Below are 57422 nucleotides of genomic sequence, written 5' to 3' on the forward strand. Positions count from 1 at the left end.
GGTCACCGCCCTCAACCCGCACATCGGCTACACGGCCGCCACCGACATCGCCAAGGAGGCCCTCGCCACCGGCCGGGGCGTCGCCGAACTCGTCCAGGAGAAGGGCCTGTTGCCGGCCGAACGGCTCCAGGAACTGCTGAGGCCCGAGGTGCTCGCGGGCAGTGGGTCCCCGCAGGGCTAGGAAGCGAACCACCACGAGGGCCGGCTGGGCGGCGGAACGATGATCCCGTTCCTGTCCCTCCAGCCGGCCCTCGACACGGGCTGCCACACGCGGGCCCTTCGGCGACCGTTTCTCGCGGTTGGCTGTTTTCTGACTTGTCGCGCCAAGCGGCCGAAAACGGACTTACGACGGAGATGTTCCATGCGCAGGATGGTGTGACATGAACATGACCAAGAGATTCGCTGTCATCGGCACGACCGCCGCCGCCGTCGCCGCGACCACGCTGGCCATGGCTCCGACCGCGTCGGCCGATTCCTACAACGGGTGCGGCTACCCCCGCGTCTGTTTCTACCTCACGCAGTCCAACTGGAACAACGCGAACTACACCGCCGCGTATCAGGACGTCACCACGTCCTACCAGAACCTCGGTCCCAACAGCCGCGGCGCGGACTGGGTGCACAACACCCGAAACGACGACCGGGCCTACCTCCGGTACATCCGCAACAGCAACGGAGCGACCGAGTACGTCTGCGTCCCGCCGAACCACTCGATCAACTTCACCTCGGCCTTCACCGTGACCGGCATCAGGATCGACACGGCGTCCACCTGCTGACCGACACCTCGGCACGGCAGAGCCGGCCCGCCGTCCCCTCGGGGGCGGCGGGTTCGCTCATGGTCACGTCCTGGTACCCGACACGAGGGCGTCACGTCGTCTCCCCGCTACCCGGCGTTGACACGCTGACCGAGTGTTGGCCATCGCTTTTCCCGTCGACCTCCGCCGCTGCCAGGCCCTTGGCCTGGCCGGATCCGCCTTTCTCGCCCTGGGAGGTGAGACCGCCGGCGCCCTGCCGGTCCAGGACCTGATCTCGCCGACATCCGGACGCGGTGCGCTGGGGCTGGTCGGTGTTTACTTCGGCGTCGTCCTGCTGATAGCCGCCTGGGCGCTGCTGGGGAAGGTGATACGGGGCCCCGAGCCCCCGACACCCCGCGCCCTGCTCCTCGTTCTGGCCGTCTGGGCGGCGCCCCTGCTGCTCGCGCCACCCCTGTTCAGCCGGGACGTGTACAGCTACCTCGCCCAGGGCGCCATGGTCGACGCGCACATCGACGTCTATGTGCACGGGCCCGCCAGGCTCGGTGGCCCGCTCGCCGACGAGGTGGCGCCGATGTGGCGGCACACGGCGACGCCCTACGGCCCGGTCTTCCTCGCCATGGCCTCCGGGCTCTCCGGCCTCACCGAGGGACGGATACCGGCCGGGCTCATCGGGATGCGTCTGATCGCCCTGCTCGGTGTGGCCCTGATGGCCGTCGCGCTGCCCCGCCTCGCCCGGCACAGCGGTGCCGACCCGGCCGTCGCCCTCTGGCTCGGCGCGCTCAACCCGCTCGTGCTCCTGCACCTCGTGGCAGGGGCCCACAACGACGCGATGATGCTGGGGCTGCTGGGCGTCGGGCTGGTGCTCGCCCGGGGCCGGTGGTACCTCTTCGGCGTCGTCCTCGTCACGCTCGCCGCGCTGGTCAAGGCACCCGCCGCGCTCGGCCTGCTGGCGGTGGTCGTGATGCGCGGCCGTACCGGATGGATACGGACCACCCTGACCACACTGGCCGTCGCCTCGGGCACCACCGCCGCCGCGACTGCCCTGACCGGCACCGGGTACGGCTGGATCGCGGCCCTGCGGACCCCGGTGTCCCCGCAGAACTGGTCGCCCACCAGTGTCCTCGGCCGCGCCACCGGCACCCTGCTCCACGACCTCGGCAGCGACCTCGCCCCGCTCGCGCTCCCGGCCTGGCGCACGGCCGGACTCCTGCTGACCCTGGCCGTCGTCCTCTTCATATGGCTCCGGCTGAGACCGGGTCCGGTGTACGCGCTGGGCCTCAGCCTGGCCGTCGTGGCGGTGCTCGGCCCGGCGATCCGGCCCTGGTACGCCCTGTGGGGCCTGTTCCTCATCGCCGCGGCCGCGCCGAACGCCTCCGTGCAGCGCCGGGTCGCGGCCGCCAGCGGGGTGCTCGCGCTCGCCGTTCTGCCGAGCGGCAACCCGGCGGACACCGAACAGATCGCCCTGGCGGTGTGCGGGGGAGTCCTCGCCGTGGTCGTGCTGTGGCAGGCCCATCAGGCCGCGCAGGCACTGGTCCTGGAGCGGACGGCATGAGCGAACCGCGAAACCCGCGGTTCCGGCCGCGCGGCGACCGCGCCCGGATCCTCCTCGTCCTCGCTCTCGCCACGGCCGTCACCGTGTTCACCGCGACTGTCCCCCTGCTGCGCGACTGGTTCGACCTGCGCGTCTACCACGGCACGATCGACAGCTGGGTCCACCACGACGGCCGTATCTACGACTACCTGGTACCGGGCACCACCTACGGCTTCACATACCCGCCGTTCGCGGCCGTCGCCATGCTGCCCATGGCGCTGGTCGGGCCGCGCACCGCGATCGTGCTGTGCCTGGGGCTCAACCTGGCGGCACTCGCGGCCGTCCTGTACATGCTGGCCGGGCCGCTCCTGCGCCGCTACGGCTGGTTCGGTACCTCCCTCGCCCTGTGCGCGCTCGCCCTGTTCGAACCGCTCCGGGACACCTTCAGCTTCGGCCAGGTGAACCTGTTGCTGCTGGCCCTCGTGCTCGCCGACGCCTGGCTGCTGTCCACCGGCCGGGCACGCTGGGCGGGCGTGGGCATCGGCCTGGCGGCGGCGGTGAAGCTGACGCCCGCGATCTTCATCGGGATGCTGCTGCTCGCCCGGCGGTGGCGGGCCGCCGGGCTCGCGACGGCTGTCGCCGCGGCCGCCACCGCGGCGGCGGCCTGGATCGCCCCGGCCGCCTCGCGCTTCTACTGGACCGAGGCGCTGTGGGACACCAGCCGCATCGGCCGCCTCGACTACGTCTCCAACCAGTCGCTGCAAGGGGTCCTCGCCCGGCTCGTCGCCCCGCACGAACCGAGCCGCCCCGTATGGGCGTTGCTGGTGGCCGCAGTGCTGTGCGTGTGGGCGTGGCGGGTGCGTACGGCGGTGCGCGGCGAGGACTGGATCGCGGCCTTCGCCCTCACCGGGCTGGCCGCGTGCCTGGTCAGCCCGATCACCTGGGTGCACCATCTGGTCTGGCTGCTGCCGTCCTTCGCCGTCCTGCTGCGTCACCGCCGACTGCTGCCGCTGGCGGCGGTGCTGTACGCGGTGCTGTGCAGCAGCGTGGTCTGGCTGTGGTTCGACGGTGCGTCCGGCATCGGCGGCTTCGTCGGCAGCAACACCTATGTGTGGATCACGCTCGGCCTGCTGCTGTGGCTGCCGATCGGTCAGTCGCGGGCGAGCCGGCCGCTTCTGAGCCGCAAGGCCAGCGCCACGGCCGCCGCACCGAATACGGCCGCGCCCGCGATCGCGCCCGCCTCCGGCCAGCCGAACCCGGTCACCTCCTCCTTCTCCTCCCGCACGAGCGGCTCCGACTCGGGGCCGGCCTGAGGCCCCGCCGCCGGCCGCGAAGGAAGGAGGGAGCCGACCGCGCCGACGCGCCCGGCGGCACGGAAGCCCCAGTCGAGGAGCGAGCGCGCCTCCTCGTAGACGGCGAGGCCGCCGCCCGACCGAGGCCGCATCACCGTCACGACGAGGGTGCGCCCGCCCCGTTTCGCGGCGGCGATCAGCGTGTTGCCCGCCTTGCTGGTGTAGCCGTTCTTGATGCCGATCAGCCCCGGATAGTGGTCGACACCGGCGCCGGTGAGCAGCCGGTTGGTGTTCTGGATGCCGTACGACCAGCCGCCCGCCGGGAACTTCGCCGTGGCCGTGGAGCAGTACTCGGCGAACTCCGCGTTGCGCAGCCCGGCCAGCCCGAACACCGCCAGGTCGTAGGCGGACGACACCTGGCCGGGCGCGTCGTAGCCGTCGGGTGAGACCACATGGGTGTCCCGGGCGCCCAGGGCGCGGGCCTTGTCCTGCATCTGCTCGGCGGTGGCCCGCCAGCCGCCGTTGAGGGCGGCCAGGACGCGTACGGCGTCGTTGCCGGAGCTGAGGAAGACCCCGCGCCACAGGTCGGCGACGCTGTACGTGCGGTTCTCCTTGATGCCGACCAGGCTGCTCCCGGCGCCGATGCCCGCCAAGTCCTCGCTCTGGACCGTGTGTCTGAGGCCGGCCGGGAGCCCGGGCAGCACGGTCAGCGCGAACAGGGTCTTCAAGGTGCTGGCCGGCGGCAGTTTGCGGTGCGCGTCGTGCGCGGCCAGCACCGCGCCGGAGCGGGCGTCGGCCACCAGCCAGGACACCGCGGAGACGTCCTGAGGCACCCGGGGCGCCCCGGCCCGCGGCCGTACCTGTGTCGCCGGCCGGTACAGCGACGGCGACCCCTGCGCGGCCTTGGCGTCCCGTGCGCCCGCCTGGGCAGGGACGGCACCCTCCGGGTTCGTCGCGATGGCCAGGGCGCCGAGCGCACACACGGCGGAGCAGCAGACGGCGACGCGGGAAGCAGCGGCTGCGCGGAGAGAGGATCCGATGGTCATACCGCAAACGTAGAAACGGTCCCGCCGTAGACGAGGATGCCGGGCCGGGTGAGCGGATCGAGCACCCGGATGCCGCACCTCATGCCGCCGGCAGCGTGGGCTGCACCTGCCGCAGGAACGTGGCGTTGTCCGGAGTGGCGCGCATCCGCTCAAGGAGCGTTTCCAGGTTGGCCTGTCCCTCGCGGGACCGCAGGGCGCGCCGCAGTCCTCGTACGGCGGTCAACTCGCCTGGCGTCAGGAGGAGTTCCTCGCGGCGGGTGCCGGACGGGGTGATGTCGACGGCGGGGAAGACGCGGCGGTCGGCGAGGGCACGGTCCAGCCGGAGCTCCATGTTTCCGGTGCCCTTGAGCTCCTCGAAGAAGAAGTCGTCGGCACGGGAACCGGTCTCCACCAGGGCGGTGGCCAGGATGGTGAGGGAGCCGGCCTCCTCGGTCAGCCGGGCGGCGCCGAAGAGCCGCTTGGGCCCCTGCAGCGCGGCGGCGTCGACACCGCCGCTGAGGGTGCGGCCACCGGTGGCGGCCGCGTTGTTGTGGGCCCGGCACAGCCGGGTCAGCGAGTCCAGCAGGATCACGACGTCCTCGCCCTGCTCGACGAGGCGCTTGGCGCGCTCCACGACGAGTTCGGCGAGCGCGATGTGCTGCTTGGGGGACCGGTCGAACGTCGAGGCGTACACCTCGCCCCGCACGGAGCGCCGCATGTCGGTCACCTCCTCGGGCCGCTCGTCGAGCAGCACCACCATCAGGCGGGCCCCGGGGTGGTTGGCGGCGATCGCGGCGGCCACCTGCTGGAGCAGTACCGTCTTGCCGGTCTTCGGCGGGGCCACGATCAGTCCGCGCTGACCCTTGCCGAGGGGGGCCACGAGGTCGACCAGACGGCCCGTCAGCCCGCTCGCGGGGTGTTCGAGCCGCAGCCGCTCGCGCGGGTGCAGCGGGGTGAGATCGTGGAAGTGCGGTCGGCCGCGCAGCTCTTGGGGCGTACGCCCGTTGACCCGCTCGACCTCGGTGAGGGCGCGCCGGCCGTCGTGGACGCCCTCGACGGTGTCGCCCTTGCGCAGGCCGTGGCGGCGGATCAGCGCGGCGGGGACCTGCGGGTCGGACGGGGTGGGCAGTCCGCGCTCGGTGCGCAGGTGTCCCTGCCCGCCCTGCGCGATCTCCAGGACGCCGGTGACCCGGGCGGGAGGCTGCCGGTCGATGGATGTGCGTTCGAGTGTGGTGGTGGTCATGGGTGGGGGTCCTTTCGAGGACGTCATGGAAAGCGCGTGAGGAAGGGGAGGGGAGAGCACACGTTCGCGGTTACGGCGGAGCCGTTCACGGCCGCGTGTGAGAGGCGGTCCGTGCGACGCGGAGGGTGCGGAGAAGCTGACGGCCGGTCGGTGATCGACGGGCGGTTCAGCGAGAGAGATCTCAGGAGTTGAGAGAGCGGCACCGGCGCCCGGAAAGGGGGCGATACACACGTGCCAGAAGCCAGTGTATCACCACCGGCGGGCGGCCGTTGGGGGTGTTCCTTACTGATGGCTTACCCGTGCCCTTTGAACTGATCTCGCGGCCTCCCCGTACAGAAGGGGGCACCGCCAGCGGTCTTCGCACGGAAGGAACGTCGCGTGTCGCTCTTCACGCGCTCCAGCCCATCACCCGACACGGACGAGACGGACGAGACGAGCAAGCCGTCGGCGGGGGAACCGCCGGCGTCGGACGGCCCGACCGAGGACGCGCCGACGAAGACCGACGAGGACGCGTCGGAGAAGGCCGGCGAGGACGTGCCGGAGAAGCCCGGCGAGGACGTGCCGGAGAAGCCCGGCGCGGCTGACGATGCCGGGCGGGTCGCCCGGTGGCGGCGGTACCCGACGCACTTCCGGGAGAAGTACCCCGTCGCCGCGCGGAGCGTGTCGTGGGGCATCACCGCGCTGGCCGCCGCCCTGGTGTTCTTCGCGCTGCTCATGCCGGGCCAGGCCGAGTACTTCGTGGCGCGGCAGTTCCTGCGCATACCGGTGGAGCCGATCCTCGCCGCCGCCCTGCTGATGGTGCTGCCCCGCCGGCCGAGGCTCGTCGCGGCGGTCGTCATCGGGGTGGGCCTGGCCGCGCTGGTGGTCCTGAAGGCGCTGGACATCGGCTTCAACCAATTCCTGGGCCGCGGCTTCAACGTGGTCCTCGACTGGGGCCTGCTGGACGACGCCGAGTCGTACGTCCAGGACACGCTCGGCTCCACGGGCGCGCTGGCCGCCGTGATCGGCCTCGTGGTCCTGGTGCTGTTGCTGTTCGCCCTCATGTCGCTGGCGGTGGTGCGGCTCGTGAACCTCATGGCCCGCGACCGGGACCGGGCGACCAAGGGCACGATCATCGCCGGCACCGTGTGGATCACCTGCGCCGCGCTCGGCCTGACGCCCATCGAGAACACCGCGGTCGCCTCCAGGAACACCATCGGCTTCGTGCAGGACCGCTGGGGCCGGGTCCAGGAGACCCTCCGGGACGAGGCCGCGTTCGCCAAGGAGGTCAAGAAGGACAAGTTCGCCGAGGTGCCCGCCGACCAGTTGCTGACCGGCCTGCGCGGCAAGGACGTCATGTTCGCCTTCATCGAGAGCTACGGCCGCGCCGCCCTGGAGGACCCGGCCATCTCGCCGGGCGTGAACACGGCGCTCGACGAGGAGGGCGAGGCGCTGAGCAAGGCCGGCTTCGCGGCGAAGAGCGGCTGGCTGACCTCCGCGACGTACGGCGGCAGCAGCTGGCTCGGCCACTCCACCTTCCTGACCGGCCTGTGGATCGACAACCAGAGCCGCTATCGCACGGTCACCGCCGGCGAACGCCTCACCCTGCCCGGCGCCTTCGACAAGACCGGCGCCTGGCGGACGGTCGGGGTCGTGCCCGGCGTCCAGTACAACTGGCCGGAAGGCGACTTCTACGGCTTCGACAAGGTCTACGACTCCCGCGATGTCGGTTACCAGGGACCGAAGTTCAGCTGGTCGACCATGCCCGACCAGTACGCCCTCACCGCGTTCGAGCGTCTGGAGGCGGCCAAGAAGGGCGACAAGCCGCTGATGTCGGAGATCATCCTGACCTCCAGCCACCAACCCTGGGCGCCGCTGCCGGAGATGGTCGACTGGGACGAGGTCGGCGACGGCTCGATCTACCGGGGCATCGAGAAGGCGGGCAAGGACCCGGCGGACGTCTTCACCGACCCCGTCAAGGTGAAGGAGGAGTACGGCAAATCGGTCCAGTACTCGCTGCACAGCCTCCTGCAGTACGTGGAGAAGTACGGTGACGAGAACACCGTGCTGGTCTTCCTCGGTGACCACCAGCCCATGGCCAGCGTCAGCGGCAACGGCGCCAGTCATGACGTACCCGTCACCCTCGTCGCCCGCGACCCGAAGGTCCTCGACAGGATCGACGACTGGGGCTGGTCCGACGGCCTGCGCCCCGGCGACGACGCTCCCGTCTGGCGCATGGACGCCTTCCGCGACCGCTTCCTCACCGCGTACGGCGAGGAGCCGACTGTCGCCGGCTCGCCCGCGCGGTGAGGAACCGCCCGTACCTGTGCACGGCTCACTTCGGTCCCGACACCCGACCGCCCAGTTCGAAGATGCCGTATCCGAAGCCGTGCGCGGTGATCGTGCCGTCCGCGATCTCCACGCCCTGTGCCTCGAGAGGGCGGTGAACGGCGGGTGCGTTCGGACAACTCGCCCCGTGCCGCTGCGGGTTGACCACCACCAGGTACCGGCCACCCCGTACGTACACGAACGGGTACCCCTCGTGCAGCACCTCCACCGAGCCGGTGGAGCCCAGCTCGGGGGTGTGCCTGCGGAGGGTGATCAGACGGTGTACGAGGTGGAGCAGCGAGGTGGGGTCGGCGCGTTGGGCGGCGACGGTGGGGCGGTCGGGGGACGGGTCGAGGGGGAGGTAGAGGCGGTCGGCGGGAGCGGTGGAGAAGCCCGCGTTGGGGGTGTCGTCCCACTGCATCGGGGTGCGGGACCCCGCGCGGTTGTAGCGGGGGCCGAGGACGCTGCCCTCCTTGTCGGGGAGGCCCGCGACGTAGCGCATGCCGATCTCGTCGCCGTAGTAGATCGCCGGGAGCGTCGGCCAGGTCAGCTGGAAGGCGAAGGCGGCGGGGAGCTGGTCGGCCGTGCGGGGGCCGCAGTTGAGGCGGGAGAAGTCGTGGTTGGCGGTGGGCAGGGAGATGGAGCCCGTGCCGTCGACGGCCGTGGACGCCTGTCGCCAGGCCTCGACGAAGGGGTGCGGTGAGCCCTTGCCGCTCGCGTCGAAGAAGCAGTCGAGCGGGTCCCAGTTCTCGTGGACCGTGCCCTCGCCGTTGTTCCACAGCGAGCGCAGGGCGAGGCCGTCGGTGGGGCCGCCGAAGTGGAGGAAGAAGTCCGCGTGGAAACCGGCCGGGACCGACACCTCCGGTTCGCCCCACTCGGCCAGGAGGACGGCGTCCGGGTGGGCGGAGTCCAGCCAGTGCCGCAGCTCCGTCCAGAGGCGGGCCGTCTCGGCCTTGTCCGGGTCGTCCTTGACGAGCGACGCGGCCATGTCGACACGGAAGCCGGACACACCGAGGCCCAGCCAGTGGTCCATGATCGTGCGCAGGGCGTGGCGGTTGGCGCGCGGGCCGTCGGCGTCGACCGGCAGCCGCCACGGCTCGGCCGGATTCTCGCGCGCGTAACCGAAGTTGAGGGCGGGCTGCGAGTCGAAGAAGTTCGGCAGGTACGCGCCCGGACGGGTGCCGGGGGAGGGGACGAAACCGTCGGGGCGGCCGTCCGTGGTCCAGATGTAGCGGTGGTCGTCCGGGTCGTTCGCGGACGCGCGGAACCACGGGTGGTCGATGGACGTGTGCCCGGCGACCAGGTCCAGCAGGATCCGGATGCCCCGGCGGCCCGCCTCGTCGACGAGTTCGGCCAGGCCGTCGTTGGAGCCGTAGCGCGGGGCGACGTTCAGATAGTCGGAGACGTCGTATCCGGCGTCGCGGAACGGCGAGACGAAGCAGGGGTTCAGCCAGACGGTGTCGACACCCAGCCAGGACAGGTGGTCGAGGCGGTCGGTGATGCCGGCGAAGTCCCCGATGCCGTCTCCGTCGGAGTCGGCGAAGGACTGCGGATAGATCTGGTAGAAGACGGCGTCGGCCAGCCAGGTCGGGGCAGCACGGAACGAAGTCATGTCCCGGACCATAGGCGAGGGCGGGCGCCGGCCGCTGCCCCGAGCCAGGGCCTAAGCTGACGTGATGTTCTCCCCGCAAGGCCCCAGCCTCCGCGAACTCGCCGTTCAGGCCCTCTCCTCCGTCGAACACGGCTACGACCTGCTCGCGCCGAAGTTCGACCACACGCCGTTCCGTACGCCGGACACCGTCCTGGACGCGGTCGAGGCGGCCCTGTCGTCGATGGGCCCGTTCGAGCACGGCCTCGACCTCTGCTGCGGCACCGGGGCCGGGATGGAGGTACTGCGCGAGGTGTGCCGGGAGAGCGTCACCGGCGTGGACCTCAGCGCCGGGATGCTGGTGGTGGGGAGGGACCGGGTGGGCTCCGGCGCCCCCGGCTCCGGCGGCCCCCGCGTCTCCTGGGTGCGAGGCGACGCCCGCGCCCTCCCCTTCGCCCCCGTCTTCGACCTGGCCGTCAGCTTCGGCGCGTTCGGGCACTTCCTGCCGAGCGAGCTGCCGGGACTGTTCGCCCAGGTCCACTCCGTGCTCCGGCCGGGCGGACGCTTCGCCTTCCCGCTGCCGGCCCCCGCCCCGCCGAACTCCCCCTGGTACTGGGCGGCGCTCGGCTTCGACACGGCGATGCGGGTGCGCAACGCGGTCTGGCGGCCGCCGTTCGTCATGTACTACCGGCCGTTCCGGCTCGGCGTCGTACGGCGTGAGCTGGACCTGGCCGGGTTCGAGGTGGACCTGTTCGCCCTGCCCGAGTTCGGACGACGTCCCGACGGCAGCCCACGCTGCCGGATGGTCGTGGCCACCCGCAAGGGGTGACCGGGCCGGGAGCCCGCCCACCGGGCCGTCACAGTGCGCCGTACAGCGCGTCGACCAGCGCCATCTTCCGCGGGTCGTCGGCGATGTGCGGGCCCATGCGGTTCATGACGTAGCCGAGGGAGACGCCCGCCTCCGGGTCGGCGAGGCCGCAGGAGCCGCCGTAGCCGTCGTGGCCGAAGGCCCTGGGATTCGGCCCGTACGAGCCTTGCGGGCCGCTCAGCCACAGTCCGAGCCCGACCTCGGTGTCCCGGCCGAACCCGGCGCCCAGCACCAGGTCGCGGCAGGCGCCCTGGCCCTCGCGGACCCGCTCGGCCGCCTCCGGCGACAGCACCCGCCGCCCGCCCCAGCTGCCGCGCAGCGCGAGGACCCCGTACAGCGCGGCGACCGCCCGTGCGGTGCCGTGGCCGTTGGCCGCCGGGACCTCGGCGGCCCGCCACTCGGGGCTGTTGGCCTCGGCCGCGCCGACCAGCGGGTTGGCGAGGGCGGCCAGTGCGGTGGGCGTCAACTGGGCGAAGACGGCGGCCTGTTCACTGGTCGTCGCGGCCGGCGGATGCACCAGCTCGGCCGCCCGCGACGCCTCCTCCTCCGGCAGTCCGATCGTGAAGTCGATGCCCAGCGGCCCGGTGACCTCCCGCGCCAGGAACGCGCCCGGCAGCAGCCCCGACACCCGCCGGACCACCTCCCCGACGAGGAAACCGAACGTCATCGCGTGATACCCGGACCGCGTGCCCGGCTCCCACCAGGGCTCCTGCGCCGCCAGCCGTTTGACGGTCAGCTCCCAGTCGCAGAGCTGCGCGACCGAGTGCGGCTCACGCGGCCCGGCGAGCCCGGACCGGTGCGACAGCAGATGCCGTACGAGGACGCCCTCCTTGCCCGCCGCCGCGAACTCCGGCCAGTACGCGGCCACAGGGGCGTCCAGGTCGAGCAGCCCCCGGTCCGCGAGGATGTGCGCGCAGAGCGCGGTCGGGCCCTTCGACGTCGACCACACATTGACCACGGTGTCCCGCTCCCAGGGGCGGGTCCGTGCCGCGTCGGCCCAGCCGCCCCACAGGTCCACCACGGTCTCCCCGCGCAGCGTCACGGTGACCGCCGCCCCCAGTTCGCCGCGCTCGCCGAAGTTCTCCTCGAACGCGCTCCGCACGGCCTCGAACCGCGCCTCGCAGTGACCCCGCACCTCAGCCATGCGCCCTCCGTCGTCCACCGCCGGTGACCCGGGCGCGAGCCACCCGGTGGGCCCGAACGTACCGACTGGTCGGACAGGAGGGAACCCGCGCGGCGGAACGTTCGGTCACCGCCGCCGGGCCATGGCGAGTTCGCCGCCCCCTGCCGCACCCCCACGAGCCGCTGGGCGGCCTCGGCCGTGTTCGTCCTGTCCGGCCCCCTCAGAACCGGGCGGCCAGCCAGCGCAGCTTGATCTCCTCCTGGTAGGGGCCACCGCCCTCGTGGTCGTTGAAGTCGTAGACCTCGATGCGCTTGTCGGGCTCGGCCCAGGCGTTGAAGGCCGCGAAGACCGTGGACGGCGGGCAGGTCTGGTCCTCCAGCGCCGCCGAGAACAGGGCGGCGGCCCGGCCGCGCGCGGCGAAGTGCACGGCGTCGAAGTAGGCGAGGGTGCGTGCGACCTGCTCGGTGCGGCCGCGGTGGGTCTTGAGGTACTTGCCGATCTCGCGGTAGGGATCGCGGTCGGTGATGGTGGTGGAGCGCGGGAAGTCGCACAGGAACGGCACGTCGGGCGCGACCGCCACCAGGTCGGGGACGAGCCCGCCGACCGCGAGGGAGATGCCGCCGCCCTGGCTGGAGCCGACGACGGCGGTGCGTGCGGCGTCGGTCAGCGAATGGGAGCGGGCGGCCTCCACCGCGCGTACGGCGTCGGTGTAGACCCGGCGGTAGTAGTAGTTCTCGGGGGCGTCGATGCCCCGGGTCATGAAGCCGGGGAAGGCGGGCGCGCCGCCCACCGGGTCGGGGGTGTCGCCGCCCCCGCCCCAGGCGCTGCCCTGGCCCCGGGTGTCCATGACGAAGTGCGCGTAGCCGGCCGAGGCCCACAGCAGATGGGTATGGGCCAGCCCGCGGCCGCCGCCGTAGCCGACGAACTCCACGACGGTGGGCAGCGGTTCGGTGGCCCCGGACGGGAGGACCAGCCAGCCCTTGACCGGGTGCCCGCCGAACCCGGAGTAGGTGACGTCGTACACCTCGACCGTCTTCAGATGGGTCTCGACCGGCTCGAAACGGGCGTCGAGGTCGTGCTCGCGGGCCTCCTGGAGCGTCTTCGCCCAGAAGGCGTCGAAGTCCTCGGGCTCCGTCGAAGCGCTTCGATAACCACGGAGCTCGTCCAACGGCAGGTCGAACAGGGCCATGAAGGACCACCTTTTGAGTGCTGAGGTGAGTTCTGAGGTGCGGATGATCACACCGTACGTGGGGTGCCGCGGGCCCGCCAAGAGTCTTTTCCGGGCCCGCGCAGCCCCACGGCTCACCTCCGGCCGGCGCCGAGGCTCATCTCTGATCGGCCCCGATCAGGGCCCGGACCTCGAAGTCCTCGTACACCGTCGCCTCCTCTCGGGGGCCGAGGCGGGAGCCGAACCACCCCAGCAGGAATCCCGCCGGGATCGAGACGATGCCCGGGTTCTGCAGCGGGAACCACGCGAAGTCGGCGTTCGGATAGACCGAGTCGGGGGTGGAGGAGACGACCGGTGAGAACAGCACCAGGAGGACCGACGAGAGCAGACCGCCGTACAGGCTGAGCAGGGCGCCACGGGCGGTGAACCCGCGCCAGAACAGGCTGTAGACGATCGTCGGGAGGATGGCGGAAGCGGCGATCGCGAAGGCCAGGAACGCCAGGGTCGCCGTGTTGGTGCCCCAGGCCAGCAGGGCGAACATCATGCCGAGGACGCCCATGGCCACCGCGGCGATCCGGGCGACGCCCAGCTCCTCCGTCTCCTTCGCCTTGCCCTTGCGGATGACCTCGCCGTAGAGGTCGTGAGCGACGGACGAGGCGGCGGCGAGCGTGAGTCCGGCCGCGACCGCGAGCAGGGTGACGAAGGCCAGGGCCGAGACGATCGCCGTCAGGATCTCGCCGCCCAGCTCATGGGCGAGCAGCAGTACGGCCGCGTCGCCCTTGTGGTCGATGTCCGAGATGGTCCCCCGGCCCACGAGGGCGGTGGCACCGAGGCCCAGTACGCCGGCCATCAGGCACACGAACCCGACCAGGCCCACGGCCCACACCACCGAGGCGCGCAGCACCCGGGTCTTGCGGGGGGCGAGCAGCCGCATCATCACATGGGGAAGCGCGGCGAGCCCCAGCACGATGGCCAGTTGCAGACTGAAGAAGTCGATCTTGCTGATGGGGCCCGCCCCGTAGCGCAGACCCGGTTCGAGGTAGGCGGTACCCAGTCCGCTGCCCGCGGTCGCGGAGGCCAGCAGCCCGTCGATGTTCCAGTTGAAGCGGTTCAACACCAGCACGGCGACGATCGTGACGCCGGCCACCAGCATCACGGCCTTGACCACCTGGATGAACGTGGCGCCCGGCATACCGCCGATCGCCGCGTAGATCGTCACGATCGTGCCGATGATGATCACGACCATGGTCCGTGCGGTCGGGCCCGGTTCGCCGACGAACTGGGTCATCAGGGCGATGCTGCCGACCAGTTGGGCCACGAGGTAGAGGGTGCACACGGTGAGCGTGCAGAGCGCCAGCGCCAGCCGCACGGGCCGCTGCTGCAAGGGGAGCCGCCGGGCCAGGGTGTCGCCGAGCGTGAACTTACCGGAGTTGCGCAGCGGTTCCGCGACGAGCAGCAGCACCATCATCCAGGCCACGACCGTGCCGCCGAGGTAGAGCAGACCGTCGTACCCGGTCAGGGCGACGAGGCCGGTGCTGCCGAGCAGCGTCGCGGCCGAGAGGTAGTCGCCACACATCGCGAGCCCGTTGCGCAGTGGCGACATGTCGCGGTTGCCCAGGTAGAACTCGCTGATCTCGTCGCGCTGCGGGGCCGTCAGCAGCGCGGTGAACAGGGTGATCACGACGACGGACAGGAACAGCACGAACGTCAGCCGCAGGCTGAACGCGTCGGCCACACTCGCGGAGAAGGTCACCATGCGCGGAACCGCCGTCCGGCCGGAACGCGACGCCGCTCGGCCTCACGGTCCTCCAGGTGGGTACGGAGCCGGCGGGCGACGGGGTCGATGTTCTTGCGCATGTGCCGTACGTACAGGTAGGCGGTCACGCCCATGACGGCGAACTGGGCCAGACCGAGGCTCAGTCCCACCGTCAGATGTCCTGCCACGCGCTGATTCATTACTCCTGGTACGAAACTCGACAGGAGGACGTACGCCAGGAATCCACCGACGGACAATGCGGTCGCCCATATGCCGAATCTGCGATATGCGGCGCTTATTGAACGAAATTCAGGGTGTGCGTGGATGGGCTGGCGGCCCTTCGGCGCGTGTCCCGCGGCGGCTGCGGGAGAAGGGGGAGTCGGATCACCCCCCTGATTGGGCGGGGGAGGAAACGGGACGGAACTGTCGTACCGTGCCGTGTAGTTGGACACAATGCACCCTCTTCGCTGCCTTATGTCTCGCAGTCGACTCGATCCGGTCGCGGCAGGGGTGGCAGGGGAATTCGGCCATGCGCGGGAATCGAGTCACCGTGCGGAAAATATGGGGGAGAAAGCGGAGTATGGCAGCAAGGCTCTTGAAGTATCAACTGCGTTGACGGGATGGATTTTGTGGACGTTTCGGGGTTGGCCTGGATGCGGTGCACAACTTTTGACCGAGCAAGGTTCTTGTTCGCGGTCACGCCCAACGGTGTCCCCAGTCGGGCCCGGTGCGCGCCCACTCCCGCTCCCATTCGGCCAGCCGATGCCGGGTGGCGACCCGGCGGACGGCGAAGTGCCCGAGCAGGACGAGGCCGACGACACCGCCCGTGGCGCAGGTCCCCATGGCGAGCGCGTGCTGCCAGACGGCCGTGTCGGTCGGCGGAGCCTGGACGCTGCGGCCCGCCGAGTCCAGCCAGACGTCGGCACGGTCACCGCGCTCGGTGCCCGCCGGCACCCGGGCCTCACCGGTGCGGGAGCCGCCGTCGGGCTCCGTCCAGCGGGCCTGCACCCAGTGCAGGGGCTGCTTGTCTCCGTGCACCGTGGGTACCGCGTCCGGGGCGTCCTCGACGACCACGGCGCCGACCAGGTCGAGTGCGGCCCGCTCGGCCGCGGCGTGCGCCCGCGCGTCCCCGTGGGCCCACCGGCCCACCGCCAGCCCAGCGGCCGGGGCGGCGACGACGAGGAGGAACACGACGAGCAGCACCGTCCACGCCTCGACGACGTCCGAGCGTCGGCGCAGCGGATTGGAGCGCCAACGCCACCCGAACACCTGGCCTCGCATCTCACCCTCCCTCACCGGTGCGGCCCTCATGTACGAGAACCCCGGTTAGGACTGGTCCGCACTTCCGGTGTACCCGAAAGAGGGCGTGATGGCATGGTTTGCGCCATAAATCATGGAAGTGTGTGCCACGAGGGTGCGCCGTCCCGGCCGGAAGGGTCAGCCGAACCGCTCGATGCGGATGCGGTCCACCGGCTGACCGGCCTCGACCAGCAGCCGTGAGGCGTGTTCGGCGAACGCGTTGGAGCCGCACACATAGGCCTCCCACCCGCCGGGCGGCCGCTCGGCCAGCAGCGGCACCACATGCGCCGCCGACAGCCGGCCCACCGGCACTCCCTCGGGCGCCCACCGCGTGTACACGGCGGTGCTCTCCGCGCCGTACTCCGCCGCGTAGATCAGCTCCCGCGGCCCCCGCGCGGACACCAGCAGCCGCAACGGTACGTCGAGGCCCCGCGCCCGGTGGTGGCGGACCATCGACATCAGCGGGACGACTCCGGAACCGGCGCCGATCAACAGCGCGGGCCGGTCACCGGGCCAGGCGAAGAAGCCGCTGAGGGGACCGCGCACCTCCACCTCGTCACCGGGCCGGGCCTCGGTGTGGAACCACCCGGAGACCTCACCGCCCTCGACGTGGTCCAGGGTCAGCTCGATGTGTCCGGCGTCGTCCGGCGGGGAGGCCAGCGAGTAGTGGCGCTGCGCCGTGTAGCCGTCACGGGCGGTCAGCCGCAGCATCAGATGCTGCCCGGGCAGATGCCCGGCCCATCCGGGCACCGCGAACCGGAACGTGGCCACGGCCGGCGTCTCCCGCCGGATCTCCGTCAGCGTCGCCGTCTGCCAGAGCGCCGCGGTCCGGTTGCTCACGGCGATCCGCCCGGGCACGGCGAACCGGGTGGGCGGCGTGAACGTCGGCTCGGTCGCTGTCGTCTCAGTCACCGGAGTACCGCTGCTCCTCCCACGGGTTGCCCCGCGCGTGATAGCCGTTCTGCTCCCAGAAGCCGGGCTCGTCGTGGTCGAGGAGCCTCAGGCCCGCGATCCACTTGGCGCTCTTCCAGAAGTACAGATGCGGCACCAGCAGCCGCGCCGGACCGCCGTGCTCGGCGGTCAGCGGCCTGCCGTCGTACTCCCACGCGATCCAGGCGCGCCCGCCGGTGAGGTCGGCGAGCGGGAGGTTCGTCGTGTAGCCGCTGTGCGCGTACGCGACCGCGTGGGTGGCGGACGCATCGGGCCGGACCACGTCCAGGAACGCGTCCAGGCGGACGCCCCCGAACCGCACCCCGAACTTCGACCAGCTCGTCACACAGTGGATGTCGCCCTCGTACACCGACGCCGGCAGCGCGTGCGCCTCGTCCCAGTCCCAGGAACGCGGCTCGGCCACCAGACCGTCGATCCGGAACGTCCAGTCGGCGGGCGAGAGGTCGGGGGTGACCTCGGCCGACAGCACGGGCCAGTCGTCGCCGGCGTCGTACTGGCCGGGCGGCAGCCCCGGATTGTGGACGCGGGGGCGCCCGGTGAAGCCTCGGGTGACGTTCATGGCGGTCCAACGTGACGGCGGTGACTGCTGAGTCGTACAACCGTACGTGGCGGTGGGGAGTGCTCAGCCCCGGGGGCGGCCCGTGACAGTGGACAGGGGCGGTGGTCGTGGCCCTGTAGTCGTGTCGTGACCATGGGGTAGGGTGACCGGGCCAGTCAGCACGTGGACCGAGGAGGTGAGACCCATTACCGCTGTGTCAGGTCGGGTGCTCTCACCTCAACGCGGCGCGGTGCGTCGCCGGTAGGCCACCGCGGGAGCGCCCTTCGGCCCACCGAAAGGCTCTCGGCTGTCATGCCACCTCTGTCAACCACCTCTGTGGTCACGGCACTTCGCGCCGCCGGCTGCGTCTTCGCCGAGGACGAGGCGGAGTTGATCCTCACCACCGCCCGCACCCCCGACGAGGCCGCCGCCATGGTCGACCGGCGCGTCGCGGGTCTGCCCCTCGAACTCGTCCTCGGCTGGGCCGAGTTCGCGGGCCTGCGCATCACCGTGGAACCCGGTGTGTTCATTCCCCGCCGCCGTACCGAGTTCCTCGTCGAGCAGGCCCTCGCCGCCGTCCCGGGCGCCTGCGTCGTCGTCGACCTCTGCTGCGGCTCCGGCGCGGTGGGCGCCGCCCTGGCCGCGTCCCTCGACGGGCCCGAACTCCACGCCGCCGACATCGACCCGGCGGCGGTCCGCTGCGCCCGCGGCAACATCGCGCCGCACGGCGGCCACGTCCACGAGGGCGACCTCTACGCGGCGCTGCCCGCCCGACTGCGGGGCCGCGTCGACATCCTCGCGGCGAACGTGCCGTACGTCCCCACCGGCGAGGTTCCGCTCCTGCCGAGCGAGGCCCGCGACCACGAACCCCTCGTCGCCCTCGACGGCGGCACGGACGGCCTCGATGTGCTGCGCGGGGTCGCCGCCGAAGCCCCCGAGTGGCTGGCCCCGGGCGGCTGCCTGCTCGTCGAGACGAGCGAGCGCCAGGCAGGGTTCGCCCTCGACGCCTTCCGCCGCTCCGGCCTCACCGCCCGCACGGCCGTCTCGGAGGAGAGGTACGCCCACGTGGTGATCGGCACCAGGCCCTGAGGCCAGGCTCCCGCCCCTCGGCGAGGCTCTTCCCGCCCTGGTGTGGCCTTGCCCTCAGCCATTGTGCAACTAGTTGCATAAAGGCCGTCGCCTCGTCTACAACAGTCGGGACGACGCCACGCACGGAGGCCCCACATGAGCCGTTACCCCCATCTGCTGAGCCCCCTCGACCTGGGCTTCACCACGCTCCCCAACCGCGTGCTCATGGGCTCCATGCACGTCGGCCTGGAGGAGGCCGAGCGCGGCTTCGAGCGCATGGCCGAGTTCTACGCGGCCCGGGCGCGCGGGGGAGTGGGCCTCATCGTCACCGGTGGCATCGCACCCAACGAGGCCGGACGCCCGTACGAGGGCGGAGCCAAGCTCACCACCGACGCCGAGGTCGAACAGCACCGGCGGATCACCGAGGCCGTGCACCACGAGGGCGGCCGGATCGCGCTGCAGATCCTGCACTTCGGGCGGTACGCCTACCACCGGGACCTCGTCGCGCCCAGCGCCCTCCAGGCCCCGATCAGCCCGTACGTCCCGCACGCCCTCACCGACGCCGAGGTCGAGCAGACGATCGACGACTACGCGCGGACGGCCCGGCTCGCCCGGCAGGCCGGGTACGACGGCGTCGAGATCATGGGCTCCGAGGGCTATCTGATCAACGAGTTCATCGCCGCCGGGACCAACCACCGCGACGACCGCTGGGGCGGCTCGTACGAGAACCGGATGCGCTTCCCCGTCGAGATCGTGCGCCGGGTGCGTGAGGCGGTCGGCGAGGACTTCATCGTCGTCTACCGCCTGTCGATGCTCGACCTCGTGCCGGGCGGCTCCAGCTTCGACGAGGTGGTCACCCTGGCGAAGGCCGTCGAGGCGGCCGGGGCGACCATCATCAACACCGGCATCGGCTGGCACGAGGCCCGTATCCCCACCATCGCCACCTCCGTGCCACGCGGCGCGTACACCTGGGTCACCAAGAAGCTCATGGGCGCGGTCTCGGTTCCGCTCGTGACGACGAACCGCATCAACACCCCCGAGCTGGCCGAGCAGTTGCTCGCCGACGGCCACGCGGACATGGTGTCCATGGCCCGCCCGATGCTCGCCGACCCGGAGTTCGTCAACAAGGCCCGCGACGGCCGTTCCGACGCCATCAACACCTGCATCGGCTGTAACCAGGCCTGCCTCGACCACACCTTCAGCGGCAAGATCACCTCCTGTCTGGTCAACCCGCGCGCCTGCCACGAGACGGAACTCGTGCTCTCCCCGACCCGGCGGCGCCTGCGCGTCGCGGTCGTCGGCGCCGGCCCGGCGGGCCTCGCCTGCGCGGTGAGCGCGGCCGAACGCGGCCACGAGGTCACCCTGTTCGACGCCGCAGGCGAGATCGGCGGCCAGCTCAACGTGGCCCGCAAGGTCCCCGGCAAGCAGGAGTTCGACGAGACCCTGCGCTACTTCCGCACCCAGCTCGACGCGCACGGCGTCGACGTACGACTGGACACACGCGTCGCGGCCGACGACCTCACGGCGTACGACGAGGTCGTCGTCGCCACCGGCGTCACCCCGCGCACCCCCGAACTCCCCGGCGTCGACCACCCCAAGGTCCTCGGCTACCTCGACGTGCTGCGCGACGGCGCCCCCGTCGGCGACCGGGTCGCGATCCTCGGGGCCGGCGGCATCGGCTTCGACGTCGCCGAGTACCTCACCGACGGCGGGGACAAGGCGAGCGAGGACCCGGCCACGTACTTCCGGCAGTGGGGCGTCGACATGGACTACCGCGCCCCCGGCGGCCTCGCCGCGCCCGAGCGCCCCGCCCCGCCGCGCTCGGTCCACCTCCTCCAGCGCAAGACCACCAAGGTCGGCGCCGGACTCGGCAAGACCACCGGCTGGATCCACCGCACCGAACTCAAGCACCGCGGCGTCACCATGATCCCCGGCGTCCAGTACGACCTGATCGACGACGCCGGGCTGCACGTCACCGTCGACGGTGTCCGCCAGGTGCTGGAGGTCGACACCGTCGTGCTCTGCACGGGACAGGAGCCGCGCCGCGACCTGTACGACGAGCTGGTCGCCGCCGGACGCTCCGCGCACCTGATCGGCGGCGCCGACGTGGCGGCCGAACTGGACGCCAAGCGGGCGATCAAGCAGGGGACGGAGGTGGCGGCGGCGTTGTAGGAGGCGGGGCCGGGGGCCGGGGTCCGTGCGGCCCGTGTGATCACCGGGCTTCCCAGGCCTGTGATCTCCGGGTCTTCCTAGGATGAGCCCATGTCACTCCCGCACGCGATCCTCACCGCCCTGCTCGAGAAGCCGTCGTCCGGCCTTGAGCTGACCCGGCGGTTCGACCGGTCGATCGGCTACTTCTGGTCGGCGACGCACCAGCAGATCTATCGCGAGCTGGGAAAACTGGAGGCGGAGGGCTACATCCGGGCCCTGCCGAGCGAGGCGCCGACGCGCGGTCAGAAGAAGAGCTACGAGGTCCTGTCGGCCGGCCGTGAGGAACTGGCCCGCTGGACCTCCTCGCCCCAGGACCCCAAGCCGTGGCGCGACGCCCTGTTCGTAAGGCTGCGCGCTGCGGCGGTCGTCGGCACCACCGGACTCGAGGACGACCTGCGCCGCCATCTCACCCTGCACCAGCGGCAGTTGGCCGAGTACGCGGAGATCGAGAAGCGGGACTTCGGCCCCGGCCGGGACACGACTCAGGACCGGCTCCAGCATCTGATCCTGCGGGCCGGCATCGATCTGGAGACCTTCTGGACCCAGTGGCTGCGGAACGCCCTGGCGGAGTTCGAGCGGCTGCCGGGCGCCGATGGCGGCGGGCGGCCGATGGAAGGCGAGGTGGCGGAGCGGCGGCAGGAAGGCGAGTAGGCGGTCGCCCCTGTCGGGGGCGACCGCCTACTCGGCGTTCACAGCCGGTGCGGCTTGGCGCGGCGGCGCAGGTACCAGACCGCCGCCACCGTACCCACCGCCACCAGTGCCCCGCCGCCCACGAGGGTGACGGTGCCGTACTCCTGGGTGGCTCCGCCGACACCGCCCATGACGCCTCGCGCGGGCGAGGCGGGCGAGGCGGGCGAAGCGGTCGAGGCGATGGTGGGGGTGGCGGCGGTGACGATGACGGACTGGGTGCCCGCGGTGGTGCCGTCCCGGCACACCACGATGACCGTGTGTGTGCCGGGGAGCACGTTCGCCCAGGCGGCCGACTGGGTGGTGCTCGTGCCGGTGAGCGTCGCCTGGCGCCCCTGGGAGAAGTTCGCCTGCCCGCCGGAGAGCAGCGAGGCGGTGCCGAACGTGCCGTTGACGCTGGTGGGGCAATCGCTGGTGGTGACCGTGACCGAGGATCCCGTGGTGCTCACCGAGATCCCCTGAGGGACGGCGGCGGCCGAGGGCGCGGTCAGGGCGATCGGCAGCGCGGCGGCGGCCACGGTCAGGCCGGAGCGGAGGAGTAGCTGAGACATACGCATGGGTCTGCCCTCCGGCGGCACGGTCGGCGGTACATCCCTTGCGCCGCCGGGGATCGGGAGACCCGTGCTGCCTGAGGGTGAGCCAACGTGCCCCGCGCCCCACCCGCATGCGGACGGCCCCCGGGCAGGTGACGGATTCCGCCGTGCGGGGGAACCCGGCCAGCCCGGCGGCGTGGGTGGTCGACCCGGCTCACCCCGTGGGCCGTCCCCCCGGGCTCAGCCGTGGGTTGTGCCCCCGGGCTCAGCCGTGGGTCACTGCCCCCGGGCCCAGCCGTGGGTCGTCGCCCCGGCTCACTCGCCGGTGGTCACCGTCCGCTCCGCCGAGAACCCGCCCCAGGTCCCGTCCGGCAGCTTCGCCCGGATCCGCACCCGGTGGGACACCCCGGCCTCGCGGCCCACGTAGAAGCTGTAGCCGGCCCGATCCCGGGGCGGGGTCCCGCCCCAGGCGAGCGTGGTCGCCGGCCTTCCGTCGAGCTGGATCTCGTACTCCGTGATCACACCGTCGACACGCGGCGGCAGCCAGGACAGCTCGATGGAGTACGCCCCGTCGGCCCGCCGGATGCCGGCGCGGAACCCGGTGGGCGCGGTGCCCCGTCCGCCGTCCGCCCCCGGCGCGGTGGTGAGCCGCGCCGCCCGGCTCAGGGGCGAGACGTTGTCCGCCGCGTCCCGCGCCCGCACGGTGAACGAGTACCGCGTGCCGGGCCGCAACCCCGTGACCACTGCTGCCGTCTGCTCCCCGCCCACACTGTGAATCTTCGAGTCCCCCTGGAGGATGTCGTAGGACACCACGTCCCGGTCGTCCGTCGACCGTCCCCAGGACAACTGCACCGCCTTGCTCCCGACCGCCTTTCCGTCGAGGTGACCCGGGCGGCTCGGGGCCCTGCGGTCCGCCGTCGCGGCGGCGGGCGTGGTGGCCCGGACCTCCGCGCTGGGCGGCCCGAGACCCCCGGCGACGCCACGGGCCCGGACCGTGAACACATACGTCGTGGACGGTTCGAGCCGGGTGATGTCCACCATGTGCTCGCCGCCCGGCACGTCCCTCACCTTCGTCCGGCCCCGGTAGACCTCGTACCGGGCGATCTCCGCCTCACCGGACGCCCGGTTCCACATGACATGGACGCTGGTGGCGCTGCCGGCGGAGGCGGTGACGCCGGGCGGGGCCGCAGGCGGAGGGAGAGCGGGGCTCTGGTCCGTCGCGCAGGCGGCCGTGAGGAGCAGCGAGCCGCAGAGCGTCGGCGCCAGGACAAGTGCCGGCACGGGAACGCGTCGCACGATCCTGCCTCCTCGATCGTCGAGCCACGGCTGGGATTGGTCTGTACCTATCCCTATGTATGACATGACTGACGCGGCCACATCAAGAGGCGGGGTCGAGGGACATGTGTGCCGCCCGGATGCCCGCCCCGACGCCCACCGCTGTTCACGGCACGGGCCCACCACCGTTCACGGCACGGCGGGCGGCTACGTATGCTGGTGCTCCGACAAGGCGTGAACTCGCTCGCTCTGCGGGTCAGTTCACGCCGCACGGCGCGGGCCGCTGTCGTCGCCGATCCCGCGCCGACGAGCGCGGCCGAGCGGCCGGGGTCGAGTCCGGCCCGGTCCCTCGGCCGCACACCCCCGACCAGGGTGCCGTGATCCGTCCGGCCCCCTCCCGGTGGCCGTCCTCTCCGACCCCCACCAACTTTGGGTGAGTGCCCGTCACTTTTCCCAGGAGAGGGTCCCCATCGTGCGTGTCCGCTCGTTGACGCTGGCCGCCGTCGGCGCCGCCCTGCTGGCCCCCGTCGCCCTGCCCGCCCTGGCCCATCCGCAGCGGCCCGTGGAACGGAAGGGTGGCGTGACCGCCGCCGAACTGCTGGCGAAGGTACGTGGCTGCGTCCGGGTGTCGGAGGGGCTCTACCGCAGTGACGCGGGCACCCCCGCGGTCATCCCCGTCTGCAGCATCGACGGCGCGGTGCACTGGAAGGCCGACATGGACATCGACTGCGACGGCCGGCCGAGCCTCCGCTGCAACCGCGACACCGACCCGTGGTTCCAGCCGATGACCTCCTTCCGGCAGTCCGACGGCCGGTATCTGCGCTCCGAGAGCCTGCCGTTCATCGTCGTCCCCGTCCCGAGCCGCACCTGGGACTACCGCGTCCACGGCATCAAGGGCGGCTCGGTCGCCGCCGTCGTGTACAAGGACAAGGTCCAGTACGCCGTCGTCGGTGACACCGGTCCCCAGGGCATCATCGGCGAGGCGTCCTACGCCACGGCCGAGGCCCTCGGTATCCGCCCCGACCCGCGCACCGGCGGCACCGCCTCCGCCGTCACCTACATCGTGTTCGAGGACTCCCTGGTGACCCCGATCGAGGACCACGAGGCGGCGGTGGAACAAGGGGAGAAGCTGGCGCGGAAGTTCGTGAAGGGTACCGGCGCGTAGCGGACCGGTCGGCCGAACATGTCTTCCGGGGCCTGCCGCCCGAGGGGGTGGCAGGCCCAGGCGCGCGGAGATCGCCTCCTCGGAGGGTCACTCCTTCCGATACGCGTATGCCTCCGATGCCGCTGCCGCCACCGCCGCGAGGTCCGCGCCCGTCGAGGCCGTGACGACCGCGGCGACGGCGCCCTCGACGAACGGCGCGTCGACCAGACGGGTCTCCGCGGGGAGTTCGTCGCCCTCGGCGAGCAGCGCCTTCACGGTGAGGACCGCGCTGCCCAGGTCGGTGAGGACCGCGATCCCGGCGCCCCGGTCGACGGACGCGGCAGCCGCCGAGATCAGCTCGGCGCTGGTCCCCAGACCGCCGTCCTCGGTGCCGCCCGCCGGCGCGACGGGAACGGCGGCGCCCGCACCCGCCAGCCCCTTCGCCAGCTCGGCGACCGAGGCGGCGACGGCGGCGCTGTGCGAGACCAGCACGATGCCGACCAGCTTCTCGTCAGGCATCGGCGGCCTCGGCTGCCTCGGCGGTGGTGGCGAGGGCGGCGATCAGCAGCGCGGCGGACGTGGCGCCGGGGTCCTGGTGCCCGATGCTCCGCTCGCCGAGGTAGCTGGCCCGCCCCTTGCGGGCCTGCAACGGCGTCGTCGCCAGGGCGCCTTCCTCGGCGGCGGCGCGCGCCGCGGTGAACGACTCGGCGAGCGCGTCGACGGCAGGGACCAGCGAGTCGATCATGGTCTTGTCGCCCGGTGCGGCCCCGCCCAGCGTCATCACGGCGTCGACCCCGGCGCGCAGCGCTTCCGTGAGCTGGGCCTCGCTCACCTCGGCGGCGTCGCCGAGCGCTTTGCCGGTGCGGCGCAGCAGCGTGCCGTACAGCGGGCCGGAGGCGCCGCCGACGGTCGAGATCAGCTGCCGGCCGGCGAGCGCGAGGACGGCGCCGGGTGTGTCCGGCGCCTCCTTCTCCAGCACGGCCGCCACGGCGGCGAACCCGCGGTGCAGATTGCTGCCGTGATCGGCGTCCCCGATCGGCGAGTCGAGCGCCGTGAGCCGCTCGGCCTCGCGCTCCACCGAGGCCGCGGCGGCCGTCATCCAACGACGGAAGAAGTCGGCGTCGAGCACGGAATCTCCTTGCGTGGTACGAGAGTTGACCCACTGTGGGAGGTGGGGGTGGTGACGTGTTCTGGGGTCCCTCGTGTCCCTCGTGGCCCCGGTGGCCCCGGTGGCCCCGGTGGTTCCCGGCGGGCGCGGTGGGGCCACGGCGGGGGGAGGGGGGAAGACGCTCGTCGGGCCCTCACACACCCCAGCGCAGTCCCGGCGTCCTCACCGGCGCGTCGTACAACCGCAGCACTTCCTCGTCGACCTGACAGATCGTCACCGACACGCCGGCCATGTCGAGGGAGGTGACGTAGTTGCCGACGAGGGTGCGGGCCACGGCGACCCCGCGTTCGGTGAGCACCCGCTGCACCTCCGCGTTGAAGCCGTACAACTCCAGCAGGGGCGTCGCACCCATGCCGTTGACGAGCAGCAGCACCGGGTTGCGCGGGCTCATGTCGTCCAGGAGGGCGTTCACCGAGAACTCGGCGATCTCGCGCGAGGTCATCATCGCGCGCCGCTCACGCCCCGGCTCGCCGTGGATACCGACACCCAACTCCAGCTCCCCGGCGGGGAGATCGAAGGTCGGGCTGCCCTTGGCCGGTGTGGTGCAGGCGCTCAGTGCCACCCCGAAGCTGCGGGAGTTCTCGTTGACCTGTCGGGCCAGCGCCTCGACCCGCTCCAAGGACTGCCCCTCCTCGGCGGCGGCCCCGGCGATCTTCTCCACGAACAGGGTGGCCCCCGTGCCGCGCCGTCCGGCGGTGTAGAGGCTGTCGGTGACGGCGACGTCGTCGTCGACGAGGACCTTGGCGATCTGGATGCCCTCGTCCTCGGCGAGTTCGGCGGCCATGTCGAAGTTCAGCACGTCACCGGTGTAGTTCTTCACGATGAACAGCACCCCGGCCCCACTGTCCACAGCCGCCGCGGCCCGCACCATCTGGTCCGGCACGGGAGATGTGAACACCTCACCGGGACAGGCCGCCGACAGCATCCCGGGCCCCACGAAGCCTCCGTGCAACGGCTCGTGCCCCGAGCCACCCCCGGACACCAGCCCCACCTTCCCGGCCACCGGCGCGTCCCTCCGCACCACCACCCGGTTCTCCACATCCACGGTCAACTCCGGATGCGCGGCCGCCATACCCCGCAAGGCGTCCGCGACAACGCTCTCCGCGACGTTGATCAGCATCCTCATGGGTACCTCCTGGTGAGATTATCGGACGAGCCGCTGGCCTGCGTTTTTAGCAGGGCAGCATGGGTTTGGCCAATTGTTGATCTTGGCGGTTCTTGGCGGTTCTCGGCGGTTCTCGGCGGTTCTCGGCGGTTCTCGGCGGTTTTTGGCGGTCGTGGGCGGGCTCAGGCGGTACTCATGCTGACTTTGAAGACGGGGTGTCAGGTATCCGGTTCGTCGGGCACGGGTCGGCAGGTTCGCATCTGCTGGCAGTATCGACCTTGCGGCAGCGAAGGTCACGCGCATGGACGCTCATGAGCGTGCCAGGGTGCCTGAGGCTCTCTGCCGGTTGGGCCACGGGCTGTCCACAACGAGGGGCGATGCGTGCGCGCGGCAGTGACCCCGCCCGCGACAGCCTCGGAATTGTCCCAGGCGTGAGTCCCGGCCGACGGACGGCGATGATCGGCACGGCGTGGCAGTCGCGCAAGCATTCCCGCTGCGGCCGAGGGTTTTGTGCTGGCTGCAGCTGAGCCAGCTGTTCTGGAACTGGATCGGACGGTCGCAGGATGCGAACGTACAGGCCTGTCGGAACTGGGTGGAAGGGTCGAGATTTGGGGTGGTGCAGGGGTGCGACGGGGACCCGCTGCCCGCCCCCGGACTACCGGCTTGGAATTTTTGTGGCGGCGGAATGGGAGGCGTCGGGGTGCGGCCTGCCGCTTCTCGATCGCTGGCGGGAGTGCAGCTGAGCGGGTTCCGGGACTGAGCCCGGGGGGCGGGGTGGGCGCCGCGGGCGGCCTCGGCGGGTTCGTACCCCCGTTGGTGATGGGCTCGCTGTACGTGACCGGCCGCGTTCAGGCCGAGTGGCGGTGTCCGGTGCCCGGTCGGGCGAGGTGCGTGGTGAACCAGTCGCGGGCCAGTTCGGCGACCGTGGCCAGGGTTCCGGGCTCCTCGAACAGGTGGGTGGCACCGGGAACGACAGCGAGCCGGTGTTCACAGCGCAGCCGGTCGGCGGCGAGGCGGTTGAGGCTGAGCACCCTGGTGTCCAGACTGCCCACGACGAAGAGGGTCGGGGCCCGCACCCGGTCCAGCGCCGCCTGGGTGGCCAGGTCGGGGCGCCCGCCCCGGGAGACGATCGCGCGGATGTCGGCGCCTGGCGTCGCCGCAGCCTCCAGGGCGGCCGCGGCTCCGGTGCTGGCACCGAAGTAGGTCACCGGCACTCCGGGTCCGTCACGCAGCCAGGTGGTGGCGGCGTGCAGCCGGCCGGCCAGCAGAGCGACGTCGAAGACATTGCGGCGTTCGCCTGCCTCCTCCGCCGTGAGCAGGTCGAGCAGCAGGGTGCCCAGGCCCGCCCGGTTGAGTGTGTCGGCGACGTAGCGATTGCGTGGACTGTGCCGTCCGCTGCCGCTGCCGTGCGCGAAGACGACCACCGTCGGGGCCGCATCGGGCAGCACCAGCCGCGCGGGCAGCCGTATGTGTCCGGCGGGCACTTCCACCTCGCCCTGCATGAGCCCCTCCGCCTGTCGCCTCGGGGACGCCTCCCCGGCTCGGGGCGCGGGCTTCTCCACGGCCGGGCCCACCGAGGCGTCCGCCCCTTCGCTCAGGGAAGCCGTTTCGAAGACGGCGGTGGTGGGTGCGGGAGGCGGCGACTGCGCCGGTGCGGCACGGGTGAGGAGATCGATCACCTCGGAGTCCGGCGTCTGCCTGAAGTCGCGGTACCAGGCGCCGACCGAGCCCAGGTCTCCCAGTGGTTCCAGGCAGACGACTTGGTCGGCCACTCCGCGCAGCCGGGCGACGGCCTCCACCGATCCCACCGGGACGGCGAGAACGACCCTCGTGGCACCCTGGCCCCGCACCACCCGGCAGGCCGCCTCGGCGGTGGCGCCGGTGGCCAGCCCGTCGTCCACGACCAGCACGGTGCGACCCGTGAGGGACACACGGGCGCGCCCGGCGCGGTAGCGGGCCACACGCCGGTCCAGCTCCGCCCGCTCCGCCCGCTCGACGTCGGCCTGTTCCTCGTCCCGTATCCCGCCGCTGTCGATCACGTGCCGGTTGAGGACGCGGACACCGTGCTCACCGATGGCGCCGAAGGCCAGCTCCGGCTGCCACGGCACCCCGAGCTTGCGCACCGGGAGCACGTCCAGCGGTGCGTCGAGTGTTCGGGCCACCTCGTACGCGACCGGCACGCCGCCCCGAGGCAGTCCCAGGACCACGATGTCCTCGCCGCGCAGATGTCCGAGACGCCGGGCCAGTCGGCGTCCTGCGTCCGTACGATCGTCGAAGGGCATACGCCACCTCCTCGTGCGCCCACCGCGAGGCTGCGGAGAAGTCGGTGTGGAAGAAAGGGCGCCTCCTGGAGTCGCCTCCTGCCGTCCCTTCCATTGCATCGCGTCGCAGGGCGACCGCGCGAGGGGCCTTCGGCCCGGGTGAGGGCCGGACGGCCCCTCGTGGTAGCGGCGGCACCGCCGCAGAGGCCGCGACCGGGGCAGGTCTGCTGGTCGTGGGGTGCCGGATCCGGGACGGACACTTGGGTATCGGTTCCGCACACCGGCCGGGTCAGCCACGCGGTGCTGCACCACGCCGGTTGCCCCGTCGCCGTCGTGCCGCACCCCTGAACCGACCCGGTGGCGCTTGTCGACGTGCCTCGGCCGTCGGCCTCGACGGCCGTGAGGCGGATGCCTGCGACCAGATCAGGGCGGATACGGACCGCGTGGTCCGTGGATCCGCTCGCCCAGGGCCGCAGCATCGCCTGAGTCCCTGGTGTGACGTCTTCCGGCCCTGAGGAGCCCGGCCGTAGAGGGCCGAGCCCCCTTTCGTGTCGACGCCGACCCGCCGTGCGTCATAGCCCGGTCACTGCTCCTACCGGTCTTCCGCTGGAGACCGCGTTCCCCGCGGCCTCGACCTTGGTCCACATGCGGGGCCGAGGGGATTGCGGTACTTGTCGAGGGAGGGAACACAGCAGCCGCTCGGCATGTCGACGGGGTTCGGGCCGGCGGGCCGCGGGGGACTCGTCCGCCGTCGTCCGCCGTCGTGTCCAGCTTCGTACGAGACGGAGGCCGCCGCCATGGAACCAGTCGTCACCGTGGGCCTGGACGGTTCACCCGCGAGCCTCGCCGCCGCCCGCTGGGCCGCCGACGAGGCCGAGAAGCGCAAGCTCACCCTGCGACTGCTGCACGCGTGGCCGCTCCTGGCACCGGAACCGACCCACATGCCCTCCGAGGTCGACCAGAACTACTGGGCGAAGCGTCTGGTGCACACCGCTCAGGCCGAGCTGAGCGCCCGCCACCCGGGTCTTTCCGTCGTCGGCAGTCTCGTTGCCGACGACGCCCAGGAAGCTCTGCTCCGCGCCGCCTCGGAGTCCGAGATGCTGGTGCTGGGTTCACGGGGCCTGGGGTCCGCCGAGAGCTATTTCATGGGGGACGTCAGCATGCCGGTCGTGGCGCGGGCCGGGCGGCCAGTGGTCCTCGTCCGTCCGGAGCCGACCAAGGAGCAGCCGGTCCCCAGTTCGTCCGACAAGGTCGTCGTGGCGATGGAACTGCACGGATCCGCTGACGAACTGCTCGACTTCGCGTTCCACAGCGCCGCGGCCCGGGACGTTCCGCTCCTCGCCGTCCACGGCCGCAGCGTGCCGCTTCACGCCCGCATGCCCTGGGGCGTGGACCACGACGTCGTGGAGGAGCTGACACGGGAGGCGCGGAAGGAGCTGACCAAGGCGCTGAGGCCCTGGCGCGAGAAGTACCCGCAGGTGGAGGTGGACGACAGCATCCGTCTCGCGAGCCCGGCCAAGGCCGTCGTGCACGCCGCCGAGGGCGCCGCGTTGCTGGTCGTCGGACGGCGTGTGCACTGGCATGGTGCGACGCACCATCTGGATCACGTGGCCCACGCGGCCATCCATCACGGACGCTGCCCCGTCGCCGTCGTTCCTCATGACTGAGCCCGGCACTTCGGGGGAGCGGTCGCCACGCGCGGAGGTGGCCGAGACCCACACCCGCGATCGTGTTCTTCGCAGGTGATCGGGCCTACAACGTCAAGAAGGCGGTGGATCTGGGCTTCTCGACTGTATGGGACGAGCGGCCCGTAGGGCAGCCCGCGCACGCGAAACGGCGCTCAACCGCTGCTTCGCACCGGATGTCTACCTGGGCGTCGGCGACGTCGTCGGCCCCGGAAGCGAGGCACCCGAAGGCCGGCGCGTTGCCCACCCTGTAGGCCGCCGTCCAGGACCTGCCCGGCGCGAGCTACGTCGGCCCCGACGGCCTCGCCGAGTTGCGCGGAGCCCCGACCCTGGTCGGCCGCTCGCCGGCGGCCAGCGACCCGGCCTCGGCCCGACGCCTGTGGACCATCTCCGAGGAACTGACCGGCACCGCCTTCCCCGAACAGGCCCTGACAGCACGAACCTGAACGCCCGGCCCGGCATCACCCTTCCGGTGTGGCACACGCGCGTCCACGGAATTCAACGGAATTCAAGGGAGACCTCGTGATGATCTCCGACGGCCTCGTCACCCAGCTCCCGCCTTCGCCCGCCTGACAACCTGGAAGATCCTCCGCGGCTGCAGGGGTGCGAGGGGGCCGTCATGCGTCCACCGCCCACCTGTTCAGTCTCTGTCTCACGCCTACTTGAGAGCCGTCAGTTGCTCATGGAACCAGCGCCGGTGGCGCTACGCTGCTGTGTCGTGCAGGAGACGCGTCTCGACACTGCTCGGATCCGGGCGGCTCGCCGGATGATCGACCCAGTCTTTCTCGACACTCCGCTGTACCGCTGCGAGGCGCTGGAGCCCGGCCTCGGGTGCACGGTGAGCGTCAAGCTCGAAACGGCGAACCCGGTCCGCAGCTTCAAGGCACGTGGCACAGAGGTAGTCGCGAGCCTGCTGGCCGACAATGCCTCGCGAGCCGCGGTGTGCGCGAGTGCGGGCAACCTCGGCCAAGCCCTCGCGTGGTCCGGTCGTGGCCGAGGGCTCGACGTCACCGTCGTGGCATCCCGCTTTGCGACGCGGGCCAAGCTTGATCGCATCCGCGCCTTGGACGCCGGGTTGGAACTGGTGGACGGCGACCACGAGATGGCGCGTGAGCGGGCTGCGGCCATCGCACGGTACGAGGGCATCCGGCTGGTCGAAGACAGCCTGGACATCGAGACCTGCGAGGGCGCGGCGACCATCGGCCTCGAACTGGTGGATGCCGCGCCGTCGTTCGACACCGTCCTGATCGCTCTCGGCGGTGGGGCGCTGGCCACCGGCGTGGGCCATGTGGTGAAAGCGTCGGCACCCGAAGTCGAGGTGATCTGCGTCCAGCCGCTGGGCGCACCGGCGCTGACACACTCATGGCGCAGGCGACGTGTCGTCACCACCGACTCGACCGACACCATCGCTGACGGCGTCGCCGGCCGACGTCCCATCCCGGCCGTCCTGGACGACCTCCTCCTGGTCGCCGACGACGCCGTCCTGGTGAAGGAGGCGTCGATCATCGCCGGTATGCGGATGCTCCTCGACCACGCCGGCCTCGTCGTCGAACCGTCGGCCGCGCTCGGCATCGCGGCGATCCTCGAAGACCGTGACCGCTTCGCCGGCCGACACGTCGTCACCATCGTGTGCGGCAGCAACGTCGACATGGACGCCTACCACCGCTGGGTCGGTACGGCCCCCACCCACAGGTCGTGACGATCGCTCCTACCGGCCGACCGGTGGCCCGCAACGACGCCTGCGCCACCGGCGTAGGGAATCGACACCCCCGCGCGGAGGAAGGTGTTGCCCGTCATCTGCTCCTGACAGGGGCTGCGTTCACAGTGAGGGTCGGTCACGGTGGACGGTGACCGGGTGGTCCATGTGTGGTCGGGGCCCGGGTGAGTCCGCATTCTCCCCGGGGCGGCCTCCGTGGGAAGCCCGGGGCGAGGCGGCAGGGCGACGGTAGACGGCCGGCGTGCCCGAGGCGCGTCACGGGCACGCCGGGTCCCTGTCGCAGACACAGGGATCGGGGAGACTGCGCTCCCTGGGCCGCGGTCACCTTCGCGCTGCGGCCGACCCGGGCGGACAGCCCGGCCGGGTCGCGGTGGGATCACCTTCCTGTCGGGTCCCCTTCGGCGCCGTCGTCCAGAGTGCGCAGCATCGCGTGGCCGCCGTGGTGCAGTGGTGTGTCCAGCTTCGAGCGGGTTGCCTCGGAGGCCGTCCGCGCGTCGAAGACGTGGACTTCGCCGTGGCCGCCGCGGGTGACGGCGACCCAGTCGGCACCTGGCGAGGCGGCCACCGCACGGCGTTGGACGCCCTCCCAGGGGGTGCCTCCGCGGCGGGGAGCCCCGTCCATGGCGGGCAGGGGGACACGCCGTACGGTGTTGTCGGCGTCCAGCAGGACCAGTTCGTCGCCGTCCGGGTGGATCCTGGTGAACGCGGTGTGGCCCTTGGCGAGGGCCAGGCGGAAGACCAGCCCCGGACCGAGGTCGGTCAGGGTCGTGCGATCCGTTGCCAGATCATGGCGCCACGCCTGGTTCGTCCACTCCGGCCAGCGCAGCGGGTCCGCGGGGCCGCCCCGCAAGGTCGACCACAGCGCCTGTCGCCGGGTGTCGAGCCGCAGGTACCAGCCTCGGGCGGGCGAACCCCACGGGAGCGTCGGCTCCGGCACGAGTGCGTCGCCCTCGCGGCGCGCCCGGTGCACGCCCTCTCCCGTGGCCGCGAAGACGTGGCCGAGGTGAGGGACTTGGGCGTCACCGTGCCCGTCGTCCGGCAGGGCGAGGTGCGCGTGGGGTGTGACCGGCGGGCAGCCGGCCGGTGAACCGAGCAGGTCGGCGAACCGGTGGACGGCGAGTGCGCCGGGTTCCCGGTGTCGCAGGACGACCAGGGGGTCGCCGCCGCCCATGACCGTCACGCCCGGCTCGCCCACGCGGGTGCGCACCCGCGTGGCGTCCTTCGTGGCCAGGTCGACGACCGTCAGTAGGTCGGACCACGGGCTGCCGTTCTCCCCCAGGCCCGTGGTGACGGCCACCCACCGGCCGGACGGGTCGCAGGCGAGGTGCTCGGCCGGTACGGCGACCGGTACGGCGGCCTCCACCAGCTCGGTCGAGCGACTCGTCGTCGCCGTCGCGCCGAACGGGTCGAGTACCAGCAGCTCGCCCCTGCGGTCGTCGACACACGCTGTTCTGCCCCCCGGCAGCGCCAGGAATCCGGCGTGCTCGGAGAGATGGCGGCCCGTGAGGCGGTGTGTCTCCACACCGTCCGGGACGGTCAGCACATGGACGGATCCGCCTATGTGGTCGGAGACCAGCAGCAGTGGGTCGGCGTTCATCGAGAACCTCTCTGATAGGCCATCTGATGAAAATGATTATCGTCGTGTATCTTCGTTGCGTTCCGGGACCATGAGAAGAAGCGAGGGCATCGATGCTGGGCTCACCGTCGAGATTCGTCCGCACCTGGGTCACCGCGGCGATGGTCGGTTCCGTCCTGGTCGGGTGCGGGGCGTCCACCGAACCCGCGAGTGAAGCGGACGCGGTGGCCGACGCGAAGACCGACGTCACCGTGGAACCCATCAAGGCGACACGCCAGTTGACCGACGCGAACGGCGTCAAGATCTCCTTGGAGCGGGAACCGGAGCGCGTCGTCTGCCTGTTCGCGCTCTGCGACGACATCCTGACCGAGCTGGGCATCGTCCCCACGGCCACGAACAACGCCCTCCTGGCCCAGCCCGGATTCCTCGGGGCGGAGAAGGCGAAGGAGGTCGACATCATCCCCGGCGGTTTCATCGCGCCCGAGGTGGAGGCGATCCTCTCCCACAAGCCCGACCTCGTGATCGGCCTCGAAGACACCCATGGCAAGCTCGCCCCGTCTCTGAAGGGCGCCACCACGTTCTGGCCCATGCAGCCCGAAGAGTGGCAGGACAGCGTCGGTTACCTGCGCGACGTCGCCGCGCTCACCGGCCGCACCGCCCAGGGTGAGAAGGCCGAGAAGACCTTCCGCACCAAGCTCGCCGAGGCTGAGCGGACCAAGAGCGACAAGACCGCGCTCATCATCTACGGCAGCGACGAGAACTTCGGCGTCGCCACCCCGGGGACGGACGTGACCGCCGGCCTGTTCCCCAAGCTGGCGAACTACCCGTGGAAGTCCCGTGGTGTGGAGGGCAGTTACAGCCTCGAAGAGATCCTCGCGCGTGACGTGGACGTGCTGTTCGTCGAGACGATCAGCTTCGGCGAGCCGGACGGCAAGCTGTCGGAGAAGCTGGCGAAGAACCCGCTGTGGGGGAAGATCCCGGCCGTGCGGAACGGGGACGTTCACGAGGTGAACTCCGAGGTGTGGGCCAAGGGGCGGGGCACCCGCTCGCTGGGCATCGTCCTCGACGAGGCCACGGCCGCCCTGCGGTGACCGCACCGACCGCGTCAGAAACCGCGGCCGGTGACGCCACGTCGGACGGGCGGCGGTCCGTGCGGCTCCCGCTCCCCGGCAGGCGATGGCAACTCCTCGCGGTGACCGCGCTGTTGCTCGCGTCGTCCGCCTGCATGCTGAGCCTGGGCACGCCCTACGTCCCACTGCACCGCCTGCCCGGTGCACTGCTGGACGGCGACAGCACGCTCGCGGGGGTCGTCGTCACCGAACTGCGCGTGCCCCGGCTGGTGTTGGCGCTGATCGCCGGGGCCTGTCTGGGTGCGGCGGGGCTCGTCCTGCAGGAGGCGCTGCGCAACCCGCTGGCCGTCCCCGAGATGCTGGGGGTGTCCTCCGGAGCCGCGCTCGGGGTCGCCACACCCCTGGTGCTGGCGGTGTCCGTCCCCGCCGCCGCCCAGCCCCTGCTGGCCATCGGCGGGGCCGCGCTCGGCGGCGCGCTCACGCTGCTCGCCGCCGGACTGGGGCGCAGCCCGTCCGCCGTACTGCTCACCGGGGCCGCGGTCGCCGCCGCCCTGCAGGCCGCGCTGCTCGTGCTCATGGTCATGGCCGATCAGCTGGACCTCCAGCTGATCTACCGGTACCTGCTCGGCTCGCTCTCCGCCCGTACCTGGGACGACGTCACCGGGTTGTGGCCCTGGCTGCTCATCGCGGTGCCCGCGCTCGTGTTGTGCGCGCCGGTGCTCTCGGTGCTGCGGTTGGGCGACGAGGACGCCGAGGCGTTGGGCGTCCGTGTGCACCGCGCCCGGTTCGCCGCGCTGGCCATCGCCGTCCTGCTGATCGCACCCGTGACGGCCGTGTGCGGTCCGGTGGCTTGGGTCGGGTTTCTCGCCCCGCATCTGGCGAGGCGGCTCAACCCGTCGGCGGACGCGGTGCGTTGGCTGCCCTGGTCGGCCGCGTGGGGCGCGGTCGTGGTGGCCGTCGCCGATGTGCCGGCCAGGCTGGCGCTGGCACCGGTGGAGACACCTGTCGGAGCATGGACGTCCCTGTTCGGTGTGCCCGTTGGCGTCGCTCTGCTCCGGTCGGGGAAACGGAGGCCGAAGGCCGCGCGACCGGCGGCGGGCTCCGAGGCGGAGCCCCCGCGGCAGCCGGGGGCCGGTTCCGCGGCCGGGCGTTCGGAGCAGCCGGGGGCCGGTTCCGAAGCCGCACATGTCGGGTCACCAGGGGCGGAGCCCTCTCCGAAGTCGGGAAGGCGCGGTCATGGAGAGGGGTCCGAGGGTGACGGTCCCTCCGGCACCCGTCTCCCGGTCAGTGGAACAACCACATCGGAGGAGGCCCGGTGAGCCGGCGATTCGGGGCGCTCGCCGTCCTCCTCCTCGTGTGCGTCTGCGGGGAACTGCTGGCCGGGCGCGGCATGTCGCCGGCCATGGTCTGGGAGGTCCTCGGCGGAGGCGGTGACGCGACGGAGCGGCACATCCTGCTCCAACTCCGACTGCCCCGGCTGCTGGTGGCCCTCGGTGCGGGGGCGTGCCTCGGTGTGGCGGGCCTGGTCCTGCAGTCCGCTCTGCGCAACCCGCTCGCCGGACCCGAGGTCACGGGCGTGACTCCGGGCGCGGTGCTCGGGGCGGTCACCGCGACCGGTTTCGGACTGGCGGGCTGGGAATCACCCCTCGCGGTCGTCGCCGCCGCGTGTCTGGGCGGATTCACCGGGGCCGCGCTCCTGTGGCTGCTCGCCGGTCGTGGCGGAGGCGATCCCGCGCAGACCGCCGTCTACGGGGTGCTGGTGTCGGCGGTCCTCGGCGGGCTCACCGCCATGGTGCTGCTGGTGGCGCCGGGGGAACTCGGCAGCGTGGTCCAGTGGCTCGTCGGTACGACGGAGGGCCGGGTGTGGGAGCACTGGCACCTGCTGTGGCCGTGGGCGCTGGTCTGGGGCGCGCTCGCGTGGCTGATGGCGGGACCGCTGACCCTGCTGCGCTGCGGTGATGACATCGCCGGTGCGGCTGGGCTGTTCGCCGCGCGTGCCCGCACCCTCTCCCTGTTGTGCGCCGTGGCACTGACGGCGGGCGCGGTGGCCGCCGTGGGGGCGCTCGGTTTCGTCGGGCTGCTCGTGCCGCACCTCGCGTTCGCCCTGTTCGGCGCGGACCTGCGGCTGACGCTGCCCGGTGCCGCCCTCGTGGGGGCGGCCGTGGTGTGCGGGGCGGACGCGGTGGCGCAACTGTCCTCGCGGCTGCTGGCCGTCGTAGTGGACAGCGGACGGCTCACGCTGCCGGTCGGGGCGCTCACCACCTGTCTGGGAGCCGTGCTGCTGCTGGTCGTCGTGCGCCGGACGCCCGACCGAACGTTCTGATGTCGACAAAGGACGGAACATGACCGAACCCCTGGGTATCCGCGCCGAGGGAGTCCGCTTCGGCTACCCCGGCCGCCCCGTGCTGCGCGGCGTCGACATGACTGTCGAACCGGGCGAGCTGACCGCCCTCATCGGCCTCAACGGCTGCGGCAAGTCGACCCTGTTGCGGCTGGCCGCCGGTCTGCTGCGGCCGGACGAGGGGCGCGTCCTGGTAGGTGGCGACGACCTCGCGGGGCTTTCCCGGCGTGCCACCGCCCGGCGGGTCGCGCTGCTGCACCAGTCGGCCCCGGCCGTCCCCGCCATGACCGTCCGGCACCTCGTCAGACAGGGGCGGTACGCGGCACGCGGTCCCCTCGGCATGCTGCGCGAAGGCGACGACCCGGTCGTACGGCGCGCGCTGCGCGACGTCGGCGTGGAGCAGTGGGCCGACCGGGACGTGGACGCGCTGTCGGGGGGCGAGCGGCAGCGGGTCCGGCTCGCGATGGCGCTCGCCCAGGACACCCGCGTCCTGCTGCTCGACGAGCCGACCACCTATCTGGACCTGCATCACCAACTCGATGTGCTGCGGACCGTGGTGCGGCTGCGCGAGGAGCGCGGCCTCACCGTCGTGATGGTGCTGCACGACCTGGCCCACGCGGCCCGGTTCGCCGAGCGGATCGTCGCCCTGCGGGACGGCCGCGTGGTGGCCGACGGGACCCCGAAGGAGGTCGTCACCCCCGGGTTGCTCGCGGACGTGCTCAAGGTGGCGGGACGGGTCGGCCGGGACCCCGAGGGCGGCTGGCCGGTGTGTTACCCAGATCACCCTCTCCCAGCTCTAGAATATGAAAATCATATTCAGTAGATTGTCATGCGACGCTCAAAGAGCGCCGCACCTCCCTTGCGATGAAGGAGAGTTCATGGACAACGAGCAGGTCTTCGCGCCGATCGCCGACCCGGGCCAGCTGGCTCACGCCTCCGCCTCGCACTCCAACGCGCTCGTCGAGAACCCCTTCGACGACACCGAGGAGTAAGAGCGGGTCACACCCTCGACCGTGGGCCCGCCCGTCACCGTGCGGGCGGGCCCACGCCCACTCAGGCCCCCTTCCCACAGGAGAACCGACGTGTCCCGCAGCCAGCTCGCATCCGGTGTCGAGATCGTCGCCGTACCCGGGCAGGGGCTCGCCGTCCGCACGGCCGACGGGGAGTTCCTCAGCGTACGGACGGGCGACGTGGACGACGGCGCTCTGCTCTCCCGGCTGTCCGGCCGATCCACCGGCGAGCCGGACGCCGAACTCGACCGACTCCTCCGGGCCTTCGACGGTGCCGGATACATGGCGGACGGCCCGCATCGCGCCGAATGGCCCGCCGAGCGCCGGGACATCCTGTTGCTGGGCACCCCCCTGCTGACCGAGCCGCTGGCCGCGCTCCTGCGGGCCTCCGGTGCGGAGCCGCGGTCGGCGGGATCCGACGACCTGACAGGCATGGCTCCCATCGCGTCGGGCGGCTTGGTGGGTGTCACTCCCGTGGCCGGCCCCGCCGACGAGGCGCCCGCGACGTCCGGCCGCCCGGCGGACACGACTTCCCCGGCACACGACAAGCCGGGCCGCGCGCCCCAGGCCGTACCCGGCGCCGCGGGCGCGGTGCCCGCCGCCGTCGTGTGGTGTCTCGACGGTCCCGTCCCGGAAGGGCTGTGGGACGCCGCCGACCGGCTGCCCGAGCGTGGCATCGCCTGGCTGCGCTGTCACCGTGAGGGCTGGCAGGTCTGCCTCGAACCCCTCGCCGCCGCTCCGGGGGACGTCACCTCGGCCCACGTCCGTGCCCGCAGGCTCGCCGCCACGCCGGCGCACCAAGCGCTGGCCGCCTACTGGAGCGGACCTCGAACGTCCGGCGCACCCGTGCGACTCACCGCGCCCGCGGCGGGGTTGCTCGCCGCCCTGCTCGCCGACGACCTCACCCGGTGGGCCACCGACGCCCCCCACCCCGGCGGGCTGCCCGCGCGGCGCCGGCTCCGGCGCGTCGATCTGCGCACGCTGACCGTCACCGAGCACCCCGTCCTGCCCGTCCCCGACGTCGCCCCGATGCCGGGGAAGGCAGGATGACGTCGTTCACCGAAACCGTCGGCGGTCTCGCGACCGACGGCCGGCACCCGGACGGCGAGGGGCCCTTCCCGGCCGTCCTCATCCGCACGCCCTACGACCGACGCCGGCATCACGCCGAACTGAGGGGGTGGGCCCGGCACGGGTTCGTCGCACTGGTCCAGGACGTGCGCGGCCGGCACGCTTCGCCGGGGGAGTGGCACCCGTACGAGAACGAGGTCGCCGACGGGGCGCTGACCGCCCGCTGGATCCGCCGGCAGCCCTGGAGCGACGGGCGCGTCGTGGCGGTCGGCGCCTCCTACGCCGCCCACTGCGCCGTCGCCCTCGCGCTCGACGCGCCCGAGGACGCCCGCCCCGACGCCGTCATCGCCGCCGTGCCCGCCCTGGGCGCCGCCGAGACGGCTCGCGAACCCTCGGGCGTGGAACGGCTGTCCGCCCGCGCGGGGTGGTGGGCCGCCCACGGCGACCGGCGCGACTCCGACGAGGACGCCCTGAAGAACGCTCTCGCCACGGACCCCGGCCTGCTGACCCACCTGCCGCTGACCGACCTCCCGGTCCGGCTCGGCCGAAGCCTGCCCTCCTGGCCGGGCCTGTGGCGGCACCACGAGCGCGGCCTGCTCGCAGCACGGGCCGAGGGCGCCAGGATGCCCCTGCTCGCGGTGGGCGGCCACCACGACCACTTCACCGACGACACCATCGCGCTGTGGCGCCGCTGGGGCGGCCCCTCCCGCCTGCTGCTGGGCCCCTGGGGACACGGCCTCGTCGCCGCGCCCGGCACCGACGCCCTGCCCGCGCACCGGGTGAGCCTCGGCGAGTTCTACGCACGCTGGGCCCGACTCGCCCTCACCGGCGGCCTCACGTCCGGACGCCGAGGCGCGGTCGGGCTGGGCGGCAGCCCCCTGTGGGTGCCCGCCGGGACGCGGGGCGAGCCGCGCGCACAGCACATACGGCTGCTGCACGGGGCCTCCTTCACGGCCGACCCCGAACAGCCCGTCTCCTCCGAGGAGTTGACCGTCCCCACGAGGGACACACCCGACCGCTGCCTGTTCGCCACCCCGCCGCTGCCGCGCCCCTTGGACGTCATCGGCACCGCCGAGGTCCGGGTGCGCGCGACCGCCGACACCCGGTCGGCGGACTGGGCGGCACGGCTCCTCGCGGTCACCTCCGAGGGGGTGGCCGAGCGGCTCGCCGTCGGAATCGTCCGGCGCGCTGATCCCCCGGGAAGGGCAGCCGAGTTCACCGTGGGGCTCGGCCCGCTGGCACGGCGGCTGCCCGCGGGCACCCGGCTCCGCCTGGAGATCGCCGGACACCACTTCCCCGCCCACGCCCGCAACCCCCACACCGGCGACGACCCGGTCACGGCCACCCGGCTCCTCGCCTCCCGGCGCGAGGTCGACCCCGGGCACGTGGCACTCCACCTGCCCGTGCTCCGCTCCCGTCCCACCCCCACCGATCCCGTACAGGAGATCCTGCGATGACGGTGCTCCCTCTGGAAGCCCTGGTCGACCCCGTGTGCGGCATCGTCCGGAAGGTCGAGCCCGTCGAACACCCTCCGGGCACCCCGCCTCGCTACACCGCGCTCACCGCCGAGATCGCCGACGCCCGCAGGCTCGGCCTGTGGCCCGCCGACCGGGTGTCGCTCGGGACCACCTTCGGCGACCCCGAGGGCGCCCGGATCGCCGCGATAGCCGAGGGAATCGAGCGCTACTGCGGCAACCGTGTGCCTCCGCCCGGCCACCCCGACGCCCCACTGCGCGCCACGGCCGCCGACCTGGTGGACAAGGGCCTCAGGCTCTACGGACCCGACGAGCTGCCCGCCTACGCCGACTGGCAGTACGCCCGCGAGAAGTTCCCCTACCGCCCCCTCACCACCGATACCCCGTCCCTGTGGACGCGCGGCGAGGAACGGCTGCCCGACGGGGAGAGAGCCGAGGTCTGGGCACCCGTCGCCCTCACCCACCTCAACTGGCGCCAGGGCGAGCTGCGTGCGCTGCCCCGCACCCACCATCTCAACTACGCGGGCATCGCCACCGGACAGGGGTTCGACGACGCGGTCGAGCGCGGCCTGCTGGAGATCGTCGAACGTGACGCCCTCGAACTGTGGTGGCACCTCGACGGCCCGACCCGTGGCATCGATCCGGCGAGCGTGCCCGGCCTCGCCGACGACCTCGCCGGGTCCGGGCTCGATGTCCATCTCGCCGAGATGCCCTCGGAGTTCGCCCCCTGCATGGCCGCACTCGTCCACGACCCACGGCTCGGGCTCTACGCCGCCGGGTTCGCCTGCAAGTACGACCCGGCCGAGGCCGCCCGCAAGGCCGTACTGGAGGCCGTCCACACCTGGGTCTTCACGCAGGGCCTCGCCGATCCCGACGGCTGGGTGTTCCAGGCCGTCGAGGCAGGGCTGCTCGCCCGAGGCCTCTACCTCGACCACCGCGAGGACCGCCGCTACCTCGACGCCTGCGGTGAACACTTCGCGCTTGTACGGGACTTGGGCGCCCACGTGCAGGTCTGGCTGGACGAGCGCATGGCGTCCGAGGCCCGCCGGTTCACCGAGCCCGCGCACGGGACGGTACCCGTCGACGCCGTCGAACCCGGCAGCCGGGACCGGCTGGAGCGCGCACTCCACGACGGCGGCCACCGCGTCATGACGTTCGACCTCACCACCGAGGACGTGGCCGAGACGCCGTTGCGCGTCGCCCGGGTCCTCGTCTCCGGCCTCATCCCCAACGCCCCTGCCGCCTTCGGGTACTTCGGCTCCCCACGCCTCGCCGACGCCGCCCTCGCCCGTGGCTGGCGCACCACCGCGCCGAGCGCGCCGGAAGACTTCACGCTGGCTCCTCCGCCCCACATGTGAGGACCACCCGTGGATCTCGTCACTGCCCTCGCCCGCGCCCGCACCCGGGAGGAGCCGGGCCCGGACACGCCCGCCGGGCCCGCCGTCCGACCATGGCCCGGACCGGCGCTCCCCCTGCCGGACGCCCGCCCCGGAGAGCTCGACCTGGGCCGGCTGCTCCGCCTCTCGCTGGCGGCCTCGGACGGCGCCGGACGGCTGCGCCCCGCCGCGTCCGCGGGCGCGCTGCACCCGGTGGACGCCCAGCTCGTCGTGGGCACCGGCTGCCCCCTACCGCCGGGACGCTACGGCTATGACCCGCTGGGCCATCGCGTGCACCGCCTCGGCCCGGAACCCGACGGCACACCGCCCGGGGCCACCGTGGACCTGTCCGTCACCGCGCAGCGCACGATCTCGCACTACGGCCACCGGGCCTGGCCGCTGCTCCTGCTGGACACCGGGCACGCCGCCGCGGCGCTGTGGCTCGCGGCGCGCTCCCTGGGCGTCGAGCCGACGGCCCTCGACCTCGACGGGCTCGCCGAAGACCCCCTCGCCGCACTGAGCTTCGCCCCGCCCGAGACCGCACACCGGGCCGCGGACGCACCCACGCCCCGCGACCTGCTGACCCGCCGCAGCGCCCGGCCACCGCTGCGGGGCACCCCACCCCAGGAGGCACTGCGGGCGGTGCTCACCGCCGCCGCCGAGGCGAGCGCCGGTGAACTCGCGTGGTGTGCGGCCGTCGGCGCACCACAGCCCGAACTCGTCGAGTCGGCGCCCGACGGCACCCTGCGGCGTCTCGCCGCGGGTGAGGCCCGGCCGACGCTCGCCGCCTGGGCCGCCGGCCAGGCGTGGATCGCGGACGCGGGCGCCGTCCTGCTCGGCTACGGCTGCCCGACGGACGCCGAGGCGCCACGGATCCGCCGGGTCCATCTGCGCGCCGGTTTCGCCGCCCACGTGGCTCACGTGACCGCCGGCCGACACGGCCTGGCCGGCCGCCCTATCGGCGCCTGGCAGCAGGCCGACCTCGGTGCCGCGCTCGGCGCCGCACCGGGCAGGGACTGGATCGTTCACGGCCTGGCCCTCGGCACCACCCACCCCGAAGAGGAAACCTCGTGATCGTCCACCCCGAGCTGCGCCGCGCCGCACGGCACGCACAGCGCCCCCTGCTCGCGGCCACCGCCCTGCAGGGCGCCGTCACCCTCGCCCACCTCGCGCAGGCCGTGCTGCTCGCGTTCGCCCTCGCCGACGTGGCCCGGGGCGACACGGACCGGCTCCCGCTGCTCCTCGGCGCGGTGCTCGGCGTCGTCGCCGCCCGTGCGGGGCTCGGCCAGTGGCAGCGGCGCATCGCCACCCGTGCCGGGGCGCAGGTCAGGGTACGTCTGCGGGACGAGCTCCTCACCCACCTCGGACGGCTCGGGCCCGCGCACCTGACCTCCGCGCGCGCCGGGGCGGTGCGCACCACCCTCGTCGACGGAGTGGAAGGCGTCGACGCCTATGTCTCCCGCTACCTGCCGCAGCTCCTCGTCACCCTCAGCGTGCCGCCCCTGCTGCTCGCCGCCCTGGCCGCCGTCGAACCGGCCGCCCTCCTCGGCCTCGTACCGGCCATGCTGCTCGGCCTGTTCGGCCCACGCGCCTGGGACCGCCTCCTCGCCAAGCGCGGCAAGGAACACTGGGACACCTACGAGCAACTGGGCGCCGACTACCTCGAAGCGCTGCAGGGCATGCCCGCACTGCGAGCCGCCGGCGCCGTCGGACGCACCCGAGAGCGGCTGGAGGAACGCTCGGCGGCGCTGCACCGGGCCACCGTCGCCAAACTCCGTGTGTCCCTGGTCGACACCGGACTCACCGACCTGGCCATCCAGGGCGGCACAGCGGCCGCCGCGCTGCTCGCCTGCTGGTCGGCCGTCACCGGATCCACCACGCCCACCGGCACCTACCTGATGCTGCTGCTGGCCTCCGAGTGCTTCAGGCCCGTACGCGACCTGTCCCGCGAATGGCACGCCGGGTACCTGGGAGTCTCGGCCGCGGACGGGCTCGCGGCGCTGCGCACCGCCGACCCCGCCGTCCCCGACACGGCGACGGAACGAGCGCACTGGCCGGACCCACCCCAAGTGCGCTTCGAACAGGTGGAGTTCAGCTACCACGGCGCCGAGGCACCCGCCCTGCGCGAGGTCACCTTCACCGCCGAGGCGGGGCGCACCACCGCCATCGTCGGCCCTTCCGGCGCCGGCAAGTCCACGCTGCTCGCCCTGCTCCTGCGCCACCGCGAGCCGCAGCGAGGCCGGATCACCATCGACGGCCGCGACGTCTCCGCGTACGCGCTCGACTCACTGCGACAGGGCATAGCCGTCGTCTCACAGGAGACCTACCTCTTCCACGCCACCATCGCCGACAACCTGCGCCTGGCCCGGCCGACGGCCACGGACGACGAACTCCTCGGCGCGGCACGGACCGCCGGCATCCACGACGAGATCGCGGCCCTCCCCGACGGCTACGCCACCGTGCTCGGCGAACGGGGCGCCACCCTGTCCGGCGGACAACGCCAGCGCCTCGCCCTCGCCCGCGCCCTGCTGGCCGACGCCCGGGTCCTCGTCCTCGACGAGGCCACGAGCGCGGTCGACGAACGCCGGGAGGCCCACATCGTCCGCGAACTGCTGGACGCAGCGGGCGACCGGACCGTCCTGCTGGTCGCCCACCGGCTCGCCGCCGTCCGGCACGCCGACCGCATCGTGGTGCTCGACGACGGACGCGTGGACGCCATAGGCGGACACGACGACCTCATCGACGCCGGGGGCGTCTACGCCGAACTCGTCGCAGCGGGCCACACCTACGAAGGAGGGCTCGCCGCATGAGCCGCACCACCGACGCCGACGCCGACGTGACGCCGGGCGGTACCACTGACCCTGACACCGGCGTGACGCCAGGCGGTACCACTGACCCTGACACCGGCGTGACGCAGGGTGGCACCACCGACGCACCCGTGCCCCCGCGGGGCTCACTGCGCGCCCTGTTGCCCGCCCTCGCAGGGCACCGCGTCATGATGGCCCGCACCTGTGCTGCCGCCCTCGTCGAACAGGGCTCTCTGGTGGCGCTGCTGACGCTGGCCGCGCACAGCGTGGGAACCGCCGTCATCGAGAACCGCGCCCCCTCGGCCGGCACGGTCACCACCCTGGTCGCCCTCGTCCTCGTACGCGCCCTGATGACCTGGCGCGAGATGGACCTCTCGCACGACCTGGCCTACCGGGTGCTGGCCGAGCTGCGCGTGCGGGTCTTCGACGGGCTCGCCCGCAGCGCGCCCGCCCGCGTGGCCGGCAGGCGCAGCGGGGACCTGGCCGCCACCGCGATGGCCGACGTGGAGGCGCTGGAGTTCTTCTACGCCCACACCACCGCCCAACTCCTGGCCTCGGGCGTGGTGTTCACCGGCGGGACCGCGGTGCTGGCCACCGTCGAGCCGTGGCTGCTCGCGGCGGTGCTGCCGGTCGCCGCCCTGCTCGCCGTGGCTCCCTTCGCCGACGCGCGCGGACGCGCCACGCGCGGGGCGCGAACCAGGGCGGCGACCGCGAAGCTCTCGGCCGACACCGTGGAGACCGTCGACGGGCTGCGGGAACTGCTCGCCTTCGGAGGGCTGGCCGAGCGCCGGCGCCGTCTCGCAGAGCAGGGCCGGCGGGTGGGTGAGGCGCAGCGGGCCGAGGCGACCTGGGAGGCCATGGCAGCTGCCGTCCGCGATCTGCTCATCGTGCTCGCGGTCCTCGGAGTGGTGGCCGCGGCCGCGCAGTCCGTGACCTCCGGGCGGCTGCACGGCGCGTGGGCACCGGCGGCGATGGCGCTGGCGTTGTCGGTGCTCGGGCCGGTCGCCGAGTCGGCCAGGGCCCTCAGCCAGGCCGTCGGTCTGCGCGCCGCCGCCGCCCGCGTCGGCGCGGCCGTGAAAGCCCCCTCTCTCGCCCCGCAACCCGCCTCACCCCACCCGCTCCCCTCGGGCCCGCTGGGCGTCCGCCTGCGGCAGGTGAGCTTCGACTACGGGGGACGGCCCGTGCTGGACGCGGTCGAGCTGACGGTTCCCGCGGGGCAGACCCTCGCCCTGGTCGGCGTCTCCGGGGCCGGCAAGTCGACCTGCGCCCACCTGCTGGCCCGCTTCTGGGACCCGTCCGAGGGAGCTGTCCACCTGCTGCCCCGCGACGGCGACCCCATCGACCTCCGCGACGTGGCGGACGCCGAACTGCGCCGTGCCGTCGCCGTCGTGGGTCAGGACACCCCCCTCTTCCATGGCACTCTCACCGAGAACCTGCGCCTCGCCGCACCGGACGCGGACGACGACCTCCTGGCCGAAACCGCCCGGCTGTGCGGCGTCGACGAGATCGCCCCCATGGACTCCCTCGTCGGGGAGCGTGGTTCCACTCTCTCCGGCGGCCAGCGCGCCCGTATCGCCCTCGCCCGCGCCCTGCTCGCACAGCCCAGGCTCCTCGTGCTGGACGAGACCACCGCCCATCTCGACAACGGCGGCGACGCCCGGCTCGCCGCCGTGCTGGCCCAGGGCGACCGCACGACCATCGTCATCGCACACCGCCCCGCGACCATCCGCCGCGCGGACCGTATCGCCGTGCTGGAATCCGGCCGCATCGCGGAGGAGGGCACCTGGGCCGATCTGACCGCCCGCCCCGGCGGCGCGCTCAACCGCGTCCTGACCCTCACGCCACCCTGAAACTCCTTGTCGGCATGGGGGGTTCTCTTGACGTGTCCGCCGACGGGCGTGTGCTCGTGGAGGCGCGGCGGCTGCGTACGATCGTCTTCAGCTCGTGCTGTCGCGGGCTCGCCGGGCTGTGGTCTCCCGGCCAGGCTCCGACGGTCTCTCCGGCTCTTCTCCGGTGTCCGGGCTGGTCCGGCAGCCGGAGCAGACGCCGGTGAGTTCGACGGTGTGCTCCACCGCGGCGAACCCGGTGTCGGCGCTGACGCGGTCGGCCCACTCCTCGACGGCCTGGGAGTCCACTGCCCGGCTGTGGCCGCAACTGCGGCAGATCAGGTAGTGGCGGTGCCCGTCGGCCGCCCGCGGCCGGAACAAGCGTCCTCCGGCGCTCGCTTGGAGGACATCCACGCTCCCCGCGGCCTCCAGGTCCCGCAGCGCGCGGTACACGGTCGTCAGCCCGATGGGCGTGCCGTCATCGACGATGAGTGTGTGCAGGTCCTGCGCGGACACGAAGTCATGGCACTTCGCGAGGGCTTCGACAACGGCCGAGCGCTGCCAGGTCGCCCGCTGCCGGGCTGTCGGCTGGTTCACATCGATTCCCCCAGCGTTGTGCCGCATGGCCGATGACGTCCTCTCCGACCGGCCGGTCAGCCCTTGAGCGCGACCAGGACGTGGCTGTCGCCGAACTGCCAGACCGGGGTGATGTGGCGGAAGCCCGCTAGCCCCAGGAGGTCGACGTGGCGGGCGAGTGTCAGGTCGTTGTCGGTTCCGTGGTGGGCGAGCGCGGCCTGCCGCTTCTCGCGTTCGGCGAACAGGTCGGTCAGTTCCGGATCCTGGGCGGCCGCACTCCACCAGGCGGCCCAGTTCTCGTGGTCGTGTGTGCGTGACCGTTCGGCTCGTCGTCGCCCCACATGGGCGGTGAGCTCCGAGCAACGTCGGTCGTCGGGGGCGAAGTGGTCGCCGTTGACGAGGACGCCCCCCGGCCGCAGCAGGCTCTCCAGCCGACGGTAGGTCCGCCGCAGGGTCCGCTCCGGCAGGTAGTGGAGGGCCGTTGTCGAGACGACCGCGTCCAGGGGGCGGTCCAGGCCGAGGGTGTCGGTCCATCCGCCGTCCCCGATCACGGCGTCCACATAACGGGCCGCGTCCGCGTGATGAGCCCGGCCGAGCTCCAGGAGGACCGGGTCCATGTCCACGGCGACGATCTCCGCGTCCGGCAGCCGCTGGGTGAGCCTGGAAGCCAGCGATCCCGGGCCGCAGCCGAGGTCGAGGACCAACGGTCGGTCCTGGTGGGCGACGACGTGTTCGACGACGTCGGCGATGACCGTGAACCGCTCCTCGCGGGCGATGGCGTAGTGCTGCTGCTGCAGCTCCCAGCGCTCCACCCACCGCTTGGCCGTCCCCATGCTTACGCCCATGCCTCGCGTCGCCTCTTCCGTCTCTCCATACCGGGTAGGCTCAGAACCTACCCGCTATTGGAAACGGTTTCCATTCGCTTGGCCTATTCCAGGGCCGCCAGCACGGCCAGGAGGCGGTCGATCTCCTGCGCGGTGTTGTAGACGTGGAGGCTGATCCGTACCGAGCCGTCCCGCTTGTCCGTCCCCGCCTGGCACAGGTTGTCCGCCCGCACCATGAAGCCGTGGCTGTACAGGATGAACCCCAGGTCGTCCGACGGGATCTCGCGGTGCCGGAAGGTGACGATGCCGAGGCGCCGCTGCACGGCCGAGTCGGCGCGCAGGCTGGTCTGGCAGCCCAGGACCTCGTAAGGGTCCAGACGGCGGAGTCCCTCGGTGAGCCGGGCGCCCAGGGCGGTCGTCCAGCGCGCGATCCGCTCGGTGCCCGCCGCGTCCAGCCAGTCGAGCGCGGCCTCCAGGGAGGCGATGCCCACGGTGTTCGGGGTGCCGTTCCAGCCGCCGGGCCGGAACTCCCCACCGCGTCCGGGTGCGTTGCGGGCCCAGACCGCGCCGGAGCCGGGCAGGGCCAACGCCTTGTGTCCGGAGAAGACGACGAAGTCCACGTCGAGCCGGTGCACGGACACCGGGAGATGGCCGACGCTCTGGGCGGCGTCGAGACAGATCGGCACGTCCGGTCCGACGGCCTCGCGGATACGGTGCACGTTCATGTCGCCGCCGTAGACGTGGTGGACGTGTGTGGCGGCGACGAAGCGGGTGCGCGGGCCGACGACCCGGGCCAGCGCCCGGTGGTCGTAGTCGCCGGACGACTGCTGGTAGGGCAGCTCCCGCAGGTGCACGGTGACGCCCTGCTCCGCCAGCAGCCGCCGGGTCTCCAGCCAGGGTTCCAGGTTCGCCCGGTGGTCGGCGAAGGGGGCGAGGATCTCGTCGCCGTCCGAGAGATGGCCGGGGAGCCAGTCGCGGGCGATGCTCCGGAGTCCTTCGGTGGTGCCGCTGGTGAAGTGGACGCCCGAGCGCTCCGGTTCGGGATCGTCCAGGAACTCCTTGACGCGCCGCCGTGTCCGTTCCACCAGTGCCGTCGTGTGGTTGGCCCACGGGTAACTGCCCCGCCCGGCGTTGGCGTTCGTCGTCGTCAGATACGTCTGTACGGCGTCGAGTACGGCGCGTGGCTTCTGTGAGGTGGCGGCGCTGTCCAGGTAGGTCACGTCCGGGTGCGCGGTGAGGATGGGGAACTGCGCCCGCAACTCCCGCTGCCAGTCGGCCAGTTCCATCAGATCGGGGTCGGTCATGGGGTCAGTCCCTCACCAGCGGGGCGCCGGCGTCACGCCACGCGACGATCCCACCGGACAGACTGCGCACGTCGGGATGGCCCATGCGGGTCAGCAGCGCGGCATAACGAGCCGACTTCTCGCCGACCGGACAGGCCAGCAGCACCGGCTGCCGTTTGCTGAACGGCAGGCCGCCCCGCACGAGTTCGTCGAACAGCTCGTCGACGATATTGACCGAGCCGTCGATGTGCAGCGCGGCGTACGCGTGGGGACCGCGCAGGTCGACCACGAGAGGCCGCGGCTGGCCGTCCTCGATCCACCGCCGTGCCTCCGCCGTGTCGACGACCGTGGCCTCCGCTCGTACCTCGGCGTCGGAGAGGGCCGCCGCAGAGTTCTTCCGGGGCGGCCGGCCCAGAAGCTCGGGCCGGCGCTGCCGTACGTAACTGAGGTAGCTCTCGGCACGGTCGCAGACGATGAAGACCGCCGTTCGCCGCTCCGCCGTCCCCGCTCGTGCCAGGTCCATGTCCACCGTACGGAGATGGCGTACGGCGCCGTGATAGGCGGCGCCGCCCGTGGGGCCGGCCAGCAGGCCGCAGCGACGGATCAGTGTCAGCATCCCGTCGATGGCCTCGTCGGCGGTCACCGACTCGATGGTGTCGTAGGTCGCCGGGTCGAACAGGCCCACCTGGTGCACCTCGTCGATGGTGCGGATGCCGGGGATGAAGTCCGACTTGTGGGCGACCAGCCCCACCACCCGTACCCCGGAGTCCTGTTCGCGCAGCGCCCGGACGACCCCGGTGGAGGAGCCGGCCGTGCCCACGCAGGCGATGAACCAGTCCGGAGCCCGCCCGTCGAGGTCCTTGACGATCTCCGGCCCGGTGCCCGTCGCATGGGCCTCGGTGTTGAGTGGGTTGAAGTACTGGTCGGTGTGCAGATACGCGCCCCCGTCCTCGGCGAGCGCCTGGTGGAAGCGGGTCAACGGGTCGTCCGTGGCGGTCGGGTCGAGGCACTCGCTCTGCCCCGGCAGCTCCTCGATCTCCGCACCCAGCAGCAGGAGAAGCTCCTTGATCTCCGGGACCCGCATCCGGTTGGTGACGCTCTTGAAGCGCAGCCCGTGCATCCCCGCGAGCAGGGCGAGCGCCTTCGCCGTGTTGCCGCTCGACAGCTCCACGACCGTCGCGCCGCGCTCGGCCGCCGAGGCGAGACCGGGGCGGGCCATGTTCCACGCGGCCCGGTCCTTGACCGAGCCGAAGGGGTTGAGCATCTCCAGCTTCGCGTACAGGTCGATGTGGCGCAGGCCGTGCACGGCCGGATCGATGCGCACCAGCGGCGTGTTGCCGATGGCGTCCGTGATGCTGTCGTACCTCATGAAGCCGGTCCCCCTCGCGTGATCGGCCAGTACTCCTCGTCCAGGCACCAGTGCCAGGAGTCCCCGTCCCCTGTGACGGCGACCGTGCGGGCGACCGGCTGCCGCTGCGCACGGTGGGCGTGGAAGTCCATCGCGTATCCGGCCGTGTTGGCGAAGGCCAACAGATCGCCGGGACGCGGCATCCGGGGCAGGAAGACTTTGCGGCGCGTGATCAGATCGGCCTCCAGACACAGATTTCCGGCCAGAAACACCCCCACCGGCTCGTCGTCGGCGTCCTGTCGCGCTCCGGGGCGGGGGAGGAGCACCGGGTCGACGAGCACACCGTGCTCCTCCAGGCTCACGTCACCGGCGTTCATACCGAGGCGCACCAAGAGGTCGTCCGAGTCGGCGCCGGCCCGACGTACGTCGAGCACCCGTGCCAGCGTCAGTCCGCACTGGTCGACGAGAGCCCGGCCCGGTTCGCACACGAGGTCGTAGAGGTGCTCCAGGAGCAGGGTGGCCAGCGGGCGGCCCGAGGTGGGGGCGGGGTGGGACAGCAACTCGTCGAGGTATCCGGGCCCCGCGGTGGGACGGTGGGCCGGGTAGAGCGCCTGCGCCCCGCGCAGTGTGCCGCCCTCGTTCCGCAGCCCGTAGCCGTGGCCGCGCCAGGTCAGCGCGGGACGGGTGCCGAGAACGGCCTCGGCCAGCTCGGTGGTGTAGCGCTCCCACTGACCGGCGTCGGCGACGTAACCGACTCCGAAACCGCCGCCGATGTCGATGACCCGCGGATCCATTCCCCGGGCGCGGCACTCGTCCATGACCGTGACGCAACTCTCCAGCGCGACGGCCTTCTCCGCGACCCCGGTGGTGTCCAGGTGGTAGGAGACCCCCGTCAACCGGACCGCGTCCCGGTACCGTTCGACCGCGTCGAGCAGGCGGTCCACCTCACGTACGGGCGAGCCGAAGCGGCTGCGCCGGAAGAGCACCCGCGTGCCCGAGGAGGCGGACGCGGAGGCTTCGAACGCGGACAGCCGCAGCAGCACGTCTGCCCGGGGCAGGTCGTATGCCCGTACCAGCCCGGCCAGTTGGTCGAGTTCGGCCGGGGAGTCGATGTTCACGCACGTGCCGGTGCGGGCGGCCAGCCACAGGAACTCGCGGTCCTTGGGGCCGGTGGCCATGATCCGGTCGGGGGTGAATCCGCACTCCAGGGCGTGTCGCAGCTCTCCCAGCGAGGCGACGTCGATGCCGACCGCGGCCGGGTCGGTCGCCGTCAGCCGCCGCGCCGGCGTGTACGCCTGGTTCGCCTTGTGCGCGAAGTACACCCTGCCGGTGAGGTGGTGCTTGCGGTAGACGTCGCGGAACCCCGCGACGTTCTCCACGATTCGGTCGGGCAGCAGCACATTGAGCGGTGAGCCGAGGGAGTCGGTGAGGGAGTGGAGGAAGGACGCGGCTTCCAGCAGCGAGTCGAGCGGTGGCTCCAGCCGCGGCTGCAGATACAAGGGCGCACGCACGGCAGGCCCCCTTTCCGTGCACGGGCGGCTGCAGCCCCCGGCGGTCGAGCGACACCGTCGAGCGCCGGCAGCCACTCAGACAACCGTTCGGGGATCATCATTTCCCCCTGTATGCGCCTTTAAGCTCTTGAAGGAGTCCCGGGTTTGACCGCGCGTGCGGTTTCTGTGCCGTCCCTGAGGACCTCCGCCAGATCGCCGGCGGACTCGGGCGTCAGGCGGTAGAACCCCTGGAGGCTGACCGCGCGCTGCAGGCGTCCGTCCACCACGTATCTCAGGCCACGGGTTTGTCCTCGGCGATTGCGCCAGGTCAGGTGTTCCAGGAGGGCGCCGGGTACCGGCACGTCGAAGCGCACGGGCGTGGCGTCCACGTGCACCGCCTCGGCGCCGCAGCCGTCGGCGCCGAGCGCCGACCAGTCGCTGTGCCCGGGGAAGGCCGGGTCCTGCCAGGTCGCGGGGGCGGTGCCGCAGCAGTCGCTCCGCTCCTTGTCGATCAGGCGCATCCGGCTCACCAGCAACACCTCGCCCCGGTTCACGTGCAGTGCGTACACCTCGTCCCCGGCACGGGCACCCGACCAGGCCGGCAGAGAGGAATGGACGCCGCTGAAGGCGACCGTCGGCCGCTCGCCCACGCGCCCTGCCTTGCGCAGGGCACGGCACGTGTCATGGGTCCACAGGATGGTGAAGGCATCAGGCATGCCGAGATCCTACGAACGAGTACTGACAACCCCGTCGGGGGCGCGGAGCCGCCCGCACCCCCGACGCACGATCAAGGAGAGGAGACCTTCAGGTCACGAAGCCGTCCGGTGTTGTCGAACGACCCGAAGCCCACCCTGCCGGAGGTGAGGGTGGTGTCGACGGCGGTCATCAGCGGCCGTTTCGAGCCGTCGACATGGACCGCGATCTCGCCCGTGCTCGCGCAGCGCACCATCCGCACCTTGTGCCAGGCGGTGTCGGTGACGGCCGGCGGAGCGCCCGTAGTCCCGTTCCACTGGTCGTCGATCCGCACCCGGTCGGCGTCGTCGACGACGAAGATGCCGTTGTGCGGGTAGATCGTGTTGTCCTGGGACAGGTGGACGTAGGAGAACCTCGTGTCCGACTGGTGGTCGAAGACGATGATCACGTCCCGGTTGGTGATCTCGACGGGGGTGTCGATGCGCACCTCGGCGTCGATCCGTACGTCGCCGTGCTCCGGGCCCGCCGTCAGCACGGCGTACTCGAAGGGACGGCGCGGGCCGGGCCGCTGGACCCCGGCCTCGGCGAGGACGGCCTCGCGGCCCGGGAACCGCCACTTGGACGGTGTGACGGGAGCCCAGTTCCGGCCGGCCATGACGTGGGTGAGCCGGGAGCCGTCGGTGTCGCACGCGGCGAACGTCCGGGTGCCGGTGACCTTCCAGATCTTCCCGTTGGCCTTCGACAGCAGATACAGCTCGCCGTCCGCGTCCCGCCCGAAGTGCAGGTCCACCCGGGCGTTCCCGGCCAGGTCCCGCAGGGTGACGCGCTTGCCGCTCGCGTCGTACAGCATCAGGTCGTACAGCCGGGCCAGTTCCCTGCCGCCGCGCCGCATGTCCTTGGTGTCGGCGAACAGCAGACGCCCGTCGACGATGTCCCCGAAGACGTACTTGCCGCGTAGTTCGGGCAGGTCACGGCCGCGGTAGACGAAGCCGCCGACAACGGCACGGCCGACGTCGGAGGTGCAGTTCCAGCCGGCGGGCGGGTCGTGGTCGTAGGCGGCGACCGGGTAGGTGTAGCCGTACTTCTCGTCGTCCTCGGGGAGGGGGAGGATCTGGTCGCACGGGTCGGTGGCCTTCTGGTCGAAGACGAACGGGCCTTCGCGCTCACTCCAGCCGAAGTTGTCGCCCGCGCGCACCTCGTAGACCGACTCGACGGCGTGCTGGCCGATGTTGCCGACGTACATGCGGTGGCGTCCCGCCGGGTCCCAGCTGAAGCGGTGCGGGTCGCGCAGGCCGTACGCGTAGATCTCGCCGAGCGCGCCGGGCGTGCCCGTGAACGGGTTGCCCGCCGGGATCCCGTACTTACCGTTGGCGCTGTTCGTGCCACGCGGGTCGATGCGCAGGATCTTGCCGTGCGGCAGGGAGAGGTCCTGCGGCTCGCTGTTCCTGACGCCCTGGCCGCCGTCGCCGACGGCGAGGTAGAGCAGTCCGCGGTCGCGGTCCTGGGGCCGGGCCGTCGGGTTGAAGTCGATCTGCTGGATGCCGTGGATCGTGCCCGCGAAGCCGATGCGGAGGATTTCGCGGCGGGTGCCCCGGAAGGTGTCGGCCGAGGGATCGTCGGCGGTCCATTCGGTGACGATGCCGTGGTAGGTGGTGGCCGCCTGCTGCCGGTAGTCGGGTACGGCGGTGGTGGCGGAGGCCAGTTCGGTGTGCACGGTGTAGAAGCGGCCGTTGCGCTGGAAGCCGGGGTCGAAGGTGACGAACCCGAAGCCCTGGCCCAGGCCCCGGCTGGCGAAGAACGCGGGGGAGAAGGTGGCGGCGATGTCGAGGTAGACCTGGGGGCTGCCGCCGTCCTTGACCAGGTAGAGCCTGCCGTTGAGGTCGGGCACGGCCTTGCGGCCGGAGCGGTCGGGCAGTTCGCTGAGGTAGTTGATGCGGGCGTGCCGCATCAGCCGGGGATCGGTGACCGGGCCGGGCGGTGGATCGGTCTTCGGGAAGGCGGCGTACTCCTCGACGGTCAGCCCGATCCCGGAGGGGGCGGGCCGCTCGGGGATGGGGTCGGTGAGGGGCCCGGAGGCCGTTTTCGCGAGCGCCGTGCCGGGGAGGGCGACGAGGGCCGACAGTAACAGCGCGAGGACGACCAGGGGGATCAGCGAGCGGGCGCGGGGTCTGGCCCCGGGAGATGCGGCCATGTGAGGGTCACTCCTTTGTCGACGTGGGTCGTCAGCGGGGGGCCACCAGTCGGTACTGGGCCCGTATCCGGTCGCCGCTCACCGCGCTGTCCAGGAACATCAGGCTGTCCATGCGGCAGTCGCAGGGATTGCGTTCGGCGGTGTGCTGCGGGAAGCTGCCGCCGATCTTGATGCCCCGGGGGTCGGTGGGCGAGGCGCGGTGCGGACCCGGCCCCGAGAGGTTCCAGGGATCGCCGGGAACGGTGTAGAAGCCGTCCAGCCGCTGCCCGTTGCGGTACAGCGCCATCGCTCCCGTGCCGAAGTCGAAGGTGGCGGCGAGGAAGACCCACTCATCGACCGGCAGCAGGGTCCGCCAGTCCCGCGAGGCGGCGAAGGTCTGCGAACCCGACCCGTCCAGGCGCCGGCCGAGGGCGACCAGCCGCAGTTCGCCGTTCACCTCGATGATCTCCAACAGGCCCCGCACGGCGTGGCCGTCGGAGTCCCCGGACAGCACCCCGGCCAGGCCCACGGCGCCGTAACGGTCTTCCGGGGCGGCCGTGTTGCTGTTGAGAGCCGGGTTCGGGCCGGTCATCTTGAACCAGCCCATCACGGTCATCGACTCGACCGCGTTGAACGCCCTGAGCGTCGGAACGCCGGAAGGCCCGTACACGCCTGCCTTCCAGTCGTCGTTGCCCTTCACGTCCGGCGTGACCTGCCGCACCTGGAGCGAGGTCCGGCTGCCCCGGTGCGCTCCGTCCTCCGTGCGCATGCGTGCCCCGCCGCCGACCAGGTCGATGTCGGTACGGGAGAAGCCCAGGTCACGCTCCCGCGCCGGGTTGCCGCGTACCGGGTGCTCGAAGTCGTAGTACGCCGCCAGGTGGGGACGCAGGGCGGGGTGTGCGGCTCCGGGACGGCCCCCGGCTCCGGCTTCGCCGGACGCGGCTGCCAGGCCGGTGGGAGTGGTGGCTTCGCCGGGTGCCGCTGCCAGGCCGGTGACAGTGGTCAGCGTGGTCAGGGTCGTCAGGAGGGCGGCGAAGGCCGCGACCGTGTGCCGTCTGCGTCGCATGAACATTCCACTCGCTCCTTTGCGAGGTGTGTCATGAGCGGATCCGGGTCATCGGCGTGCGGGACGGCCTCCCAGATAGAGCTCGCCGAGCTGGGGGTCGGCCAGCAACTCCCGTGCGGGGCCCGCGACATGGACACGGCCGAGGTCGAGGACGCAGCCGGTGTCGGCGGCCTCCAGAGCGCGCCGCGCGTTCTGTTCGACCAGCAGGACGGCGGTTCCCGCGTCCCGCATCCGCACGATCTGCTCGAAGACCACACCGGTCGTCTTGGGGTCGAGGCCCATCGACGGCTCGTCGAGGAGGACCACCCGGGGTTTGACCATCAGCGAACGCGCGAACTCCACCTGCTTCTGCTGGCCGCCGGACAGCAGCCCGGCCAGGCTCGTCCACCGTTGCCCCACGACCGGGAAGAGGGTCCGAACGAAGTCGACCCGCTCGGCGACGAGGGCCTTGTCCCGCAGGGTGTAGCCGCCGAGCAGGACGTTCTCGGCGACCGTCATCTCCCTGAACACGCTGTGTCCTTGGAGGACATGGGCGACCCCGGCGGCCAGCAGCCGCTGCGGTCCGTGGCCGGTGACGTCCTCGCCGTCGACGAGGATCCGGCCCGAGCGGGGGGCCAGCAGTCCGCTGGCGACCTTCAGGACGGTGGACTTGCCCGCGCCGTTGGGTCCGACCAGGCAGACGATCGCTCCGGCGGGCACCCGGACCGTCAGCCCGCGCAGGACCAGCGCCGCCCGGCCGTATCCGGCGCGGATGTCGTCGAGTTCGAGGAGGAACGCGGAGTCGGGTCGAGAGGGGGATTCAGACACCAAGGTATGCCCCGAGGACTCGTTCGTCGGACTGGATCACCGAGGGTGGGCCCTGTGCGATCGGCCGACCGCGGTCGAACACGACGACGTGGTCACTGAGGCTCATGACCATGTCCATGTTGTGCTCGACGATCAGGAACGTCCGCCCCTCGGCGTTGAGTTCGCGTACCAGGTCGCAGATGCGGTCGATGAGCGACGGGTTGACCCCGCCCGCGGGCTCGTCCAGCAGGATCAGCTCGGGCTCGCTCATCAGCACGCCGGCGAGTTCCAGCAACTTCTGCTGCCCCCAGGACAGCCGGCGGGCCTCCGCCCGCTCCAGAT

Annotated in this window: 48 protein-coding genes and 4 pseudogenes (1 of these 52 running past the window's edge); 25 read left to right on the plus strand and 27 right to left on the minus strand. The window is 72.2% G+C overall.

Features of this window, described 5'->3' with window-relative positions; all coding sequences use genetic code 11:
- From aspA to ACWD26_RS19135, 4 genes and pseudogenes are all read left to right on the plus strand, one after another.
- A pseudogene (gene aspA / locus ACWD26_RS19120) lies at positions 1–181 on the plus strand (aspartate ammonia-lyase); the annotation flags it as partial.
- Positions 182–386: 205 nt separating this feature from the next.
- Positions 387–773 carry a hypothetical protein gene (locus ACWD26_RS19125; RefSeq protein WP_451271491.1) on the plus strand — a complete coding sequence of 129 codons (387 nt, stop codon included), beginning with the start codon at positions 387–389 and terminating at the stop codon, positions 771–773.
- Positions 774–915: 142 nt separating this feature from the next.
- The gene (mptB, locus tag ACWD26_RS19130; protein ID WP_451271875.1) at positions 916–2304 is read left to right on the plus strand and encodes a polyprenol phosphomannose-dependent alpha 1,6 mannosyltransferase MptB; all 1389 of its coding nucleotides are present in this window, start codon (positions 916–918) and stop codon (positions 2302–2304) included.
- A gap of 251 nt (positions 2305–2555) precedes the next feature.
- A pseudogene (locus ACWD26_RS19135) lies at positions 2556–3158 on the plus strand (glycosyltransferase 87 family protein); the annotation flags it as partial.
- Positions 3159–3433: 275 nt separating this feature from the next.
- Here the strand turns inward: ACWD26_RS19135 and ACWD26_RS19140 are convergent.
- Positions 3434–4621 carry a D-alanyl-D-alanine carboxypeptidase family protein gene (locus tag ACWD26_RS19140; protein ID WP_451271493.1) on the minus strand — a complete coding sequence of 396 codons (1188 nt, stop codon included), beginning with the start codon at positions 4619–4621 and terminating at the stop codon, positions 3434–3436.
- 79 nt (positions 4622–4700) lie between these two features.
- Positions 4701–5843: a transcription termination factor Rho gene (rho, locus tag ACWD26_RS19145; protein ID WP_451271495.1), complete on the minus strand. Its 1143-nt coding sequence runs from the start codon at positions 5841–5843 to the stop codon at positions 4701–4703.
- A 378-nt stretch (positions 5844–6221) separates the two neighbouring features.
- Between rho and ACWD26_RS19150 the strand changes: the two genes are divergently transcribed.
- Positions 6222–8132 (plus strand): sulfatase, encoded by a 1911-nt coding sequence (locus tag ACWD26_RS19150; RefSeq protein WP_451271496.1) that lies wholly within the window; start codon positions 6222–6224, stop codon positions 8130–8132.
- Between the two features lie 25 nt (positions 8133–8157).
- Here ACWD26_RS19150 and ACWD26_RS19155 read toward each other — a convergent pair whose 3' ends face one another.
- Positions 8158–9762 carry an alpha-amylase family glycosyl hydrolase gene (locus ACWD26_RS19155; RefSeq protein ID WP_451271498.1) on the minus strand — a complete coding sequence of 535 codons (1605 nt, stop codon included), beginning with the start codon at positions 9760–9762 and terminating at the stop codon, positions 8158–8160.
- 64 nt (positions 9763–9826) lie between these two features.
- Here ACWD26_RS19155 and ACWD26_RS19160 point away from each other — a divergent pair, with 64 nt between their 5' ends.
- Positions 9827–10567: a class I SAM-dependent methyltransferase gene (locus ACWD26_RS19160; protein WP_451271500.1), complete on the plus strand. Its 741-nt coding sequence runs from the start codon at positions 9827–9829 to the stop codon at positions 10565–10567.
- Between the two features lie 28 nt (positions 10568–10595).
- Here the strand turns inward: ACWD26_RS19160 and ACWD26_RS19165 are convergent, their stop codons facing one another.
- From ACWD26_RS19165 to ACWD26_RS19195, 7 genes are all read right to left on the minus strand, one after another.
- A complete protein-coding gene (locus tag ACWD26_RS19165; protein ID WP_451271502.1) occupies positions 10596–11750 on the minus strand; it encodes a serine hydrolase domain-containing protein in 1155 nt (384 codons plus the stop codon).
- 199 nt (positions 11751–11949) lie between these two features.
- Positions 11950–12918 carry an acetylxylan esterase gene (locus ACWD26_RS19170; protein ID WP_451271504.1) on the minus strand — a complete coding sequence of 323 codons (969 nt, stop codon included), beginning with the start codon at positions 12916–12918 and terminating at the stop codon, positions 11950–11952.
- Positions 12919–13054: 136 nt separating this feature from the next.
- Positions 13055–14653, minus strand: coding sequence for a solute symporter family protein (locus ACWD26_RS19175; protein ID WP_451271505.1), 1599 nt, complete (start codon positions 14651–14653; stop codon positions 13055–13057).
- Positions 14647–15105 carry a DUF485 domain-containing protein gene (locus tag ACWD26_RS19180; RefSeq protein ID WP_451271507.1) on the minus strand — a complete coding sequence of 153 codons (459 nt, stop codon included), beginning with the start codon at positions 15103–15105 and terminating at the stop codon, positions 14647–14649. Before ACWD26_RS19180 ends, ACWD26_RS19175 begins: the two co-directional genes overlap by 7 nt.
- Before the next feature lie 244 nt (positions 15106–15349).
- Entirely contained in the window at positions 15350–15934 is a 585-nt protein-coding gene (locus ACWD26_RS19185; protein WP_451271509.1) for an Rv1733c family protein, read from the minus strand.
- Positions 15935–16090: 156 nt separating this feature from the next.
- Positions 16091–16864, minus strand: a complete 774-nt coding sequence (locus ACWD26_RS19190; protein WP_451271511.1) for a ferredoxin reductase — start codon at positions 16862–16864, stop codon at positions 16091–16093.
- Entirely contained in the window at positions 16857–17462 is a 606-nt protein-coding gene (locus tag ACWD26_RS19195) for a sulfite oxidase-like oxidoreductase (RefSeq protein WP_451271513.1), read from the minus strand. The genes ACWD26_RS19190 and ACWD26_RS19195 overlap by 8 nt, the downstream gene beginning before the upstream one ends.
- Before the next feature lie 291 nt (positions 17463–17753).
- Here ACWD26_RS19195 and ACWD26_RS19200 point away from each other — a divergent pair, with 291 nt between their 5' ends.
- The 3 genes from ACWD26_RS19200 to ACWD26_RS19210 all read left to right on the plus strand — a co-directional run bounded on the left by ACWD26_RS19200 (position 17754) and on the right by ACWD26_RS19210 (position 21371).
- Positions 17754–18530 (plus strand): putative protein N(5)-glutamine methyltransferase, encoded by a 777-nt coding sequence (locus tag ACWD26_RS19200; protein WP_451271514.1) that lies wholly within the window; start codon positions 17754–17756, stop codon positions 18528–18530.
- A gap of 135 nt (positions 18531–18665) precedes the next feature.
- A complete protein-coding gene (locus ACWD26_RS19205; protein WP_451271516.1) occupies positions 18666–20681 on the plus strand; it encodes an oxidoreductase in 2016 nt (671 codons plus the stop codon).
- 90 nt (positions 20682–20771) lie between these two features.
- Positions 20772–21371 (plus strand): PadR family transcriptional regulator, encoded by a 600-nt coding sequence (locus tag ACWD26_RS19210; RefSeq protein ID WP_451271518.1) that lies wholly within the window; start codon positions 20772–20774, stop codon positions 21369–21371.
- A 38-nt stretch (positions 21372–21409) separates the two neighbouring features.
- On the opposite strand, the gene ACWD26_RS19215 is transcribed toward ACWD26_RS19210, so the two are convergent.
- Positions 21410–21964: a hypothetical protein gene (locus ACWD26_RS19215; protein ID WP_451271520.1), complete on the minus strand. Its 555-nt coding sequence runs from the start codon at positions 21962–21964 to the stop codon at positions 21410–21412.
- 291 nt (positions 21965–22255) lie between these two features.
- Positions 22256–23236 (minus strand): fibronectin type III domain-containing protein, encoded by a 981-nt coding sequence (locus ACWD26_RS19220; protein WP_451271522.1) that lies wholly within the window; start codon positions 23234–23236, stop codon positions 22256–22258.
- A 451-nt stretch (positions 23237–23687) separates the two neighbouring features.
- Between ACWD26_RS19220 and ACWD26_RS19225 the strand changes: the two genes are divergently transcribed.
- Entirely contained in the window at positions 23688–24380 is a 693-nt protein-coding gene (locus ACWD26_RS19225; RefSeq protein ID WP_451271524.1) for a glycoside hydrolase family 75 protein, read from the plus strand.
- 87 nt (positions 24381–24467) lie between these two features.
- On the opposite strand, the gene ACWD26_RS19230 is transcribed toward ACWD26_RS19225, so the two are convergent.
- The 3 genes from ACWD26_RS19230 to dhaK form a co-directional block, all read right to left on the minus strand.
- Entirely contained in the window at positions 24468–24878 is a 411-nt protein-coding gene (locus ACWD26_RS19230) for a PTS-dependent dihydroxyacetone kinase phosphotransferase subunit DhaM (protein WP_451271526.1), read from the minus strand.
- Positions 24871–25488: a dihydroxyacetone kinase subunit DhaL gene (gene dhaL, locus ACWD26_RS19235; RefSeq protein WP_451271528.1), complete on the minus strand. Its 618-nt coding sequence runs from the start codon at positions 25486–25488 to the stop codon at positions 24871–24873. The genes ACWD26_RS19230 and dhaL overlap by 8 nt, the downstream gene beginning before the upstream one ends.
- Positions 25489–25660: 172 nt before the next feature.
- Positions 25661–26653, minus strand: coding sequence for a dihydroxyacetone kinase subunit DhaK (gene dhaK, locus ACWD26_RS19240; protein ID WP_451271530.1), 993 nt, complete (start codon positions 26651–26653; stop codon positions 25661–25663).
- 511 nt (positions 26654–27164) lie between these two features.
- On the opposite strand from dhaK, the pseudogene ACWD26_RS19245 reads away from it, so the two are divergent.
- Positions 27165–27293 (plus strand): annotated as a pseudogene (locus ACWD26_RS19245) (pirin family protein); the annotation flags it as partial.
- Positions 27294–27480: 187 nt separating this feature from the next.
- Here ACWD26_RS19245 and ACWD26_RS19250 read toward each other — a convergent pair.
- A complete protein-coding gene (locus ACWD26_RS19250) occupies positions 27481–28914 on the minus strand; it encodes a phosphoribosyltransferase family protein (protein WP_451271532.1) in 1434 nt (477 codons plus the stop codon).
- 776 nt (positions 28915–29690) lie between these two features.
- Here ACWD26_RS19250 and ACWD26_RS19255 point away from each other — a divergent pair.
- The 3 genes and pseudogenes from ACWD26_RS19255 (at position 29691) to ACWD26_RS19265 (ending at position 32277) form a co-directional block, all read left to right on the plus strand.
- Positions 29691–30560, plus strand: a complete 870-nt coding sequence (locus ACWD26_RS19255; protein WP_451271534.1) for a universal stress protein — start codon at positions 29691–29693, stop codon at positions 30558–30560.
- Between the two features lie 233 nt (positions 30561–30793).
- A pseudogene (locus tag ACWD26_RS19260) lies at positions 30794–31024 on the plus strand (oxidoreductase); the annotation flags it as partial.
- A gap of 272 nt (positions 31025–31296) precedes the next feature.
- Positions 31297–32277, plus strand: a complete 981-nt coding sequence (locus ACWD26_RS19265) for a threonine ammonia-lyase (protein ID WP_451271536.1) — start codon at positions 31297–31299, stop codon at positions 32275–32277.
- Positions 32278–32671: 394 nt separating this feature from the next.
- Here the strand turns inward: ACWD26_RS19265 and ACWD26_RS19270 are convergent, their stop codons facing one another.
- Positions 32672–33892 (minus strand): hypothetical protein, encoded by a 1221-nt coding sequence (locus ACWD26_RS19270; protein ID WP_451271538.1) that lies wholly within the window; start codon positions 33890–33892, stop codon positions 32672–32674.
- A 92-nt stretch (positions 33893–33984) separates the two neighbouring features.
- On the opposite strand from ACWD26_RS19270, the gene ACWD26_RS19275 reads away from it, so the two are divergent.
- The 11 genes from ACWD26_RS19275 to ACWD26_RS19325 all read left to right on the plus strand — a co-directional run bounded on the left by ACWD26_RS19275 (position 33985) and on the right by ACWD26_RS19325 (position 46868).
- Positions 33985–34962, plus strand: a complete 978-nt coding sequence (locus ACWD26_RS19275; RefSeq protein ID WP_451271540.1) for an ABC transporter substrate-binding protein — start codon at positions 33985–33987, stop codon at positions 34960–34962.
- 113 nt (positions 34963–35075) lie between these two features.
- Positions 35076–36260, plus strand: a complete 1185-nt coding sequence (locus ACWD26_RS19280) for a FecCD family ABC transporter permease (RefSeq protein WP_451271877.1) — start codon at positions 35076–35078, stop codon at positions 36258–36260.
- Positions 36257–37264, plus strand: coding sequence for a FecCD family ABC transporter permease (locus ACWD26_RS19285; protein WP_451271541.1), 1008 nt, complete (start codon positions 36257–36259; stop codon positions 37262–37264). Before ACWD26_RS19280 ends, ACWD26_RS19285 begins: the two co-directional genes overlap by 4 nt.
- Before the next feature lie 19 nt (positions 37265–37283).
- Positions 37284–38105: an ABC transporter ATP-binding protein gene (locus tag ACWD26_RS19290; RefSeq protein WP_451271543.1), complete on the plus strand. Its 822-nt coding sequence runs from the start codon at positions 37284–37286 to the stop codon at positions 38103–38105.
- A gap of 55 nt (positions 38106–38160) precedes the next feature.
- A complete protein-coding gene (amiA, locus tag ACWD26_RS19295) occupies positions 38161–38274 on the plus strand; it encodes a streptamidine family RiPP (protein WP_451271545.1) in 114 nt (37 codons plus the stop codon).
- A 90-nt stretch (positions 38275–38364) separates the two neighbouring features.
- A complete protein-coding gene (locus ACWD26_RS19300) occupies positions 38365–39342 on the plus strand; it encodes a hypothetical protein (protein ID WP_451271547.1) in 978 nt (325 codons plus the stop codon).
- The gene (locus tag ACWD26_RS19305) at positions 39339–40817 is read left to right on the plus strand and encodes a CocE/NonD family hydrolase (RefSeq protein WP_451271549.1); all 1479 of its coding nucleotides are present in this window, start codon (positions 39339–39341) and stop codon (positions 40815–40817) included. Before ACWD26_RS19300 ends, ACWD26_RS19305 begins: the two co-directional genes overlap by 4 nt.
- Positions 40814–42193 carry a YcaO-like family protein gene (locus ACWD26_RS19310; protein ID WP_451271551.1) on the plus strand — a complete coding sequence of 460 codons (1380 nt, stop codon included), beginning with the start codon at positions 40814–40816 and terminating at the stop codon, positions 42191–42193. Before ACWD26_RS19305 ends, ACWD26_RS19310 begins: the two co-directional genes overlap by 4 nt.
- Positions 42194–42202: 9 nt before the next feature.
- Positions 42203–43285 carry a SagB/ThcOx family dehydrogenase gene (locus ACWD26_RS19315; RefSeq protein WP_451271553.1) on the plus strand — a complete coding sequence of 361 codons (1083 nt, stop codon included), beginning with the start codon at positions 42203–42205 and terminating at the stop codon, positions 43283–43285.
- Positions 43282–45021 (plus strand): ABC transporter ATP-binding protein/permease, encoded by a 1740-nt coding sequence (locus tag ACWD26_RS19320; RefSeq protein WP_451271555.1) that lies wholly within the window; start codon positions 43282–43284, stop codon positions 45019–45021. The genes ACWD26_RS19315 and ACWD26_RS19320 overlap by 4 nt, the downstream gene beginning before the upstream one ends.
- Positions 45022–45083: 62 nt before the next feature.
- Positions 45084–46868 (plus strand): ABC transporter ATP-binding protein, encoded by a 1785-nt coding sequence (locus ACWD26_RS19325; protein ID WP_451271879.1) that lies wholly within the window; start codon positions 45084–45086, stop codon positions 46866–46868.
- A gap of 87 nt (positions 46869–46955) precedes the next feature.
- On the opposite strand, the gene ACWD26_RS19330 is transcribed toward ACWD26_RS19325, so the two are convergent.
- The 10 genes from ACWD26_RS19330 to ACWD26_RS19375 all read right to left on the minus strand — a co-directional run.
- Positions 46956–47441 (minus strand): Fur family transcriptional regulator, encoded by a 486-nt coding sequence (locus ACWD26_RS19330; protein WP_451271557.1) that lies wholly within the window; start codon positions 47439–47441, stop codon positions 46956–46958.
- Between the two features lie 56 nt (positions 47442–47497).
- On the minus strand, positions 47498–48265 hold the full coding sequence (locus ACWD26_RS19335) for a class I SAM-dependent methyltransferase (RefSeq protein WP_451271559.1): 768 nt from the start codon (positions 48263–48265) through the stop codon (positions 47498–47500).
- Between the two features lie 83 nt (positions 48266–48348).
- The gene (locus tag ACWD26_RS19340; RefSeq protein WP_451271561.1) at positions 48349–49548 is read right to left on the minus strand and encodes an aminotransferase class V-fold PLP-dependent enzyme; all 1200 of its coding nucleotides are present in this window, start codon (positions 49546–49548) and stop codon (positions 48349–48351) included.
- Positions 49549–49552: 4 nt separating this feature from the next.
- A complete protein-coding gene (locus ACWD26_RS19345) occupies positions 49553–50896 on the minus strand; it encodes a pyridoxal-phosphate dependent enzyme (protein WP_451271563.1) in 1344 nt (447 codons plus the stop codon).
- Positions 50893–52386 (minus strand): Y4yA family PLP-dependent enzyme, encoded by a 1494-nt coding sequence (locus ACWD26_RS19350; protein WP_451271565.1) that lies wholly within the window; start codon positions 52384–52386, stop codon positions 50893–50895. Before ACWD26_RS19350 ends, ACWD26_RS19345 begins: the two co-directional genes overlap by 4 nt.
- A 119-nt stretch (positions 52387–52505) precedes the next feature.
- Positions 52506–53081, minus strand: coding sequence for a hypothetical protein (locus ACWD26_RS19355; protein ID WP_451271567.1), 576 nt, complete (start codon positions 53079–53081; stop codon positions 52506–52508).
- A gap of 71 nt (positions 53082–53152) precedes the next feature.
- Positions 53153–55249, minus strand: coding sequence for a PQQ-dependent sugar dehydrogenase (locus ACWD26_RS19360; RefSeq protein WP_451271569.1), 2097 nt, complete (start codon positions 55247–55249; stop codon positions 53153–53155).
- A gap of 31 nt (positions 55250–55280) precedes the next feature.
- Complete coding sequence (locus tag ACWD26_RS19365; RefSeq protein WP_451271570.1) at positions 55281–56294, minus strand: LamG-like jellyroll fold domain-containing protein; 1014 nt, start codon at positions 56292–56294, stop codon at positions 55281–55283.
- Positions 56295–56342: 48 nt separating this feature from the next.
- Positions 56343–57101 carry an ABC transporter ATP-binding protein gene (locus ACWD26_RS19370; RefSeq protein WP_451271572.1) on the minus strand — a complete coding sequence of 253 codons (759 nt, stop codon included), beginning with the start codon at positions 57099–57101 and terminating at the stop codon, positions 56343–56345.
- A protein-coding gene (locus tag ACWD26_RS19375) for an ABC transporter ATP-binding protein (RefSeq protein ID WP_451271574.1) crosses the window boundary here: on the minus strand, positions 57094–57422 show its end. Its footprint extends 433 nt past the window's final position; only the last 329 of its 762 coding nucleotides appear in the window; the start codon falls outside the window, past its right edge; it ends in the stop codon at positions 57094–57096. The genes ACWD26_RS19370 and ACWD26_RS19375 overlap by 8 nt, the downstream gene beginning before the upstream one ends.

The sequence above is a fragment of the Streptomyces sp. NPDC002787 genome (assembly GCF_053592095.1).

What these genes read in the sequence shown, in the direction of transcription:
- ACWD26_RS19230 (WP_451271526.1), bottom strand. Translation starts at nt 24,878, where the DNA reads ATGCCTGACGAGAAGCTGGTCGGCATCGTGCTGGTCTCGCACAGCGCC.
- ACWD26_RS19215 (WP_451271520.1), bottom strand. Translation starts at nt 21,964, where the DNA reads ATGCGTATGTCTCAGCTACTCCTCCGCTCCGGCCTGACCGTGGCCGCC.
- ACWD26_RS19175 (WP_451271505.1), bottom strand. Translation starts at nt 14,653, where the DNA reads ATGGTGACCTTCTCCGCGAGTGTGGCCGACGCGTTCAGCCTGCGGCTG.
- ACWD26_RS19250 (WP_451271532.1), bottom strand. Translation starts at nt 28,914, where the DNA reads ATGCCCTTCGACGATCGTACGGACGCAGGACGCCGACTGGCCCGGCGT.
- ACWD26_RS19270 (WP_451271538.1), bottom strand. Translation starts at nt 33,892, where the DNA reads ATGAACGCCGACCCACTGCTGCTGGTCTCCGACCACATAGGCGGATCC.
- ACWD26_RS19310 (WP_451271551.1), top strand. Translation starts at nt 40,814, where the DNA reads ATGACGGTGCTCCCTCTGGAAGCCCTGGTCGACCCCGTGTGCGGCATC.
- ACWD26_RS19125 (WP_451271491.1), top strand. Translation starts at nt 387, where the DNA reads ATGACCAAGAGATTCGCTGTCATCGGCACGACCGCCGCCGCCGTCGCC.
- ACWD26_RS19290 (WP_451271543.1), top strand. Translation starts at nt 37,284, where the DNA reads ATGACCGAACCCCTGGGTATCCGCGCCGAGGGAGTCCGCTTCGGCTAC.
- ACWD26_RS19255 (WP_451271534.1), top strand. Translation starts at nt 29,691, where the DNA reads ATGGAACCAGTCGTCACCGTGGGCCTGGACGGTTCACCCGCGAGCCTC.
- dhaK (WP_451271530.1), bottom strand. Translation starts at nt 26,653, where the DNA reads ATGAGGATGCTGATCAACGTCGCGGAGAGCGTTGTCGCGGACGCCTTG.
- ACWD26_RS19205 (WP_451271516.1), top strand. Translation starts at nt 18,666, where the DNA reads ATGAGCCGTTACCCCCATCTGCTGAGCCCCCTCGACCTGGGCTTCACC.
- ACWD26_RS19155 (WP_451271498.1), bottom strand. Translation starts at nt 9,762, where the DNA reads ATGACTTCGTTCCGTGCTGCCCCGACCTGGCTGGCCGACGCCGTCTTC.
- ACWD26_RS19185 (WP_451271509.1), bottom strand. Translation starts at nt 15,934, where the DNA reads ATGCGAGGCCAGGTGTTCGGGTGGCGTTGGCGCTCCAATCCGCTGCGC.
- ACWD26_RS19200 (WP_451271514.1), top strand. Translation starts at nt 17,754, where the DNA reads ATGCCACCTCTGTCAACCACCTCTGTGGTCACGGCACTTCGCGCCGCC.
- rho (WP_451271495.1), bottom strand. Translation starts at nt 5,843, where the DNA reads ATGACCACCACCACACTCGAACGCACATCCATCGACCGGCAGCCTCCC.
- ACWD26_RS19345 (WP_451271563.1), bottom strand. Translation starts at nt 50,896, where the DNA reads ATGAGGTACGACAGCATCACGGACGCCATCGGCAACACGCCGCTGGTG.
- ACWD26_RS19165 (WP_451271502.1), bottom strand. Translation starts at nt 11,750, where the DNA reads ATGGCTGAGGTGCGGGGTCACTGCGAGGCGCGGTTCGAGGCCGTGCGG.
- ACWD26_RS19355 (WP_451271567.1), bottom strand. Translation starts at nt 53,081, where the DNA reads ATGCCTGATGCCTTCACCATCCTGTGGACCCATGACACGTGCCGTGCC.
- ACWD26_RS19335 (WP_451271559.1), bottom strand. Translation starts at nt 48,265, where the DNA reads ATGGGCGTAAGCATGGGGACGGCCAAGCGGTGGGTGGAGCGCTGGGAG.
- ACWD26_RS19160 (WP_451271500.1), top strand. Translation starts at nt 9,827, where the DNA reads ATGTTCTCCCCGCAAGGCCCCAGCCTCCGCGAACTCGCCGTTCAGGCC.
- ACWD26_RS19210 (WP_451271518.1), top strand. Translation starts at nt 20,772, where the DNA reads ATGTCACTCCCGCACGCGATCCTCACCGCCCTGCTCGAGAAGCCGTCG.
- ACWD26_RS19305 (WP_451271549.1), top strand. Translation starts at nt 39,339, where the DNA reads ATGACGTCGTTCACCGAAACCGTCGGCGGTCTCGCGACCGACGGCCGG.
- ACWD26_RS19340 (WP_451271561.1), bottom strand. Translation starts at nt 49,548, where the DNA reads ATGACCGACCCCGATCTGATGGAACTGGCCGACTGGCAGCGGGAGTTG.
- amiA (WP_451271545.1), top strand. Translation starts at nt 38,161, where the DNA reads ATGGACAACGAGCAGGTCTTCGCGCCGATCGCCGACCCGGGCCAGCTG.
- ACWD26_RS19365 (WP_451271570.1), bottom strand. Translation starts at nt 56,294, where the DNA reads ATGCGACGCAGACGGCACACGGTCGCGGCCTTCGCCGCCCTCCTGACG.
- ACWD26_RS19140 (WP_451271493.1), bottom strand. Translation starts at nt 4,621, where the DNA reads ATGACCATCGGATCCTCTCTCCGCGCAGCCGCTGCTTCCCGCGTCGCC.
- ACWD26_RS19170 (WP_451271504.1), bottom strand. Translation starts at nt 12,918, where the DNA reads ATGGCCCTGTTCGACCTGCCGTTGGACGAGCTCCGTGGTTATCGAAGC.
- ACWD26_RS19360 (WP_451271569.1), bottom strand. Translation starts at nt 55,249, where the DNA reads ATGGCCGCATCTCCCGGGGCCAGACCCCGCGCCCGCTCGCTGATCCCC.
- ACWD26_RS19275 (WP_451271540.1), top strand. Translation starts at nt 33,985, where the DNA reads ATGCTGGGCTCACCGTCGAGATTCGTCCGCACCTGGGTCACCGCGGCG.
- ACWD26_RS19195 (WP_451271513.1), bottom strand. Translation starts at nt 17,462, where the DNA reads ATGAACGTCACCCGAGGCTTCACCGGGCGCCCCCGCGTCCACAATCCG.